Genomic DNA, 57,671 nt, shown 5'->3' with positions numbered 1-57,671 from the left:
TAGTAGCGACATGTCTCGGCATTGGCGGCGAGGTAGACGATTTCCTTGCCATCATCACTCCATCTGGCCGGGCCCACGCCCAGCCCTTGATGGCGGATCTCCAACTGTTGATGGTCGGCCAGACGCTCCAGATACAGATGCATCTGCTGCTCCTTGCGTGACATAAACAACAATCGGCTGCCATCCGGCGACACGTCGGGAAACAGATCTGTGCCCGATTCGCTGGTCAGGGCAACGGCCGAGTTGAAATAGTGTGGCTTGGCAGCTTGAATATAGATCGCAAGTCCAATCACCAGCCCAAGCAGCAAGGCCGCGACAGACCACCAGCGGGCGCTTTTTAGCGGTTTTTTTGGGGTACTGGCGACAGCACTACCGCCAGTTGGGACCGGACTGTGAGCACTTGCGACAGGGCTGAGGGTAATATCCGCTGCTGCCTGCGGGATGTAGGGCCCGGCATCCACCCGGCTGACGCTGGCGATGAATCTATATCCCTTTTTGGGAAAGGTAGCGATAAAGCGGGGTTGCCTGGGGTCATCATTCAGGGCCCGGCGCAACTTGGCTATCAGGCGGCTGACCGCATTGTCGGTGACAATGCGCCCATCCCAGACCTGATCTATCAGCTCATCCCGGCCAATCAAGCGGTTGGGGTGTTGGCAAAAATAGGCCAGCAATTCCACCGCCATGGGCTCAAGTTGGTGAACCTGATTTTTATCCGTGAGCGTCTGCCGCGAGGAGCAAAAAAGTATATCCGTGATCTGCCACTGCATGTCCTAAGCCAATTCCCTGAAAAAATTCACAAAATATCTGTCCACTTGCCTCTGTCTTATCCTGTACCCTTGCCTGTGATCACTCAAAATCACGAAAAATCACGCCTTCGTCATGCGATTTGTGTGACAGCTCTTTAGGCTTTCGCCACACAGTATATGACCCAAAGGTACATTTCCAATGCCCTTCATTCGAATATGGATTATCGCTTTCGTACTAAGTTTATTATCGCCCCATGTCGGCGCTGCGGATGACCCGCAGCAGACCGCCTTTGCCAATCCGCTGCAAAGCCTGACCTCAGACTCCCGTGACGCGGTAGTGCAGCAGCTTAACGATCCTGCCTGGTATGCGCGCTTGAGCGAGCTGGCCAGGCAGCTCTCCCCCGACCAATTGGCCGCGCAAAATGCCTTTAATAAAACGGCTTTACTGGCTGCCCGCGGTGAGCATCAGGCCCTGCTGGCATTGCTGGATAAAACGCCCCAGGACAAGCAATTTTACTTCTACCGACTTGATGCCTTATTTCCACTCCCCCAAGGGCAACAGGCCCCATCGGCTGACAAACACCTGCACGCCTATATGGACAAGACCTTTGGGGCGCTGGACGACGAGCAGCTGGTCAAGATCAGCCAGGCGCTGAATTGGTCTATTCCAATGGCCGAGGACTATACGACCAACATCTATAAAGAGTACCGCGGCAAGCAGCAACTGGCACTCGATGAAGCCATTTCACTCATCGCCAATACCGAACTGATGAGGGTGCTGTATCGCGTGCTGCCTGCGGCCAACCAGAGGCTCAACCAGCAACTGCAGCAACGTTTTGACATTCAACCGGAAGTCATAATCACCACAGCCCAGGGTGTCGAGCTGGCCGCCACCATAGTGCGGAAAAAAGGCGTAGCAAAACCCTTGCCCACGGCACTGCAATTTACCATTTATGCCGACGAGAGCTCCCATATCAAGACAGCTATCCATGCCGCGGCCCATGGCTATGTGGGCATTGTCGCCAACAGTCGCGGCAAACGTGGCAGCCGCAACCAGATAACCCCCTGGGAGCATGACGGCGAGGATGCGGCCCAGGTCATCGACTGGATTGCACGTCAAGCGTTCAGCGATGGCCGGGTGGTCATGTACGGCGGCAGCTATAACGGTTTTACCCAGTGGGCCGCAACCAAGTTTCACCCCAAGGCACTGAAAACCATAGTGCCCTATGCGGCTGCCAGCCCCATCACAGGCTTGCCGATAGAAAACAATATAGTGCTGACGGCCAATTACCAATGGGCCTTTCACGTGACCAATAACAAGACCATGGACAACTCTGTGTATGCCGATTGGCAAAAGGCCAAAAAGCTCAGGCAAGACCTGTTTGAATCCGGTCGGCCCATTGTGGATATCGACAAGATTGACGGCCAGCCCAACCCCTGGTTCCAAAAATGGTTGCAGCACCCGGATTATGACGACTATTACCAGGCCATGCTGCCCTACAGGAATGATTATGCCAAGATTGACATACCCGTACTGAGTATCACCGGCTATTTCGACGGTGGTCAAATTTCGGCACTGGACTTTATCAAACGCCATGTGGCCAACAACCCACAGGCCCGGAACTATCTGCTGATAGGCCCCTATGATCATCACACCGCACAATATGTACCCAGCCAGTACTACAGCAACTATGAGCTTGATCCTGCGGCTATGGACAAGGACACCGAAGAGATCGCCTTCGCTTGGTTTGACCATGTCCTGTATGACAAGCCCATGCCCACACTGATCAAAGACAGGGTCAATTACCAGCTCATGGGCAGCAACAGCTGGCAGCATGCCCCCTCGCTGAATGCCTTGAACAGCCAGGGCCAGAACTTTTATCTGACCGGGCAAGCGACCAAGGAGGGTTATTACCTGCTGTCGCCGAACCAGCCAAAATCCCTGGAAAAGATATCCATGAGGGTGGACATGGCCGATCGCAGCGAGCAGCGCAACAGATCGCCCTGGCCCATGATCCAGTCCGAACTGCTTGATGAGAAAGGAGCCGTCTTTGTCACCCCGCCCTTTGACAAGCCAATGCGTCTTGCGGGCATGCTGAGCGGGTATTTTTCGCTGGCAATCAACAAGCGGGACCTGGATATAGGCTACAACCTGTACGAACTGACCAAAGACGGCCAATACATCCACCTGGTGCACTATATCAGCCGCGCCAGCTACGCCGCCGATATGAACAAGCGCACCCTGCTTGAGCCCGGCAACAAGACCCGTATCCCAATGACCAACACGCGCATGACGGCCAAGTTACTGGCCCCCGGCAGCCGCCTGGTGATGGTGCTGAACGTCAATAAAAACGAGATAGCACAGGTCAACCTGGGCACCGGCAACCCGGTCAACACTGAGCGCCTTGCCGATGCCGGCGAGCCCCTTGCCCTGGACTGGTTCAGCGACTCGCTGATCCATATACCGCTGACAGAATGGCAAGCGACACCACCCCAGCTGTCGGCGACTGGCCCCAAGGACGCGGTAAAGGAAAGTGCGCAATAGCCATAGCCACTATTAATACCAAGGACCAGGCACGACTGAGCCAATCGAAATTCTTTGCCACTTCCGTATTGGCTGGAGTGGAACACCCACGCAGGTAGGGTTTGCTTGGAATGCCAAAAGAAAAGGACGCCGGGGCGTCCTTTTTTCTTTGCTGTAGCTCAGTTGGTGCGATAGCGGGCGAGGATCTTGCCCAAAGATCGCGAGGCCTCGGACAGGCGGGCGACGCCGGCCGCCGACTGTTCGGCCACTTCCCTGATGGTATTGGACTGGCTGCGGATATCGCTCAGTTCCGCGGCTATGCTGTTGGCGACACTGCTTTGCTCTTCCGCCGAGGTGGAGATCTGCACGCTCATATCATTGATGGTGCGGGCCGAGTCGGCGATGGCGGTCACGTCCTTGCCGATTTCGGCAATCACGCCGCTGCTGGCCTGGGCCTGGCTGACTGTTTTCTCAGTGATCCCGGCAATATTGCGGCTCTCGGCCTGTAGCTTCTCGATCATGGCCTGAATTTCCACCGTGGCCGCCTGGGTGCGGCTCGCCAGGGTACGCACCTCATCGGCCACCACGGCAAAGCCCCGTCCCTGTTCACCGGCGCGGGCAGCCTCGATGGCGGCGTTCAGTGCCAGCAGGTTGGTTTGCTCGGAAATGGCGTTGATCGTGGTGATCACTTCATTGATCTGGGTGGTGTTGACGTTGAGGCTGGCCACCGAGCTGGAGGCCTGCTCAATCAACTGGGACAGCTGGTTCACGTCATGAATTGCTTTCTGCACCCGCTGGAAGCTGGCCTGCACCTGGGAAGCGTCCTGCTCGGCCTGGGCCGAGGCCTGGCGGGAGATGTTGGACACCTCCTGGGCCGAGGCGGTCATTTCTTCCATGGCCGTGGCCACAGAGTCCAGCGAGGTGTACTGGCGGTTGATTTGCTGCTGGCTCTGCTTCATTTCGCTCTCGAACGATCCCGAGGTCTCGCCCAGGGTGTCGGCGTTTTGCTTGACCACCTTCACCAGCTCGGTGAGCGTGTCCATGGCCTTGTCGAGTGCACAACCTATGGTGCCGAACTCATCCCGGCCGGGGTGAAAACCCAGGCGCGAGGTCAGATCCCCGGAACCAATCTTTTCTGTGGTGGTGTACAGCACCCACAGGGCACCGCCGATAAAGGTGGCCACCCAATAAAGAAACAGGGCAAAGGGCGGCACCCACAGGAAGGTCAGCCAAAAGCCGGTCATGGCTTCGCTGCGGCCTGAGGCTTCGAGTGAACGGACATTTTCCGTCAGGGCATAGACCTCACCGTTGCCGGCGCGCAGGCTGACGGTAACACTGTCCCGGCCGAAAACCGGCTCGGTCAGGCTGGGTTGGCGCCTGAGGTTATGGGCTTCGGCCTGCTCCAGCTGACCATTGGCCTCCAGGGTCTCGAGCACCCCCCGCAGACGGTATTCGGCGGCAATGGCCGAGGTGTGTTCAATGCCATCCAGGGCGTCGGAATATCTCAATCCGGCTGTCACTCCCAGTGACAGTAAAAACAGCAAAAAGATGACCCACATCTTGTCGTTGATGGACATCTTGATGAAGAGTTTGTCTATGGAACGGAACTCGACTTCTCTCATGGTGACTCCGGTGCCTTGGGATTAGTAAAAGGAGAACTCAGTTATTATTACTCCTGATACAAGGGTTTGCACAATGCTGCACGGGTCATTTTTACGGTAAAGTGAACGGTAAAACAAAAAAGGACGCCTGAGCGTCCTTTTTTTAACCTAAGTGGTTTCGATTTAAGCGTTACTTGGCGGCGCCATCTGTGGCGGCGGCCTCGGCCTTCTCGATGGAGATCAGCTCCACTTCGAAGATCAGGGTGGAGTTGGCAGGGATGGTGCCTGTGTCACGCTCGCCATAGGCCAGTTCGGATGGGATCACGAAACGGTACTTGGAACCCACAGGCATCAGTTGCACACCTTCGGTCCAGCCGGCAATCACGCGGTTCAGCGGGAACTTGGCGGTTTCGCCACGCTTGTAAGAACTGTCGAATTCGGTACCGTCGATCAGCGTGCCCACATAGTGCACTTCAACCGTGTCTTCTGCGGCAGGCTTGTCACCTGTGCCGGCGGTCAGCACTTCGTACTGCAGACCGGACTCAGTGGTGGTGACGCCTTCTTTGGCCTTGTTGGTTTCCAGGAATTTCTTGCTGTCTTCCAGGTTCTTGGCCGCCAGCGCCTGAGCTTGCTCGGTACGCTTGTCATTCAGTTTCTTGTCCAGGCCTTGCAGTACTGTTTGGATCTCTTCCTCGGTCAGCTTCAGCTCACCATTGAGGCCATTGCTGAAACCTTCAACAATCAGGGCGCGGTCAACCGGCATGCCCAGATCTTCCTGCTCCTTGATGTGACCAGCCATGTAGCGGCCGATGGACGCACCTACGCTGTAGGCTTCTTTTTGGGCATCTGTGGTCAGCACGGTTGCCGGCGCTTCTTCTTTTACTTTTTGTTCTTGATTACAAGCAGATAAGCCAACAACAGCCAGGGCGACCAGCGAATATTTATAAATTGATTTCATTAAAGCTTCCTCAGCATCCTCAAGTGGTTACAATAACCTTGTTATCCTAAAGCCGAACCACTTTATACTAGTGTGTCCGGGATTCCAATGGCGAAATGACAGGCCAGTAACTGGCTGCAATGGACCCGTTTTGTGACAAGGAAGAGTAGAGTAAGTTCATGCATCACATTTTAATGCTGCTTTTTTGTACTCTGCTGCTGAGTGGCTGTGATTCCGGTCCCGAAGCGGCCATGACCCTGACCCAGGGGCCCAGTTACAGCGCGACCCTGTCGGCCGATGGCAAACTGGCCATGGTCAGCACCGACAAAAACGGGGTGCAGCTGTGGCAGCTGGCCCCCCTCAGTCTCAAATACCAGTGGCAACAGGACAGTGACAGCAACGCGGTGATCGCCACCGCGCTGTCGGACAATGCCGGTTATGCCGCTTCCCTCAGCCGCGAATCCGTGGCCCTGTGGCGCCTCAGCGATGGCAGCGCCGTCGGTTGGTGGTCATTGCCCTCTGCGGGACAGGCACTGGCTGTGGCCGACAATGGCACCCTGTTGGTGGGACTCAGCGATGGCTCAGTGATGTCCATGGCACCGGGGCAGAAATCCCTGATCCAGTTTCTGGGCCACAGTGAAAAAATCAATGCGGTGGCACTGACCGCCAATGGCACCCTGGCCCTATCCGCCGGCAATGACGGCCAGGCCATATTGTGGCAAACGGCCACCGGCCAGCCACTGCGCAGCATAGAGATGGACTCCCGGGTGCTGATGGTGGCCCTGAGCCCCGATGGCACCCTGGGTTTTGCCTCGGACAGCACTGCCAATGCCGTTATCTGGGATAATCAGAGCGGCGCCCTGCTCAGCAAGCTGGCGATCAAACGGCGGCAGATGACCTTCTCCAGCGCCCGCTTCAGCGCCGACAATACCCTGCTGATGACGGGGACGCCGGCACGGGAGGTGCAGGTTTGGGACAGCGTCGAGGGCAAGTTGGTTAATCAATGGCAAGTGACGGCGTCTCCCAAACCCAATATCAAGAGCGCCGTTGTATACTCGGTAGCGGGCCCCCTGGCCCGCAGCCACCAATTTATCAGTATCAGCAGTAATGGCCTGGTGGAGTTCTGGCAATAGCCCCGGGCAGAGGTAAAAAATGCAACAGCAGGAACTTATTCAGCGCATTGAAGAGCTGGAAACCAAACTCGCCTTCCAGGAAATGAGCCTGGAGGAACTCAACCAGCAGGTCATCAAACTCAATGATTTGCTGGCTCATCAGGAACACAGAATGCATTTGATTGTCGGAAAGTTGCAGGCCATTGAGCCAAGCAATATCGCCACTCAGGCAGAAGAGACACCACCGCCACACTATTGACCCTAACGGGAGCCGCCATGCCAGAGACAGAGTCAACCAGGCCCGCTTCAGATGTCGCCGCCATAATCCAGGTGGGCGATCCCCTGTTGACCCGGGCCGCGCTCAAAGTGACCCGCTTTGATGAGGGACTCAAGTCTCTGGCCCTGACTTTGCTCGCCACCATGGAACAGGCCTGTGGTGTCGGCATTGCCGCGCCCCAGATAGCCGAAAGCCTGGCCCTGTGCATAGTGGCCTCCCGGCCCAACCTTCGCTATCCGGATGCGCCGCCCATGGAACCTATTGTCATGGCCAATCCGGAAATCCTGGCTTGCTCCGATGACATGCTCTGGGGCGAGGAAGGCTGCCTGTCGGTGCCGGAGCGGCGGCTGCAAATTCGCCGTCACCAGTGGGTTGATGCCCGTTGGCAAGACCTCGACGGCCGGTGGCAGCAACAGCGGCTGAGCGGTTTTATCGCCCGGGTGTTCCAGCATGAACTCGACCATCTCCATGGCATCACCCTACTGGAGCGCTGCACCATGGCAGATCAGCGGGACGCGACCATTCAACAAGAGGACGGCCGTTAATGAGGCGCCTTGCCCGCTTACTGGGATGCAGTGTGCTCGGGTGCAGCCTGCTGAGTGGCTGCGCCTTCAACAGCCTGTTTATCAACTACCCCAGCCAGCTGGCGCCGGTACGCCAATCCCTGGCCTCCAATAATCCCGCTGAGCACCTCAAGGATCTCGGTGACAATATCCACGGCAATGACGGCCTGCTCTATGCACAGGAGGCGGGCCGGGTCGCGCAGGTGAGCGGCGATTTTGCTGCCAGCCAGGGGTTTTACGCCAGCGCCATCGCCGCCTACGAGGCCTTTGATGCCAAGGCGACCCTCAGCGCCTCTGAATTGGGGGCCAATGCCGGCGCCCTGGTGCTCAACGATAATGTGATCCCCTACCGGGGTCCGGGGTTCGAGCGCATCCTGGTGCATCAATATCAGGCGCTCAATTTCCTGATGCAAAGACAGTTGGACGGGGCCCTGGTGGAAGTGCGCCGGGCCAACGAATTGCAGGCATTGGAGCAGGCGAGATACGAGAAGTCCTCGGCCGAGGTCCGCGCCATGGCCAATGGCACTGTGAATGCCGAACAAGCGCGTCTGGGTCAGGCCGCAGGCTCGGTCAGCAGTTCTTTCCTCAATGCCTACAGCTATTACACCACAGGTCTGCTGCACGAGCTTCTCGGCAACAGCAATGACGCCTTTATCGATTACCGTAAGGCGGCCCTGATAACCCCGGGCAATCCCTATCTGGAGCAGGATCTGCTGCGCCTCGCCCGAGAACTGGAGATGCCACAGCGGGAAGAATTCGAGCGCCAGTTTGGCCAGGCTGAAATGCCACAGCCCGGTCAGGGCCAGTTGGTACTGATGCTGGAGCGCGGTTTGGTGCCGGAAAAGCAGGCCCTGACAGTGCCCTTTACCATCAATGGCAACTGGCAATCCGTGTCACTGGCCACCTATCCCGGATCCCCCTTGCCCTTGCCCGAGGTGCAGGTAACAGGTCTTGGCGAGCCCCTGACCATGGCGCCGTTGGCGGAAATTGACGCCCTGGCCATCAACGCGCTTAAAGAAAATCTGCCACTGATGCTGCTGCGTCAAGCGGCCCGGGTGGTCACCAAGGCCGAAATGGCAAGCAGCATTCAAAGCGAACGCAAGAAGGCCGACGGCAGCTTCGATGGCGGCGTCATTGCCATGCAAATTTTCAACCTGGTGACCGAGCAGGCCGACCGCCGCAGCTGGCTGACCCTGCCAAGGCAGGCCTTATTGGCCAGACGTTTTGTCAATCCGGGGGACTATTCCCTGGCTCTGGCAAACCATCCGGGCCAGTCCGTCAGCATTGAGGCGGGAAAAACCACCCTGGTATGGGCAGTGGAAACTGGTAATTTGCTGCGGTTTTATTCAATAATCCTATAGTAATCAACAAATGGAACTGACTATGAAACACATCAAACTGATCTTAGTGCTGGCGGCCGCCATGGGCCTGGGTGCCTGTCAATCCAAGGTGGAGTACGGTGATGCCACCGAAGTGGAAACGGTAAACGAGAACTTCGGCTCCAGCGATCTGCAGGCCATCACCGCCAGGATGGTGGACGACATGATGTCTTTCCCAACCGTGGTGGCCATGACGGTCAAGGACAGGCCGGTGATCTTTGTCGACAAGATCAAGAACAAGACCTCTGAGCATATAGACACAGAGTCGGTCACCGACTCCATCAGCAACAAGCTGCTGCGTTCCGGCAAGTTCCGCTTTATCGACATGACCAAGGTAGACGCGGTGCGCAAGCAGCTGGACTACCAGAACAATGCCGGCATGGTTGACCCCTCCAGCGCCATCAACTTCGGCCGCCAAATCGGCGCCCAGTTTATGCTCTACGGCAACCTGTCGAGCATAGTCAAACAGGATGGCAGCACCAAGGACGTCTACTACAAGATGACCATGCGCCTGATGGATCTGGAAACCGGCCTGATTGAATGGTCCGATGAAAAAGAGATCCGCAAAACCAAATCCAAGTCCTTCCTCGGACTATGAATAAAGACGCCGGCCCTGTGCCGGCGTTTTACTCTGGTTCTCAGGGGTGTAACATTCACAAACCCTGATACAAGAAAGCCAATGTAAGCCAATGCAAACAGACGAGCCCATGACCGCCACCACTGCCCTGCCCACGGAAAAGCTGCCCGCCCGCCAAGCCCAGCAACTGCTGCTGTGGATGACCTTTGTGATGTCACTGATGTTTGCCGTCTGGCAGGCACTGCTGAACAACTTCGTTATCGAACGCGCCGCATTCACCGGCGCCGAAATCGGCATATTGCAGAGCCTGCGGGAAGTGCCGGGCTTTTTGGCCTTTACCGCCATTTTCGTGCTGCTGTTGCTAAAGGAACAAAGCTTTGCCCTGCTGTCCCTGCTGGTGCTCGCCATAGGCGTTGGTATCACAGGCTTTTTCCCCTCGGCATTGGGCCTGTATCTGACCACAGTCATGATGTCCATCGGCTTTCATTATTATGAAACCCTCAATCAATCCCTGACCCTGCAGTGGGTCGACAAGGAAAACACCGCCGGCTTTATGGGCAAGGCCCTGGCCTGGCGCTCCGGCGCCGCCCTGGCGGGTTACGGCAGCATCTGGCTGGTGATGACCTGGCTCAAGCTCGATTACCAGTGGATGTATGCCCTGATAGGTGCCCTGGGCGCCCTGATGGTGCTGAGCCTGAGCCTGTATTACCCCAGCTTTGATACCGGCGAAATGCAGCACAAGAAGGTCATACTCAGGCGCCGTTACTGGCTCTACTACCTGCTGACCTTCTTCTCCGGCGCCCGGCGGCAGATTTTCGTGGTGTTCGCCGGTTTTATGATGGTGGAGAAATTCGGCTACAGCGTCAGCGAAATCACCTCCCTGTTCCTGATCAACTACCTGGTTAACCTGCTGTTTGCCCCCGCCATTGGCCGTTTTATCGGCCGTATAGGTGAACGGCGGGCACTGATTTTGGAATACCTGGGGCTCATCGCCATTTTCTGCAGCTATGCCCTGGTGCAGGATGGCCATGTGGCCGCCGCGTTATATGTAATAGATCACCTGCTGTTTGCCATGGCCATCGCTATGAAGACCTATTTCCAGAAAATTGCCGACCGTCCGGACATTGCCGCCACCATGTCGGTCAGCTTCACCATCAACCACATAGCCGCGGTGATCATCCCGGCGCTGCTGGGGATCCTCTGGCTCAGCTCACCGACGGCGGTATTCTTTATCGGTGCCGCCATGGCGGTCTGCTCGCTGCTGTTGTCGCTCAATGTTCCGGCTGTCCCGGCACCGGGCCAAGAGGTGCTCTGGCCAAGGGGTAAAGCCCATGAGTGAAGAGCAGGAAGTCGTCATAGAACAGCTGGGTTCCAGCCGCGACAAAGATGTGTCGGCCCGTAAAAAGGCGCTGCTGTTGGGGCGCATGTTGGGCCTGGCCAGTGAGCAAAACTACAGCCCCGCCAGCCAAAGCCTGGCCGAGCGCGCCGAGCACAGGGCCCGCAAACAGGCGGCCCAATGCCAGGCCAACGTGGAAACCATCTATGCCCTGGCGCTCAAGTACACCCCATCCGATGTGGTCGGCAGCGATCCCGACCCCGATTGGATTTATCAGTTTTTCGCCATGGCGGAGCAAATTCATAACCGCCGCATGCAGGAGCTGTGGGCCAGGATCCTGGCCCACGAGCTGACCAATCCCGGCAACTTCAGCCTCCGCAGTCTGGAAACCCTCAAGCGCCTCACCTGGCGCGAAGCCCTGGTGCTTGAAAAGGCCCTGGGGCTGTCGGCCCAGATCAACGGTGATACCCGCCTGAAACTGGTCAGCGGCTACCGTCTCACCGGCGGCCTGGGGCAATATTTTCGCAAGAGCACGGCCGTCGGCCTGCCGCTGTCGCAGTTCGGCCTGCCCTACTCGGCGATTTTGACCTTGGTGGAAGCCGGGATTTTACACGGCAGTGAATTTGAAACCGGCGAGCTGGCACCGCGTCAGGGACTGAGATTTGCCCTGCCCGAAACCGAGCTGACCCTGACCCCCAAGCACAGCCACCTGCTGCTGACCTACTACCGCTTCACCCCGGTGGGGGATGAGCTGGCGCAGTTGGTGAAACCCCGGCAGGACGGGGCCTTCGTGTCCGGCCTCAAGGCCGTGTTTGCCAGGGACTTTGAACTTAACTAGTCGGCAGTTAATGGGCCGTTTTATCCAGGTTCAGCCTGCATGGGTGATGGCCTGAATGCGGCCTCCGCCACTGAGTGAACACACACCTATTCGGTGGTGATGCAGTGAAGAGCCAAACTGCGCTTGGCTTAACCCTGCGGGTTCGTCGCTTTGCAAGCGACGAAAGTCGTGGGTCTTCAACCCACACCCGACCAAGAGGGGATCAACAGCAATCCCCTCTTGGATCTCCCTTGCCGCCCCCGACGAAGCCAAGCGCTTTGGCTTTTGGGCTGGAAACGGCCACCGCGACCGACTCCCGGATTTACTTCCATGTAAATCCATCCCAGCTCAACATCCATGTTTCGCGCTCGTGAGCATGTCGCTTCGCGACACTCGCCCAAGCTCGACGGTCACTGCCTCGGCGAAGCACATCCCTATGCTTCGTTCCCAGCTCGGCTATCCTGCCTCGCGCTCGTGAGCTTATCGCTTCGCGATACTCGCCCCTGTCTCGGCTTACCCGTTTCACTCAGCCCAACCACCAAAGCGGCTTCGATGGGGAGCTCTGGTGCAATCCGCAAGTACCGAGAAGTGCCTGTCACAAAGTGATTAAAGGAAAGCTGCCCAAGGTTAAGGGACTCTTTGGGGCGAAAAATTAACTGAATGGGCTTAATGCTGATGGACGGAGTGCCACCGTCACTTGTCATGCATTCTGCTACCAGTAGCCCTTTTCTGCTACGCTGACTACGTCAAAAAACTTACCGTCTGCATCGTCGTCGTTCTCAGGCGTGGTTGGCCGATAGAAACAGACTTGTATGTCTTGATAAATGTAGCTGTAACCTAGCTCCCAATCGTCTTCGTCGAACTGGTAGAAGCCTGAAACGCGATCAATAACTTCCGATGCGGGCGTTCTCAAAGGGTCAATTTCTAGGAAGCTAATTTCATAGTCAGGATCTAAGGTTGCAGCTATAAACTCAACCTTACCCGCATCGTTGAAGTGAATACAAAAGGCTTTGTAATGGTACTGGGTAATTTCATCTCGCTTTACTTTGGAAACAGGGTTACCCAACACGGACTCAACATCTGTGTATGCACTCCCCAGCTTAATTGGCCCCATTCCGAAGAAAGGTTTTATCTCAAATTGCTGCATAGTTCTTTAATACATAGCGGCTGCATTTAATGCTGCTTTGGAGCGCAGCGGAAAATTGGTTTGACAACAAGCGTCTATTAGACATTTAGCCCTCCTTTATAACAACAAAATCAATAAATTTACTGAGACCTGACTCAACGTCTTCATCAATACTTATTTCATTATCTTCCGATTTAGAAAGAGCTCCTATCTTTCTAATTAATCTTGAAGCGTTACGCCTTATATAATTTGGAGTTAAATTAATGACGTCTTCTTGTTCAATCATTAGCCTAGCCGCTGGACTTTGCAGTAAAGACTCCGTTGAGTCAACATCCATATTTACCTCTCGGACAAGGCGTTTCCAATTTCGTTTGTCCGTTAAAAGTTCTTTTACCTCTACCAGTGCTGGTAATCCAAGATCTATATACTCCTTGAAAATCACTTCGTGATAGTTAGATAGGCAATCTTTTGAATACACTTTATATTGTTCTACAACCTTTTTTCGCTTTCTTGTTGATATCGCATCTGACGCCATAACCATTGGCCCAACAATCGATACAAGAACAAAAATGAAAACGACAAAGTAGATTGGGAGTCTAACTAATTGAACGAATATGCTTCCATAGAAAACACCACCCCAAAAAGAAAGTTCACTTCCTGCCGAATTTAGCGTTCTAAGTTCTATTTTTTTTGTCCCAGCGATTTTTCCAACAACATCAATTTTAATACCATGGCCAGAGCTATGTAGGGCTAATATTTTTATTGTATAGCCTTCCGATGGTTCAAGAATTACATCAGGAAGAGATATAGTTTTATCCGTATTTATTTTTGGCTGCGCTGCAGTTCTTAAATAATCATTTGTAGCACCAAGTTGTTCAACCTTTAAAAACTTACCCTCTTTTAAGATTATATTGAATGGGTAGTTTTTATCATAGTAACCGTTTAGAATTGGTGCCCCTCCATCATTTTTAATCCTTAAAAACAAAACGGACAGCGTTTGGTTAAGGCTCTTTATGTCAACATCGCCATAGAATACTTTCAACTCACTTATTTCCTCTTTTACATCGAGGACATTCGCATCACTAATGACTTCTACAACTACCGAGGGAGTATTAACTCTAAAAAATTCAGTGTAAATTGATATGCCACCAAAAATAGCAGCCAACATGAACCCCAGAAAAGACCAAGCAAAACGCTTATCTAAGCTATTGAATGACGAAATCACACCCATTTATTTTGTTTACTCCTTTATTACAAGTTGCGTTTTAAGTCCAACAAGTTAATAGTTCGACCTTTCAAGCTAACTCAATCTTACAAGGTAGAGCTACCTTACAAACTTAGCTCCACGCACACCTTATGCTGAGAAAGCTAACACAGCTTTTTACCGTCGTCTGTAGGATATTCGCCATTTTATTCAAAAGCTTGAAATGATTGGCAGGTTTGGATTTTTATGCCGTTGGTACGAAGGGATTGAGATAGAAAAGGAACAACACTTTACTTGCAGGATGCAGGGGGTAGATTCCCCATCGGTGCCGCTGAGGGTGTTGGGATTGGGCGCGTAGCCGAGACAGGGATGTCGAGGCTGGTTCGGTCGAACATGGATGTGAGTCCGAACCTGTAGCAAGACCAGTCCCATAAACCCGAAGGGCTTTCGGCACCGGCGGGGGCGGCACGGGAGATCCAAGAGGGGATTGCTGTAGATCCCCTCTTGGTCGGGTGTGGGGTGAAACCCCACGACTTTAGTCGCTTGCAAAGCGACAAACCTGCAAAGGTTTACTTCAAAACTGGCGGCCACGCGCAATCAAATGGCGCGTGAGGTAATCCGCGCTCAGATTACGCAGAAATGTACCCACCGCTGACAAGATAATCCAAAAGCCTGCCAACCTGGGCTTCCAGGTCCCCTTCACTGGTGTCTATGACCAACTCGGCACCGACAGGTGCCTCATAGGGCGCAGAAATCCCGGTAAAGTCCTTGATTTCACCGGCCCGGGCCTTCTGGTAAAGGCCCTTAGGATCTCGGCTTTCGCACACCTCAAGCGGGGTCGCCACATGCACCTCGATAAACTCACCCTCGGCCACAAGCTCGCGCACCAGCTCCCGCTCGGCTCTCTGGGGTGACACAAAGGCGCTCAGCACTATCAGCCCGGCATCCAGCATCAGCTTGGCCACCTCGCCGACCCGGCGAATGTTCTCGCGCCTGTCATCGGCGGAAAACCCCAGGTCCTTACAGAGGCCATGGCGCACATTGTCACCGTCAAGCAGATAAGAATGCACCCCGCGCTCATGGAGCGCGCTTTCCAGGGCCCCCGCCAGGGTGCTCTTGCCGGCACCGGACAGGCCGGTGAACCAGAGTATGGCGCCCCTGTGGCCCTTGTGGCCGGCCCTGAGTTCCCGGGTGACGGCATGCTGGTGCCAAACGATATTATTCATAATTCTCCTTGCCCGCTCACAAAGGCTGAAACGGGAACAACAGTGGGATCAGCACCAGCACCGCCAGGCTGTAGGCTATGGCCATGGGTATACCCACACCCACATATTGGCGCAAGCGGTAATTGCCCACGGTAAACACCAAGAGGTTGGTCTGGTAGCCCCAGGGGCTGATAAAACTGGCGCTCGCACCAAAGAGCACCGCCATGATAAAGGGCATGGGATCTATGCCAAGGCCCTGGGCCAGGCTGATGGCGATTGGGCACACCAGGGCCGCGGCGGCGTTGTTCGACATCAGCTCCGTCAGCAGCAAGGTCAAGAGATAAATACCGGCCACGACCAGGGTCAGCTGCACTCCGGAGAAGCCCAGCACCATTTCTTTCGCCAGCAGCGCCGAGATGCCGCTGTTACCCATGGCCTGGGACAAGGACAGGGCGCCACCGACAATCAGCACTATGTCTATGGGGAAGCGGCGCTTGAGCTCCGACAGGCTGACCACACCGGTCAGCAGCAGACCGGTCACAAACAGGGTCAGGCCCTTGAGCAGCGGCAGCTGTTCGAACATAGCGAGGCCCACCACGGCGGCAAAGCCGGCCAAGACCCAGCCGCTGCGGCGGGATGACAGACGGGTGGCCGAGTCCACGCCGTTGACCAGCAAAAATTCTTTTTCCAGCACCTGCTGGCGGCTGCAAAACTGCTTGCCGGGCACCAGCAACAGGGCATCACCGGCCTGCAGCACTATGGAGCCCAGACCGCCCTGCAGCCGTTCGTGACCGCGGCGCACCGCCACCACCACAGCATCAAAGCGCTCGCGAAAACGGGCATCCTTGAGGCTCATGCCATTGAGGGAGGAGGAATGGCTGACTATGGCTTCCGCCAGACTCTGGCCGTTCATTGTGTGGTGGCCGTAGAGGCTGAGGCCCTCGATTTCCTGCAGCACAGCAACCGACTCCATGTCGCCGGCAAACAGCAAGATATCGTCCTGCTGCAGCACCGTCTCCGGGGTCACGGGGATGATAGTGTCGTCACCGCGCTGGATTTCCGCCAGAAACAGCTTGCGCAGATGCCTTAGCCCCGCCTCCGCCACCGTCTTGCCAATCAGACTGGAACCGGTCTTGATCCTGGCTTCGAGAAAATAGGGCAAGGCCCCTTCCTCGTCGGGCTTTTCTGTGATGGGCAGGCGATCGGCAATCAGCCACAGCATCAACATACCCGCCAGCACCACACCCAGCGCCACGCCGGTGGTGCTGAAAAAGTGCAGCAGCGGCAAACCGGCCCGGTCTAGAAAGCTGTTGATCACCAAATTGGTAGAGGTGCCAATCAGGGTCAGGGTACCGCCGAAGGTGGCGGCAAAGGCCATGGGCAGCATCAGCTTGGAGGGCGCATAACGCTGATTGCGCTTGATGGCGCCAATGAGGCTGGCCACCACGGCGGTGTTGGCGGTAAAGGAAGACAGGACCGAGGTGGACACCCACAGCTTGGTGAGCACGGAGCGCAGACCGCCACGGCTCAGCTGCAGCCCCACCCAGCTGATCAGCCGGGTCTTCTCCAGCGCCACCGATGACAGCAACAGCAGCACCAGGGTCAGCAGGGAAGAATCGGTAAAGGAAGATGACAACTCATTGAGGCTCAATGAGTTGCTCACATAGGACAGCAAAGCGACGCTGGCAAAAGCCCAGGAGGCCGGCAGCCGGGTGCAGCTGAGCAGGCCCACCAGGCCCAGCACCAGTCCCAACACCCAATATTGCTCCAGCGTCATCTGCTTATCCTTTTATAAAACTGATGCCGGTCCCCATGGACCGGCCGGGGTCATTTGCTGATATCCAGCGCCTGCCAGTGTGGGAAGTGCTTGCGGATCAGCGCATTGAGTTCAAGTTCAAACTCGCTGAAATCCGTCTTCTGCGCCTTGGCTTCCAGGGCGCTTTCCACCATACCGGCACCGACAGTGATATTGCCCAGACGGTCGATAAAGATGAAACCACCCGTGTCGCGGTTGTCGCGATAGGCGTCAAACACCACAGACTCATTCAGTTCCAGCTCCACCAGGGCTATGCCATTGAGGGGCAGCTCACTCAGGCTGGTTTCCGCCAGACTGTTCACATCTATGCCGTGCACTATGTGCTTGACCGTACCGGGCACCTTTTTGGTGCCGAGCTTGATGTTGTACTGACGACCGACAACCAGAGGCTGCTCGTGCATCCACACCACCTTGGCCAGCAGGCGGTTCGACACAGTCGCCCGGCTGTCGGCGGGCACTATCACGTCGCCACGGCTGATATCGATTTCATCATTGAGAGTCAGGGTCACCGCCTGGCCGGCAAAGGCCTCGGGCAACTCGCCATCAAAGGTCACTATGCTCTTGATGCGCGAGCTTTTGCCGGAGGGCAGCACCTTGACCTCATCCCCGGTTCTGAAGCTGCCGGACGCTATGGTGCCGGCAAAGCCACGGAAATCCAGGTTGGGACGATTGACGTACTGCACCGGCAAACGGGCCTCAAAGCCGTGGTTGAAACCGGTTACGGGCGCCTGCTCCAGCAACTCCAGCAGGGTTGGACCCTGATACCAGGGGCTGCGCTCGGAACGGTTCACCAGGTTGTCACCTTCCAGCGCCGACAGGGGCACAAAGCGAATGTCCGGCACCTGCAGCTGGGCCGCAAAGGCCAGGTAGTCGCGCTTGATTTCTTCAAAGCGGGCCTCGTCGAAGCCCAGCAGATCCATCTTGTTCACGGCCACCACGAACTGCTTGATCCCCAGCAAGGCGCAGATAAAGCTGTGGCGACGGGTCTGCACCTGCACCCCGTGACGGGCATCAATCAGGATAATCGCCAGATCGCAGTTGGATGCACCTGTGGCCATGTTGCGGGTGTACTGCTCGTGGCCCGGGGTATCGGCGATGATGAACTTGCGCTTTTCGGTGGAAAAATAGCGGTAGGCCACATCTATGGTGATGCCCTGCTCGCGCTCCGCCTGCAGCCCGTCCACCAGCAGCGCCAGGTCGATGGCTTCGCCCGTGGTGCCGTGGGACTTGGAGTCCTTGTGCAGCGCCGCCAGCTGATCTTCATAGATCTGGGCGCTGTCGTGCAGCAAACGGCCTATGAGGGTGGATTTACCGTCGTCCACCGAGCCACAGGTCAGGAACTTCAGCAAAGACTTGTGCTGTTGCTTTTCCAGGTACTGTTCAATACCCAGATCTTTGACTTGCAGTGCGACTGACATCAGAAATAGCCCTCACGTTTTTTCTTTTCCATTGACCCGGATGAGTCATGATCTATCACCCGCCCCTGACGTTCGCTGGAGCGGGACAGCAGCATTTCCTCAATGATCTCGGTCAGGGAGGAGGCGCTGGACTCTATGGCGCCGGTGAGCGGATAGCAGCCCAGGGTGCGGAAGCGTACCCGCTTCATTTCAGGGACTTCGCCCTCATTGAGTGGCATGCGCTCGTCATCCACCATGATCAGGGTGCCGTTGCGCTCCACCACGGGGCGTTCAGCGGCAAAGTACAGTGGCACTATGTCGATGTTTTCCTGATAGATGTATTGCCAGATATCCAGCTCGGTCCAGTTCGACAGCGGGAAGACCCGGATGCTCTCGCCCTTGTTCACCTGGCCGTTATAGGTGTGCCACAGCTCTGGGCGCTGGTTCTTGGGATCCCAGCGGTGATGCTGATCGCGGAAGGAATAGACCCGTTCCTTGGCGCGGGATTTCTCCTCGTCGCGGCGGGCACCACCGAAGGCGGCATCAAAGCCGTACTTGTTGAGTGCCTGCTTCAGGCCCTCGGTCTTCATCACGTCTGTGTGCTTGGAAGAGCCAAAGGTAAAGGGGTTCATGCCCATGGCGAGGCCTTCGGGATTCTTGTGCACCAGGAGATCAAAACCGTATTTCCTGGCCACCTCATCCCGGAATGTGATCATGTCGCGGAATTTCCAGTCGGTATCCACGTGCAGCAGCGGGAAAGGGATCTTGCCCGGATAAAAGGCCTTGCGCGCAAGGTGCAGCAACACGGATGAATCCTTGCCGATGGAATAGAGCATCACAGGGTTATCAAACTCCGCGGCAACTTCACGGAAGATTTGAATGCTCTCCGCTTCCAACTGTTGCAAATGACTGAGGACGGGCCCTGACATCATATTTCTCCGATTCTTTCTGTTTACGGCCAAGGGCCGGCTTATTTCACAAGCTGTTTGGCCGGCGTCTCGCTGACGGCGGCGGGTTCAAACCAGTTCAGGCTGTCGGCCAGGCTGACCACCTCGCCCACTATCATCAGCGCCGGCATCACCACCCTGGGATCTTTGGCCAGGGCTTCGAGGGCACCCAGGGTACCTATAACCTGTTGCTGCTGGGCCGTGGTGGCTCTGGATACTATTGCCACCGGGGTGTCGGCACTGCGGCCATGATTAATCAGCTCGCGCTGGATAAGGCCGGCATTGAGTATGCCCATGTACACCACCAGGGTATTGGCCGGATTGGCATAGCCCTGCCAATCCATGGGACGGCTGTCCAGTTGGCAATGGCCGGTAATAAAGGTCACGCCCTGGGCATGATCCCTGTGGGTTAAAGGAATGCCGGCATAGGCCGAGGTGCCGCTGGCGGCGGTAATCCCGGGGATCACTTCAAATTGCACGCCGGCTTCCGCCAGGGTCTGCAGCTCTTCACCACCGCGACCGAAGATAAAGGGATCGCCGCCCTTGAGGCGCACCACATTGCGGCGGGTAAAGGCCTTGGTCACCAACAATTGATTGATTTCTTCCTGGCGGGCGCTGTGGGCACCGGCCCTTTTACCGACGGCGATCTTTTCCGCCGAGGCCGGGATCAGCGCCAGTATGTCATCGCTGACCAAGGCGTCGTACAATACGACATCGGCAGCGGCCAGCACCCGGGCGGCCTTGAGAGTGAGCAGGTCCACGTCGCCGGGTCCTGCGCCCACCAACCATACCTTGCCCGCCGTTTGCTGCCCCGGCAGTGTCACTATGTCCATACCCGTTCCCCTCTATCTGCTATGTTGGCAATATAGCGGCACTCATATTCCATAATAAATAGTAAATAGTTAGTTTTTATAACCAATAGTTATTTACTGACGGGACACCAGGACTTATCCCCGCAACGGCATAACAAACTTGGGGGAAAAGTGCTTAATCCATTGACTCTTAAGCACTCAAACTTGTCAAGGCTGCTTTCATTCAAGCACTTGGAGCAGATTTCGGCACTGTCACAACTATAAGATATGGCAAAAAGATCTAGTGACAGGGTCCATGGCCGGACGGCAGACCGGCTTGATTGGCATGGCTGGTCAAGCATGCACCCACTGGGGTAAGCTTGGGGCCGCATTCACAGGAGAGAAGAAGCCAGATGATAATTCGCGCCCTTTTGCTAAGCCTTGGTGCCTTGATTGCCTTACCCGCCCTGGCCGAGGACTCATTGGTTAACGAACGGGTCAGGGAGGAACTGGCGACCTCGGACAGACCCTTTGTGATCACCCCCCACAAGGTCAACTATCTGTTGCCCTTTACCTACAACAGCTCACCCAATATGACGCCCTTCGAGGACGAAGCCCGCGAGCATGGGGCCACAATGGACAATGCCGAAGCCAAGTTTCAGATAAGCTTCAAGTTTCCGCTTTGGTACAATGTCTTTGGTGACAATGGTCATCTGTTTTTCGCCTATACCAATCAGTCTTACTGGCAGGTGTACAACCAGGACATATCGTCTCCGTTCCGCGAGACCAACCATGAGCCCGAGCTGTTTATGCTGTTCAACAACGACTGGAAGCTGTTTGGCATGACCAACTCGCTCTGGGGCTTTGGTGCTGTCCACCAGTCCAACGGCAAGGCCGGAGACATGTCCCGCAGTTGGAACAGGGTTTATGGCACCATGGTGTTTGACTCGGGTCCCCTGGCGCTGGCGGCCAGGGTGTGGTGGCGGATCCCCGAAAGTGAAAAGGAATATGAGGGCGATCCCCGCGGTGACGACAATCCGGACATTGAAGATTATCTGGGCAATGTCGAGCTGCAGGCCGTCTATGGCCTGAATGAACAACGCTATACCCTGCTGCTGCGCAATAACTTCAACCACCCCAACCGCGGTGCGGTGGAGCTGACTTGGAGTTATCCCCTGGTGGGCAATCTGCGCTTCTATGCGCAATACTTCAATGGCTACGGCGAAAGTTTGATTGATTACAACGCCCATACCCAGCGCATCGGCCTGGGCGTATCCCTGAACGATATTCTCTAGGCATTCCGGAGTCGTCATGGCAGGAAGCAGTGAACCGGTGAAAGGCCCACGCCCCCTGAGTTTTCGGGGCGTGACCGCTTGCCTGTGCCTGCTGATAACCCTGAGCGCCCTTGCCCTGCTGCAACTCAGCTGGCCCGAACCGGCCAAACCGCAGCAACTGACCGCCGCTGAAATAGCCGAAGATCTCTATCTGCTGCAGCAAAAATTGGCCAGGCACTCGGCTTTTCTGGCACTCAATGGAAAGAGCGCCGAAGCCAACCTGGACCGGGCCAGTCAAGCACTGCTTAAAAAAGTGGATGGCCAGTTAAGCAACAGGCGTTTTGCCGCCGAACTGCTGCGGTTATTGGCGCCATTGGAGGATCCCGGCCTGCACCTGGCCGCAGAGTCGCTCGATTGTCGTCAATTGCCGTTGCAATTGCGGCCCATGGAACACCAGTGGTTAGCGCTGGATGAAACCGGCGCACCGCTGGATGCTGACTTTCCCTTTATCACCCACATAGATGGCCTGCCCCTGGAGCGTTGGATAGGGGCGGCCCAGCGTTACCTGCCATCGGGCTCCAAGAACAGTCCCGGCCTGTTGCTGCCCTGGCTTGGCCGCCTCGGCATTCTGCGCCGAGATCTCGGCCTGCCGGACCCGGACTCAGTGTTGCTTGGGCTCAGCGATGGTGAATTTGCCTCCCGCTTCCACTCCCTGGCGCTGGCAGCAGAATCCTCAATCCAAAACAAGGATGAGTTTCCCCAGGCCACGGCATGGTTGGCAACTTATCCGGCATTTAAGCCCCTGCTGCAGCCCCTGTTAGGCTCACTGACGTTGCGGGGCGGCAATCAAGAGCCGCCACCCGAGCCAAGGCCTATGCCGAGTTTACAGCGGCTGGCTCCCGGCAGTATGTCGCTGACACTGGACAATCTCGATGCCCTGGATACCCAGGCCACCAAGACGCTGTTGAGTCAGGCCTTGGCATCGCCAAGGCTGATTGTGGATTTGCGTCACGCCCACGGCCACAGTCCACGACTGCTCAGTTTGCTGGCCAACTATGCCGGTGAGTCAGGCTCCCTGCTGGGGTTTGCCCACTACCGCCGCGGTGATACCCGCAGCGACTTCTTTGGCAGCGGAGCCTTCCGTATTCTGCCGGGTACGGTGGAGCCAAGCTTGCCGGAGAGCGGTGAGGCCTTCGGCCCCTGGTACAGTCGCAACCTTGAGGGCCAATCCTCCTCAAGCAAGCTCAATTTTGCCTCGCCCCCCGACACCAGGCTGGCCATTATTACCGGCCCCGATTGTCGCCAGGAGTGTGAATGGATAGTTCACAGCGCCAAGCATTGGGCCAGGGCCGTGGTCATAGGTGAGGCCACCAGCGGCGACCTTGGCAAGCTTTACAGCCTGACATTACCCAATTCCCGCATCCGGGTTTCCTTCAGCCAATCACTGGCATTTGCTGCCGATGGCCAATTGCTGTCAGCGGTGGGAACCCAACCCGACATCCACATCTCCAGCGTCGATGAACCCGATTGGCAGGGCTTGTTGCAATTAATCGACAGCGAGCAACTGGCGCAAACCAGTCGCAGTCATGGCACAAGCGCTCGTTGAACAGGGGTATAAAAAGGAGAAACCCCGAATAGTCCAGGAAGATGAATGGGACTATCCGGGGGAAAACGCCGGGAGAAGACTGCACTTGCGCCAGCAAGTCAATCAAGGCTCGGAGGAGCCCAGCGCCATTCAAGGGAAGACCGTTTTCCGGCGGCAACCAAGTCGGTTACCAACTACCGGGGGAGCAAGGTGCAGCGAAACCTAAGCCTCTGTGACCATGCCCGCCACAGCCTGAGAATGGCAAAACCACCTACGGGAACTTCCAACTATAGACTATCCACCGAAATTGTGAACAAGTCTGTGGGTGAAATTGTACAAATTTTTTGAAGCAGCTCACAACGTGACTAAAAGCAATTTAATTTCATAACCTTAAAACAAAAGTGCATCTGCATTTATCCACAAAAGCAAAAGGCTGCCCTAAGGCAGCCTTTTCATTCCAGCAGCAGCTATCAGAAGCTGTAGCTGACACGGCCATAGTAGTAGCCACCGTTAAAGCCATAGGGCGAGGTGACTGGGTACTGGGCACCTGCAATGCCAGCCCATGGGTTGTCATCGGGATACTTGTCGAACAGGTTTTGGGCCCCCACAGACAGGCTCCAGTTGTCATTGACGTCATAGCTCAGCTCGGCATCAAAGGTCACAGCAGAGCTTACATCAATTGGCAGTTCGCCGTCTGAATCCAGGTGGTTTTCCCAGTATGAACCGTAGTAGTTCATACGCAGCATGGAGCGCCAGTCAGCACTGAGTTCCTGGGTCCAGGTCAAAGTCCCCTTGGAATGTGGCAGGGCTTCTTCCAGTGCCTTCACCTTGGCATCGCTGATGTTGGCAGGGTTCCAGCTGTCCACTTCGGTCTCGGTCCAGTTATAGGCCAGGGCAAAGTTGGCGCCGTCGAGCCAATCAGGTGCATAGCTGACCACCAGATCGATACCCTGGGTAGTGGTATCGAAGTCGTTGGTGAAGTAACGCACAGCTGAGAAGCTGCTGGCATCCAGAATACCCTGAGCCAGGAGCGCATCCTTGTCAGCATCTGACAGTTCCAGCGGTGATGTCTGGGTAATGCGGTCTTCCAGTTCAATATGGAAGTAATCCAGGGTCAGGAAGAACTCACCCAGAGTCAAGACGCCACCCAGGGAGTAGTTGAAGGAGGTTTCCGGATCCAGTGGTTTACCACCCTTCTGTACCGAAATTGGGTTGGTTGGTGGCAGAGTGGCCTGGTCCTGCAGACCGTTGGGGCTGAACGCCGTGGTCACGTTACGCACATTGTTCTGACCCACGGTAGGGGCGCGGAAGCCTGTGCTGACCGCACCGCGCAGAGAGAAATCATCGGTTACGTTCCAGATTGAACCCAGCTTCCAGTTGGTGGTTGAGCCGAAATCATCGTAGTGCTCGTAACGTACGGCACCGGTCACCAACCAGCTGAAGGTAATTTCTTTCTCAACATCTATGTAGGCAGCCACGTTGCCACGGCCCCAAGAACCTGAGTCCTCGGGCTTGAAGCCGGGGAAGCCGTTGGAACCAATACCGAAGCCCTGGGACGCCAGCGGGCCCACTTCAAATGACGCCGGGTCACCGTTGTAGATTTCGAAGGTTTCACGGCGGTATTCCAGACCACCCGCAAAGCTCCAGGTGTCAATCTCGAAGTAGCTCAGATCCAAGCTGGCACCACGCTCCAACTGCACATACTTACCTGGGTTAAAGGTGTTTGGCGACATAGGTCCCAAGGAACCGTTGACCGTGTTCTTGATGTAGTAGTCTGAGGTGTTCTTGCCATAGGACAGGCTGAAGTCATAGTTGATGCTGTTCTTGGTGGTACCCTTCAGGCCAGCCACCAAAGAAGTGTCCTCCACCACACCACCAAAGTGTGGGGTAAAGCCACCGGGGAACATTTCATTGAACACAAAACAGTCGGGGTCAGCCTTAACCTGTGCCAGTGCATCTGGATCAGGTACCCCGTCCACTACATTAATAGTGGGGCAATTACCCGACATATCGCCGGTCAAGTCACCTACCAGCAGGGTCTTACCACCATCGGCGCTGTAGATACCATCACGGTCGGTTGGGTTACGGTAATAGAAGCCACCTTCCACGTCGCGACGGGCCCAGTTACCGAACATGTAAGCGGTTTGATCGGCATTCAGATCCAGACCGGCGTTAAAGAAGAACTTAAAGTCTTCCTTGGTTTCCGGGGTACCCCACACCTGGGCAGGCACAGGCACGGCTGTGTTGCCGGCATCGATCAGCGCCTGGGCATCATCACGCTGGACGCTGCGACTGGTAGTATCCTGGGTTTTATATTCGCCGCTGATGTTAAAGAAACCGTTGTCGGTCAGTGGCAAACCCACGTTGGCAGCAATCATTGGGCTGGAGCCATCGCCTTCATAGAACTCACCGTAACGGGCTTCTATGGTGCCACCGTCGGAGTTGTCCTTGAGCTGGAAGTTGATCACACCGGCAATGGCATCGGAACCGTACTGGGCGGCAGCGCCGTCACGCAGCACTTCCACCTGCTTCAGGGCGATGGCGGGAATCACGGAAATGTCCGGACCCTGGGCACCATCGGAGATACCGGCGCCCTGGAAGGCGATTACTGAAGAGCGGTGGCGGCGTTTGCCGTTCAGCAATACCAGGGTGTGGTCCGGCGCCAGACCGCGCATGTTGGCGGGGCGCACCAGAGTCGAGGCATCACTGATGGGTTGGGCGTTTACGTTATAGGAAGGCACCACCTTACTGAACAGATCGTTCATGTCGGTGGCACCGTTCTTGGTGAATTCTTCATTGCCAATGATGTCAACGGGTACAGGCGACTCACCTACTGAGCGGGGAGCAGCACGGGAACCTACTACGGCAATCTTTTCGATATTTTGTGCCTCGGCCTGAGCTTCTTCTTCGGCGAAGGCAACCTGGCTGGCCAGAGTGCCTGTCAGGGCAAGCGAAACAGCTAAACTCAGTGAGCTGAACCCGAACTTTCTTTTGTTTTGTAAAGTCATCATTTGTGCTCTCAACTGCTTATTTATTGTTCTGTATGCCGACTTACTCCGTGTTTCCGGAGTTTTTCCGTCAGCCACTCCCTGGGAAGTGAAATCTAGATTTACACTCACGCTCCTTTTTTATAACAAGTCACTCACAAAAACCAATACTTTATTACAGAGATCACATAATAAATTTACGAATCATTTCATGGCCGAAGGGCTTGCCTGACGTCCGAACATGTGATGGAGGGGGGAATAGTGATGGAGGAATGGACAAAATTTATCGCAGGTCATTGACCCTGACACAAACCCGGCTCTAGGCTAGCATTCAGTTGGCGGCACAGGTTCACCAGGCATTTCCGCACACGGGACAAGAGACAATTCCAATGTTGTATGACACTGAATCAGAATTAAAAATAGAATACTCCTCCCTGGTGGATCTCATCGATGCCAGCTGTGAGCGCTATGGCGACAAGCCCGCCTTTGCCTGTCTGGGCAAAGAGCACAGCTTTCGTGAAATCCATACCCTGGCCAACGCCTTCGGTGCCTGGTTACAACAGCAACCTCTGTTGCAACCGGGCGACAGAATTGCCATTCAGCTGCCCAATTTGACCCAGTTTGTTATCGCCGCCTACGGCGCCCTCAAGGCCGGGCTGGTGTTGGTCAACACCAATCCCCTTTATACCGAGCGCGAGCTGATCCATCAGTTCAAAGACTCGGGGGCCAAGGCCTTGGTGGTGCTGTCGGATCTGTTACCCATATTGGCCAAGGTGGTGGCCAGTACGCCGGTGGAGCTGGTGATATCCACCCATCCGCTGGATCTGCTGGCCCCTCAGGTGCAGCCCAAGACAGGGCTCAAGAATGTGGAATTCATGCAGGTGCTGCAACAGGGTATGGGCCTGGAACTGAAACCTTTAGCGGCCGATCACGCCAGTCTGGCGGCGCTGCAGTACACGGGCGGTACCACGGGATTGTCCAAGGGCGCCATGCTCAGCCACGGTAACCTGCTGGCCAATGCGGCCCAATGCAAATCCCGACTGGGGAATGTGATATCCGAGGGGCAAGACATCTTTGTCGCCCCCCTGCCCATCTATCACATCTATGCCTTTCTGGTGAACCTGGTGCTCTATTTCGAGTGCGGCGCCTGCTCTGTGCTGATCCCCAATCCGCGGGATATTGCCGGCCTGATAAAGACCCTGGCCAAGTATCCCTTTACCGGTTTTGCCGGCCTCAACACCCTGTTTGTGGGTCTGTGCCATCAGGCCAAGTTCAAGGCCCTGGATTTCAGTCACCTCAAGGTCACCATCTCAGGAGGCACAGCCCTGACCGAGGCGGCCGCCAAACTTTGGCAACAGACCACTGGCTGCACCATCAGCGAGGGCTATGGGCTGTCGGAAACCTCCCCCGTGGTCAGCCTCAATGCCCCGGGGTTGGAACGTCTTGGCACCATAGGCAAAGCCGTGCTCAATACCAGGGTGAAAATCCTCGATAGCAACGATGTCGAAGTGGCACTTGGCGAAGCCGGGGAACTGGCGGTGGCCGGTCCCCAGGTGATGAGTGGCTACTGGCAGCAGGCGGAGGAAAATGCCCGGGTATTTACCGCCGATGGCTTCTTTCGCACCGGCGATGTGGCCATAGCCGATGCCGAGGGCTTTTTGCGGATAGTGGATCGCAAAAAGGACATGATTATCGTCTCGGGCTTTAACGTCTATCCCAACGAGGTTGAGAACGTACTCGCCGGTCACCCGGCGGTACTGGAGTGCGCCGTCATAGGCGTGGCCGACGAGAAAAGTGGCGAGACGGTCAAGGCCTTTATCGTGCTGACCCCAGAGGTGGAAAATCAGCAGCAGGCCAGGGATGCAATAATGCAGCACTGCGAGGCCAATCTCACCGGCTATAAATTGCCGCGGCAGATAGAGTTTGTACCCCAGCTGCCCAAGAGTACTGTCGGCAAGGTGCTGCGCCGGGCGCTGCGCAGCTAAGACTAAGCAATTAATAGCGAGACCATTAACAGCTAAGCAATTAGTAGCCAGCCCATAACAACAAGCCCCGGCAATGCCGGGGCTTTTTTATTGCCGTAAAACCCTGAGCCTTAAATGGTTAAGCCCCACAGTTCAAAGGTTTCCCGGCACAACTGCTCGCGAAAATCCGGATGGGCTATGTCCACCAGGGCCTTGGCCCGCTCCCGCAGTGAACGACCGCGCAGGTTGGCGACCCCGTATTCGGTCACTATGTAGTGCACATGGGCGCGGGTGGTCACCACCCCGGCCCCGGGGGCCAACACAGGGGCTATGCGCGATACCTTGCCACCCGCCGCCGTACTGGGGATGGCAATTACCGAGCGGCCGCCCTCGGACAGACCGGCGCCGCGGATAAAGTCCATCTGGCCCCCTACACCCGAGTAAATGCGGGTGCCGAGGGAATCGGCGCAGACCTGGCCGGAGATATCCACCTGCAGCGCCGAGTTGATGGCCATCACATTGGGGTTGCGGCGGATAATGGCGGTGTCGTTCACCTGCTCAATATCGAGGAACACCACCTCGGGATTGTCGTCGACAAAGTCATACAGGCGGCGGCTGCCAAGGGCAAAGCCGGTCACCAGCTTGCCGGGGCGGAAGCGCTTGCACTTGTTGGTGACCACGCCACGCTCCACCAGTGACAGTATGCCGTCTGAAAACAGCTCGGTATGGATCCCCAGATCGCGCCTGTCATGGAGACAACCGAGCACGGCATCGGGAATGCCGCCTATGCCCATCTGCAAACAATCGCCGTCGCGCACCAGGGTCGCCACGTGCTCACCTATGGCACGGGTGACCTTGTCACCGGCGGCCATGGGATGCTCCGGCAGGGCCACACTTTCCTCGTACACGGCGGCAAACCTGTCCATATGCACAAAGCCATCGCCGTGGGTGCGCGGCATCTGCGGATTGATATGGGCAATGATCCTACCTGCCACCTCACAGGCGGCCAGGGTGGCCTCCACCGAGATCCCCAGGGAACAAAGACCATGCTTATCCGGCGGTGACACCTGGATGATGGCGGTGTCGATGCGCTGCTCGCGGCTGCGGAACAACTTGGGCACTTCCGACAGGAAAATCGGCACATAATCGGCGTCCCCCTGTTGCAGCAGGGAGCGGGTCGGCACACCGCCGAAATAACAGCGGTGACGCAAATGGCCCTTGAGTTCGGGGCTGCTCAGGCACTCGGCCTGCTCGGTATGCAGTTGCAGCAGGGTCAGATTACGGCGGTTGCGGGCATGAACGGCCAGCGCTTCCAACATAATTCTCGGGGTCGCCCCCATGGAATGGGTCCAGATGTACTCGTTGTTGTCTATCAGTGACACAGCCTCAAGGGCTGTGTTGCAGTGCCGTGGCGCCATGGCCTTTCCTTTATGAGAATAAGACCTTGCTGTTATAGCAGTAAAGACAGGCGCTTGGGCTGAGCCGGATCATGCTTTTACAATTTCCCACCCGGCCTGAATTTGCCGGGTTAACCCGGCACTGACAGCGGCGCCTCTTCGCTGAGCAATTGCAAGCTGGCAAATTCCCGGTAGCGGTCGCTGCTTGTAAGGAGTTCGCTGTGGCTGCCCTGGGCTATCAGCCGGCCCTTGTCGAGCACCAGAATGCGATCGGCATTGATAACGGTCGACAGCCGATGGGCGATGATCAAACTGGTGCGCCCCTGCATCAATACATCCAGGGCCTGCTTGACCTTGAGTTCGCTGACGGCATCCAGAGCACTGGTGGCCTCATCGAGCAGCAGCACGGGGCGATTGGCCAGTATGGCGCGGGCGATGGCGATGCGCTGCTTCTGGCCACCGGACAGGCGCACGCCACGCTCACCAAGATAGGTGTCGTAGCCGTCCGGCAGCTCGCGGATAAACTCGTCGGCCCGGGCGGCGACACAGGCTGCGCGCACCGCCTCGATTGAAGCCTGCGGATCGCCATAGCGCACGTTTTCCAGCACACTGGTGGCGAAGATCACCGACTCCTGGGGCACCAGGGCAAACTGGCGCCGCAGCTCATCCAAAGACAACTCGGCAATATCTGTGTTGTCGAGCAGGATGCGGCCGCCTGTGGGCTGATAAAAACGCGCCAACAGCTGGAACAGGGTGCTCTTGCCGGCGCCGCTCTCGCCCACCAGCGCCACCTTTTCACCGGCACGGATATGGACATTGAGATCCGCCAGTGCCGGGGTTGCGTCGCCATTGCCGTTCTCTCCACCAGAGCCACTGCCGGGATAGGCGAACTGCAGCGCCTGCAATTGCAGCTCACCGCGCACCGGCTTGGCCAATTGTTTGGACTCGGCCAGCTCAGGAATATCGCTTTGCGCTTCGGTCAGTTCCTTGAGTCGCTCAGCCGCGCCAATGGAGCGCTGGATATCCCCCACCACCTCGCTGATGGTGGCCGTGCCACCGGCCACCATCACGGCATAAAACAGGAAGGCCGACAGCTGACCGGCGCTGACCACCCCGCTCATCACATCCCGGGCGCCAACCCAGGTCACCAGGGCGATGGCGGCAATGGATAAAAACATCACCAGGGCGATCAGCGCCGCCCGCACCCGGATGCGGCGGTTGGCCGAGGCCATCACGGCTTCAACATGGTTGCCGAACAGCTCCCGGTCCACCGCTTCATGGCCATAGGACTGCACAGTGTGGATCTCGTGCAGGCTCTCATCCACGTAAGCGCCGAGGTCGGCCACCCTGTCCTGGCTCTCCCGCGACAGACTGCGCACCCGGCGCCCGAAAAAGAATACCGGCACCAATACCGCGGGTACCGCCAGCAGCACCAGAGCGGTGAGTTTGAGACTGGTCACCGCCATCATCAGCATGCCCCCCAGAACTGTCACCGCCGAGCGCAGCGCCATCGACAGGCTGGAGCCCACCACGGTTTGCAGCAGGGTGGTGTCGGCGGTAAAGCGCGACAGCACCTCGCCGGTGCGCAGCCTGGCGTAAAAGCTTGGCGACAGGGTCAGCAACTGGCGGTACAAGTTCAAGCGAATGTCATTGCTGACCCGCTCGCCGAGCCAGGTCATCAGGAAAAAGCGGCAATAGACGGCGCTGGCGCTGACGGCGGTGATCCCGAGCAGCATAAGAATGATCTGGTTGAGCCGCTCGACCGAGCCGCTGACAAAACCCTCGTCCACCAGCAGCCGTACCCCCTGGCCCAGGGCCAGCCAGGCGACCGAGCCCAGCAGCAGGCACACCAGGGCCGCAACCACCTTGAGCTTGTAGGGGCGTAAAAATCCCAGGATCCATCCGAGCACATCCGCCCGCGCTGTTTTGCTGTCCATAGTGGCTCCGCTTGAGAAAAGAGACCGCGCCCGGTTCGCTCTATTACGCATGGCGACGGCGGCGTGGCTGATAACTTCTAACATGGGGTATGCCTTGGCCAATTGCAATGGCAGCGTCGGATTGAGCCACAGTAACAGTAGGGAAATCATGGCACTTAAGGGTTATCATGGACGCCATTGGTTTTTATCAGAAAAAACAGAGCATCCCCATGACCCCAGCTTCACCCGAAACCCGCGAACAGGCGATGAAGGTCGCCCGTGCCACCCAAAAACCTGACCAGACCAAGGAACAAACCCGGCTTATCGCCCAGGGCATAGAAAAAGGCATAGCCGAGTTCAAGAAACAGCAAAAAGCCAAGGCCCGCGAGCGCGACAAGTTGCGCAAGCGCCAGCTTAAAGACCGCCAATCCCAGCTGGATGAGACCGAGCTCGAACAAGAACTCGAACAGGACTGGCCGGACAGCCCTTGGTACCCAAACGTTTGGTACAAAAGCGCAGCCCTGCCCTGGAGCCTGCTGCTGGTCAGCTGGCTCGGCTTTGCCGCTTGGTTACTGCTAAGCCAATAATTTTGGTCAAGCTGATTGAGCGGCCACGGGACAATCACCATGCCGCGATTCATCTTGACAGCCTGAGCTATAGCACCAGCGCCGGCTTTAACCTGGCTTCTGTGGCCCTGTGCCTGGTGCTGGCGGGACTGTACGCCGCCTGGTGGTAAGCCCTTGTTGGCATGATGAAAATGGGCTGAGGCGAAAGCCGCATTTGCTGTTATTCTTGGGCGAATCCGGATAGATAAAGGGAAGTGTCATGCCACTCTCTCCAGAGCACCTCGTTCAAGTGCTCCTTGCTCAAATGCGCCCCAGCAGGCTTGGTTTCAAGCAAAGACTCACGACCAAGCCAATGAGCGGCCGGCTGCTGCTCTTTTTGCGAGTAGTTTGGCGAAAAGCGCAGCAAGCCTCGCGGCTCTCATTGCTGACAATCATGTTGCCTGCCCAAGCCCTGGCCTATAACCCGGACACAGGCCATCTGCCACTGGCGCGACAGGCCTTGGCCCTGTTTGAGAGCTGCACCGGTGAATCTTTTTATAACCAGAGCCTCGCTCATAACGACAGCAGGGCCAATCAGCTGCTGATAGCCAACCACGCCATGGACAAGGGCGCCACCGCCCTGCCCCGCCCCCTGCTCAAACTGCCGGAGGCAGATGCCCTGTTTCCCATGGCAAGACGGGTCCACAACTGGCACTTCTTCAGCCCGGACAAGCAGGACCCGGCCCTGACACTGGAGGGTCGCACCGACATGTCGATGGCGCGGCTCTGGAATAACGCAACTCAAGGCTTTAAGCGCTATGGCGATGATTACCGTTGGTATTTTCTTGGTGCCCTGATGCACTTAACCGAGGATGTCAGTGTTCCGGCCCACGTGGCACCCGTGTATCACGGCCCCAAGCTGGTGGCCTGGAAGCGCACCTTCGCCCCCCTGGTCAACTATCTGGGCTGGGGGTTTCGCGGTGTGCTCGCCATTCACGACAGGATTGATGACTGGCCGGTCAGCGCCGATTTGGCGGGAGCGCAATCCGGCCTGTGTTCGGTGCTGGCTACCCCGGCAGCCTCTGTGGACAGTATTCGCTTGAGCCAGGCCCGCGCCACCCTGGCCGCCATGGCCGAGGCTGTACCGGGCTGCCCCGGGCTGCACTGGGGCGATTACTGGCAGCAGCCACTGGGACACAAATACTTTGTCGGCTATAACCAGCAGTTACCACCCTTTGGCGAGGTACGCGCCCGCCGCCCCGGCCTGTTTCCAAGCTGTGTACCGGACAAGGCAGCCTTCGATGCCTTTGTTAAAGGCCGTCACCTGGATGCCATTCGCGCCGATCTGCAATTGCTGCAATGGGCCAGACAGAGCGCCAGTGGACCGCTGCAACCCGGAGTCAGCTCAAGGTAACCCGGTTACGGCCCTGACTCTTGGCTTCATACAGGGCCTGATCCGCTTCCAGGTAAAGGGACTCAAAGGTAGGATTGTGGTGCTGGGTGGACACCCCGATAGACACAGAAAGGGCTATCTCTCGGCCAGGGGTTTGCAATGGCAGACTTTGGATCTGAGCGCGGATCCGTTCGGCGATCACCCTGGCATCCTGGCTGTCGGTATTGCCAAGAAACACCACAAATTCTTCGCCGCCAAGGCGACCTATCATGTCGAACGGCCGCAAGCTGGCCTTCATGACCTCGGCACAATGTTTCAGCGCCAAATCGCCGATATGATGACCATAGGTGTCATTGACCCTTTTAAAGTGATCCAAATCCACCAGCAGTATGGTCATGGCGGCGCCGATTCGGCTGCAGCGGGCCAGTTCGGCGCTGACCGAGTCCTGAATCGCCCTGCGATTGGCAACGCCGGTCAGCTCATCGGTCAATGCCATCACATGATACTTGTATAATGCCGCCTGCAAATGTTGCTCTGACTGCTTCTGCTTAGTGATATCTTTGATTTGCAACAACATGTTGCCCATGGCATCCGTCTGCTCCGACATCAGGAACCAGCGGCCATCCAGATAGTCAACCTCAAACAGGCGGTAGGGCTTGGAGCGTCTGACGCTTTCCACGTATGCAATAAACTGCTCTATGTCACCCGAACCGATATGGGCAGCCCGGCCCTGATGGAAATTGCGTCGCAAAATCGCATCAAAGGTCAGTCGCCCCACTTCATCCCGGAATACATACATGAGCGAGAGGAAGGCATCGTTGGCATAGACCAGCCGATCATCGGGACCGAAGAGGGCGTAGCCATCCAGGGAGCTGTGAAGCAGATCCATCAATAATTTTTCGTAAGCTTGCATGCCTGCTTTATCCGGATGGCCAGGGCGTTCCGGCAAAGTATAGCCGAGCCAGATGATTGGCTTAAACCACTGTCACTCGGTCGTTAACAAGGCGCGTATATGATCCACATGGGTGTCGACCCAGGCACTGCTGATGGGCCCCCAGGTCAGCACCTTATAGTAACCGGCATTGTGGCGCTCGCCGTCCTGGACGAACTCCACCTTGATCCCCAGATCGCCGAAGCTGGCGATGGCATCCTGCAGGGTGCGGCGCGGCATGCCGGTGAGTTTGCCAAGGGACAACAGGTTGTGGCGGGCATCATCCATCAGGTGTGCCAGATAGAGTTTGCGCAGAAAAGCCTTATGGGCTTTACTGACCTCGGGTACGACAGGCATTGAGCAGGCTCCCATAGCTGGATATGCCTTAAAACTACTTTATTTTCAGCCCATAACCAATAGGCCAAGACAAAAGTCCAATAGGACTCAAGCTGTGATTGGCAAGGAGCAACAGATGTCGACCTCTCTTCCCCCTCAAGCCGAGGCTGTACTGCATTTCTGGTTCGTGGAGATCAGTCCCAAACAATGGTGGGCCAAGGATCCCGGGTTCGACGACTTGATCCGCAGCCGCTTTGGCGCCCTGCTTGAGAGTGCTGTCCGCGGTGAGCTGTTCAGCTGGCGGGCAAGTGCCGAGGGTCGACTGGCGGAGGTGCTGGTGCTGGATCAGTTTTCGCGCAATATCCACCGGGATACCCCCGCGGCCTTTGCCGCCGATCCCATAGCGCTGGTGCTGGCCCAGGAGGCCGTAGCCCAGCAAGCGGATCGCCGGCTTCCGGACAAATGGCTGGCCTTTTTGTACATGCCCTTTATGCACAGCGAATCGGCGCTGATCCACGAAACAGCCATGACATTGTTCGATCAGGATGCCACCCGCAGCAACCTGGATTTTGAGCGGCGCCACAAGGCCATCATTGACAGGTTTGGCCGCTATCCCCACCGCAATGCCATTTTAGGCCGTATTTCCACCGAGGAGGAACTGGCCTTTCTGGCCCAGCCGGTCTCCTCTTTCTAGGCGAATAATGGAGAGCAGCCCTGACAGCGCTAAGCAAAAGCCATCGAAATTCACATTTCCATAACAGACGGCTTGACAGCAAGACCGGCCTGAAGGAGCTTTATGCCATAAACCAGGGAGGGGATTAAAATAACAATAGGTAAACAGCCCATTCCCCAGAGGAATACCCTGAAATGACAGTGCGTTCGCCAAAAAACATAGATAGGCACTGGTCCCAAAAACGCTGCAGAATAGCCGGAAAAAGTCTGGCACTGTCGCTGGGACTGATGTTGTCCGGTACCCATGCCGATGAACTGACCATAGGCGTCAGCTTCTCTATTCCCCCCTATGTGATTCAAGAAAATAACACCGGCCTTGAGCTGGAGTTGCTCAACATGGCCCTGGCCGACGCGGGTCACAGGGTCAACATCACCTATCTGCCACTGGCGCGCACCTTCCATGAATTGCGGGAAGGTAAGCTCGACGGCATTATCAATGTGCACGAAGGCATGGTGGACAAGGTATTTTACTCTGACGTGGCCATAGTGTTTCAAAATTGCGCCATCAGCCTGGCCAAGAATCAACTCAAGATTGATAGCATTCGCGATCTCAAGGACAAACGCATAGTCGCCTTTCAGCGGGCCTCGGTACTGCTCGGTCCGGAATTCAGTCAGGTGGTGACTGCCAATGACGAGTACAGCGAGGTCGCCCGTCAGCTGCTGCAGGTGTACATGCTGATGAAGGACAGGGTGGATGCCGTGGTCATGGACCGGCATATTTTCAATTACTACCGCAGGCAGGCCCTGTTACAAAATGCCTTGAACGCTACCGAGCTGCAGCAATCCCTTGTCTACCACGAGATATTTCCTCCCACAGAGTACCGTTTTGCCTTCCAAAGCGAACGCATTCGCGATGACTTCAACAGGGGATTGAAACAGCTCAAGGCCGATGGCCGCTGGCAACAACTGCATGAAAAATATCAGGATGATATGCCCTTGGTTTCCAATCCAACCAGGCCCTATGACGCCGCACCGCTGAGCCTGTTGCCAAAGCCAATGGAGCAAGAGGTGACGCCCGCCAGCGATAATCCGCAAAGCCAGCCCGGCGCAGCCATTCCCCCATCCGAGCCCGAGCCTGAATAAAATTCCTGTTTCAGCCCCAAGGCAAGCTTGAGCAAAAAATCCGCCGGCGCTAGAGTGTTTGCCTGTTCTACTTCAAGTCGAATTCGGATGCAGTTTTATCTGATGGCAGCCCTGTCTGCCACCCTGATGGGCACCATAGGTCTCATCGCCCGTTACAGCGGCATAGATGCTGCCAGTCTCACCTTTTATCGACTGGCGCTGGGCGCGCTGATTTTACTGCTGTTTTTGTTACCCAAACGCAGAGACCGCCATTTGTGGCGCCGCCCCCATCCGGCGGTCATTGCCGGTGGTGCCCTGTTGGCCGGTTTTATTCTTAGCTTTCTCAAAGCCATAGAAACCATTCCCATGTCGCTGGCCATCATGCTGGTGTATCTGGCACCGGCGCTGGCAGCACTGGTGTCCCACTTTGTGTTTCACGAGCGCCTCAACCGCTGGATGTTGCTGTGCATTGGCGGCGCCTTCTTCGGCTTTGCCATGTTGCAGGAGTTTCGCCTCGACACATCGGCCTGGCAAAAGCAGGGCCTGTGGTATGCGCTCGCCTGCCTGGGTGCCTATGCCAGCTTTATTTTGGTCAATAAGCGAGTGCCCCCCAGCCAGCACGCCTACGGCAAAACCTTTTGGCAATTGCTGACCGGCGCCCTGTGCGCCCTGCCCCTGGTACTTGAACAGCCACATCCCACGGGAGAGCAATGGGCCTGGCTGCTGGTGGCCGCCGTGTTTCCCGGCTTTTTGGCAATACTCTTTGCGGTGCAGGCCATAGCGGCCCTGCCGGCGCGGATTTTCGGCACCCTGGCCTATCTGGAGCCGGTGACAGTGCTGCTGATTGGTTGGATCTTGTTTCAAGAACCCATGTCGACACTGCAATGGGGAGGCGCAGCTGTGATTATCACTGCCGGGATAGGTCAGAGCTGGCTCAAGACGACAAGACGCAGTTAAAAAAAGCCCGGCAATGCCGGGCTTTTTGTTATTTCCTGGCCCCCACAGGCACCATGATGTGGGCGTAGGGCGTGCCCTTCCACATGACATATGGACCACCGTAATAGGGGTCTGTCGGCAGGCTGTCGAGCAGCGCCTTGTCCGGGGTAATAATCATCAGGTGGGGCCCCTCATCTATCCATTGATTGTCAGGGGTTTCACCTTCAGCGTAGGGATCTGTGTTGCTGGCACCGCCATCGCCGGCCAACATATAGGAAATCCCAATACTCTTGGCCTCGAAGGGTTGCTTGTTCATCCAGGCATGGGCCCACTCCATCCAGGGACCATCCATACACATGGGTGATGTCCCCTTCAACTGTGGCGGGGTCGGGAAGCAGGTGTAATCCACACTGCCCTGTTGCAATACATTCTTGTCCCAGTCCAGCACTGTCACCTTGTCACGCAAGGTGGGTGGCGCCGCACTCAAGGCATCGTCCAGCATGTGTTGTTTCATTTGTGGGTCCATCATGGCGCCCATTTTTTCATCTCCTGCCAAGACAGAAGCACTCAGGCCGGCAACGCCGATAAGTAGCGTACCTGCCACATAAGCTGACATGTTCATAAAAACAGCCTCCTTAGGGCTTGGTTGCCGATGCAGCCAAGAATTAGAGTCTAGTCCATATCAGCCAAAGCGGCAGCTGTGGCTGCAACTTGCCAACAGCTTGTCATGTAAGGGCTTTCCAAAGTTATCGGAATGCCATACCTTAATAATCATTCCCCCATGCCTCAGGAGTCCTATGTTCTCTACCGAACAACAACAGGCCATATTCAAGGCACTGCCGGATCCTGTATTTATTCTTACCCGCAGTGGTCGCTATGCCGACATTCTTGGTGGCAGTGACAGCCGCTATTATCACGACGGCAGTATGCTTATCGGCCAAAAAATCGAGGACGTGCTGGTCCCGGAAAAGACCGATTGGTTCATGCTGCAGATTGAGCGGGCGCTGGCATCACGCCAATTGCTGGTGGTGGAATATGGCTTGGCCGGATCCGATGTGAAAGGGCTGGGAAACGATGGGCCGGATACCGTTATCTGGTTTGAAGGACGCATACAGGCATTGGACTTTACTATTGATGGAGAAGAGGCCGTGGTGTGGGTCGCCAGCAATATCAGTGCCCGGCACGAACTGGAAGCTCAACTGCGGCACAAGAGCGAGATTGATGAATTAACCGGATTACATAACAGGCGCAGTTTAATGGCGCAGCTGCGCAACCAGTTTTCGCTTTTCCAACGCTACCAAACCCAAACTGCAGTCCTGTTGTTTGATTTGGATTTCCTGAAAACAATCAACGATTCTTGTGGCCATCTTATGGGTGACAGAGTGCTGCGACTGATTGCTGACTGCTGTCGCAAACACCTCAGAGAGCAGGATTTTTCGGCCCGTTACGGTGGCGATGAATTTGTGATCTTGATGCCACAGACATCGGTGGAACAAGCCGAACACCTGGCGCAGCGGCTGCGACTGGCAATCGTCTCGGCCATGGGCTCACTGCCTCTGCACTCCCGCAACAGCCAAAATGACGCCTGCACCGAAAGAGGGATCAGCGGAGGCCTGAGTCAATTCTCAGCCGGCGATGTCTCATTCGAAGACGTCATAGGCCGGGCCGATCGCCTGTTGTATATGGCCAAACAACAAGGTCGCAATCGGATTTGCATATAGCCGCTACTCCCAGGGACACAGAGTTTTCTTGGCTGACAGGGGGATGACGCACTATTTTTGCATCCGGAAGTTGCACAAAATATACAGTGGTTCTAGTCTTAAAGTGTAACCGGCAAAACCCGAGGACGTATGGCACAGTGACATTGTGAATCGTCCAAGATACAGCAAGCAAGACAGTCATGCGGTTACACTTGTAAGTTGCAAGTGGCTACGGTTGGCGGCCGTGAATTGTCAGCCTAATCTGGAATCCAAGATGTTGTTTTTGTTATCAGAGTAAAAGCCCGCCCTATGCATGAGCGGGCTTTTTATTGGCTTGCCGTCGCGGGCTTGACGCTATTCCACCTTCAGTCTCTGTTTGTCTCCCTGCTTACCATGACACATTTAAATCAACCACTTGCTACAGGAATAGCCAACTGGTGTAAGATACAGGCTACCTGTGGACTGTACCGATATTTAAAAGGAAGCAAGTGATGAATGGAGCGGGTGGAACGTCCGGTGGCATAGGACAATTTTTTATCGGCCTTATCATGCTCTGCGGCGGTGTATATCTGCTGCTCAATGCCATCAGTGTGACCTCAAGCTTTGGCCTGGGTGCCAGGCTGTATGGCATCTCGGCCTGGGGCGGCAATTACGGCATTACCGGCGGCATGATAATGATCCCCTTCATGTTTGGGATTGGCATCATCTTCTTCAACGCCAAGAATCCCTTGGGCTGGCTGCTTGGCATAGGCTCTCTGATAGCCCTGGTGTTTGGTGTCATATCCTCGGTGCATTTCCACTTGCGCGCCATGACGGCCTTTGACCTTATAGTCATACTGGTGCTCGCCGTTGGCGGCCTGGGGTTGCTGTTGCGATCCTTGAAAGACAGCAGGGTCACCTAAAGCGATTCCCCATGGAAAGATATCTTGGGGCAAAGGTGGATTTGCCCCGGGACCCTTTGGCGTTAGCCCCCTTCTCCCATCAAGCTCAATCCGAAAGAGCCTTCCTGTACCACATAGCAAATCGCTGAATATTAGCTATGTTTAATAAGCATGCTATTGCAGCCAATACGTACCGCCAAGGAAAAAGGCGGAGGCAGCATGGCTGTCTGTTAACCGTAAAAATTGCAGGAAGAAAACATGAATAAGCAATATAAATTGGCATTAACCCTGATAATACCTGGTCTTATGTTCGCGGGAGCTGCTTCGGCAACACACAGCTGGGGCAACTACCATTGGGCTCGAGATAGCTCTTCCTTTACCTTGCCTGTTGTAGACAGCACCAGCTCCGACTGGAATTGGGAACTGCAGGAAACCTTAAGTAAATGGAGCCAATCGAATGCGCTGGATCTGGCCATAGTCGCCACAGAAAATGATTCCCGCACCCGTAAACGCTGCTCCATGGTGACCGGTCATATGCGGGTCTGCAATGCCGCCTACGGCTACAACGGCTGGCTGGGATTGGCCTCCATCAATCTCGACAGTTCCGGCCATATCATCAAGGGCACTGCCAAAATGAACGATAGCTACAGCAGCTATTGGGCCTCACAGGCAGAAAAAAACCATGTGATGTGCCAGGAAGTGGGCCATGTGTTCGGCCTGGGTCACACCAGCGAGGATGGCAGCAGCCAGGGCACCTGTATGGATTACAGCCAATCCAACAATAGCCAATGGCCCAATAGCCACGATTACCAGATGCTGGCAGATATTTACCAACACGTGGACAGTTATAACAGTTATGCCACAGGCTCCGAGCCCCCCAGCACTTGTAAGGGCAGGAAATGCAACGCCAAGGCCTTCGGACTGGGACACAGGATCTATGGTAATGAGCATTTCGAGATCTGGGCCGAAGCGGAAGAAGACGGCACCCTGACCTTGCACCACGTCTACCTGGCAGATGGCCACGAGGATCACTGAGGCAGAATTGCACAATGACCCAATGAAAAAGGCCCGCGCTGAATGCACGGGCCTTTTCCTTTGAATCAAAAAAACAAACCCCGCATTGGCGGGGTTTGTCATTCACTTGAGTCATTAGCCGATTAGAACGGGATATCATCATCCCAGCCATCATCCAGATCCGGGGTATAGTTCTGCTGTTGTGGCTGTGCCTGTGGCTTGGGCGCTGGACGCTGCTGTGGGGCCTGCTGTGGGGCCTGCTGTGGGGCCTGCTGTGGGGCCTGCTGTGGCTGATAAGCCGGAGCCGCCTGTTGTGGCTTGGGCTGATAGGCGCCCTGCTGAGGTGCCTGACCAAAACCAGCCTGTGGCTGAGCCTGTTGAGGCTGCTGATAACCACCCTGAGCCGGAGCACTGTAACCGCCCTGTTGTGGCGCAGCAGCGTATTGGTTCTGGGCCGGGGCACTGTATCCACCCTGCTGACCAGCTTGAGCTTGGCCACCCATGGGGGCACCCTGTCCTTGACCCTGGGCACGACCACCGAGCATCTGCATGCTGCCGCTCTGGTCTACAACCACTTCAGTGGTGTACCTGTCCTGACCGCTCTGATCTTTCCACTTGCGGGTCTGCAGCTTGCCTTCCAGGTACACCTGGGAGCCCTTGCGCAGGTACTCACCGGCAATTTCGGCCAACTTGCCGAACATAACCACCCGGTGCCACTCGGTGCGTTCCTGTTGCTGACCCTGGTTGTCTTTCCAGCTTTCGCTGGTGGCAACTGTGATATTGGCAACGGCGTTGCCATTGGGCATATAGCGAACTTCGGGATCTTGTCCCAGGTTGCCTACCAGAATCACCTTATTCACACCACGACTGGCCATCAATCTCTCCTGCAATTTTGCACGTTAACGCATATTAATCTGCAGAGCCTAACACAGCTCTGGCTTCTCTTAAATCGAAATGCTCATCCACTTTCAGATAGGCAACTTTTTCTTCAAGTACCACAATGGCTTCCGCTACACCGGCCAATTCCGCCAGCCTGCTGGCCATCTCGCGGGCCTGCTCGCGGCCCTCCACCTGAGCCTCAAGGGTGTAGCTCTTGAGCATCACGGGATTCTGCATCCCCAGGGTCAGCAGCAGCCACAACAGCATCAGTATCATGGCCGCGATAAACACCCAGGTCGCTCCCAGCAACTGGTAGGCGCTGCCCCCCAGAATACCGCCGCAGAAGGCGCCTAAGAACTGGCTGGTGGAATAAACGCCCATGGCCGAGCCCTTCTCACCCACGGGGCAGAATTTGGCAATCAGGCTCGGCAGCGAGGCCTCAAGGTAATTGAAGCCGGTAAAAAACAACACCACGGCCGCCGTCAGCAGCCACAGCTCGTGGGAAAACAGCGCCATGGCCGCCAGAGAGGCCAGCATCAGCAACAAAGACAGCTGGAACATGCCCTTGGCGTTCTTGCGCTTCACGCCGATGATGATGAGCGGCACCATGAGGAAGAAGGCGCCAACGAAGGCTGGGAAATACAGCATCCAGTGCTTTTCCTTGGCCAGGCCTGCGTCCACCAGATCCAGTGGCAAGGCCACAAACACCGCGGTCAGCACCAGATGCAGGATAAAGATGCCGGCATCGAGGCGGAACAACTGGGGGTCGGTCAGCAGGCGCCACAGCTTTGCCGGCGCCGCCACTGTATCGCCCTTGGGAGCATGGCTCACCGGATTGGGCACCAGCAGCTGCACTATCAGCATGCCGAGCAGCGCCAGGCCGGCGGTCAGCATAAACAAACCAGTGAGCCCCAGATGCTGGGCCACTATGGGCCCCACCAGCAGCGACAGAGCGAAGGAGAAACCTATGCACATGCCGATAACGGCCATCACCTTGGTGCGCTGCTCATCACGGGTCAAATCCGCCGCCAGCGCCAGCACGGCCGCGGCTATGGCGCCCATGCCCTGCAGTGCCCGCCCCAGCACCACGCCGTAAATACTGTCGGCCATGGCGGCCACCAGACTGCCGAAGGCAAACAGCAACAGGCCCGCCAGGATCACCGGCTTGCGGCCGTATTTGTCCGACAAAATGCCCATGGGGATCTGCAGCAGCGCCTGGGTCAGGCCGTAAGCACCTATGGCAATGCCGACCCACAGCGGGGAATAACCCGTCAAATGCTGCCCATAAAGCGCGAACACGGGCATGATCATAAACAGGCCCATCATGCGCAGGCCAAATACACTGGCCAGTGAGAAAGCCACTCTTTTTTCGGAGGCGGAAAGCCCGGTGTTTGCCATACTCTTGCCTTGAAACCTTGCCTTGAAAATCAAAGAAAAACGGCGCGCAGCCAGAGTCTTGTCGTTGCGCGTCCCAAAGGCGGCCCGTGGGCCAATAAAATGCTGGCCCAGATTGTAAGGTCGATTCGCTCCCGAGGCAAAGCGTGATTTTCCCTTCGGGCACCATGGACAAACTGGCAGTGTGGTTCGCAGCGCTTTTATGCGATACTTGGGCTCTTTTTATTCGGCGTTTGATGTGGCAGATGGACAAGATTGAAATCCGTGGGGCCCGTACCCACAATCTCAAAAATATCAACCTGACGATCCCCAGGGACAAGCTGATAGTGATCACCGGCCTGTCGGGATCGGGCAAGTCGTCCCTGGCGTTTGACACCCTCTATGCCGAGGGGCAGCGGCGCTACGTGGAGTCCCTGTCGGCCTATGCGCGCCAATTCCTGAGCCTGATGGAAAAGCCCGATGTCGACCATATCGAAGGCCTGAGCCCCGCCATCTCCATCGAGCAGAAGTCCACCTCCCACAACCCGCGCTCCACGGTGGGCACCATCACCGAGATTTACGACTACCTGAGGCTGTTGTTTGCCCGGGTCGGCGAGCCCCGCTGTCCCACCCATGGCCAGCCGCTGGCGGCCCAGACCGTAAGCCAGATGGTGGACAAGGTGCTGGAGCGCCCCGAGGGCGAACGGCTGATGCTGCTGGCACCGGTTATCAAGGCCCGCAAGGGCGAGCACGTCAAGCTGCTCGACAGCCTGGCGGCCCAGGGCTATATCCGCGCCCGCATCGACGGCGAGGTGTGCGATCTGTCGGATCCACCAACCCTGGATCTGCACGTCAAACACACCATAGAAGTGGTGGTTGACCGCTTCAAGGTCCGCGACGACATACAGCAGCGCCTGGCGGAATCCTTTGAGACGGCCCTGGAGCTGTCCGGCGGCATAGCCACCATAGCCAGCATGGAAGAAGGGGTGACCGAGGAGCTGATCTTCTCCGCCAACTTCGCCTGCCCCCACTGCGGCTACTCCATGGCCGAGCTGGAACCGAGGATCTTCTCCTTCAACAACCCCGCCGGCGCCTGCCAGACCTGTGACGGTCTCGGGGTACAGCAATTTTTCGACCCCGAGCGGGTGATAGTCTCCGGCGATCTGTCCCTGGCGGGCGGCGCCATCCGCGGCTGGGACAGACGCAATTTCTACTACTTCCAGATGCTGACCTCACTGGCGGACCATTACGGTTTCGATATCGAATCCCCCTTTGGCACCCTGCCGGAGAAGGTGAAAAAGACTGTGCTGTTCGGCTCCGGCAAGGACGAGATCTCCTTCCGCTACATCAACGACCGTGGCGATGTGGTGGTCCGCAAGCACCCCTTCGAGGGCATACTCAACAACATGGACCGCCGCTACCGCGAGACAGAGTCCACCGCGGTGCGCGAAGAGCTGGCCAAGTTCATCAGCACCCAGGCCTGTAAGAGCTGCGAAGGCTCCAGGCTGCGCGAAGAGGCCCGCAACGTGTTTATCAAGGACCTCAACCTGCCAAGGCTGACCACCTGGTCCATAGGCGAGGCCCTGGACTATTTCATGGCGCTGGAGTTCGACGGCCAAAAGGCACAGATCGCCGAGAAGATTTTGAAAGAGGTGCGCGATCGCCTCGGCTTCCTGGTGAACGTGGGCCTAAACTACCTCAGTCTGTCGCGCTCGGCGGAAACCCTTTCCGGCGGCGAGGCCCAGCGTATTCGTCTGGCAAGCCAGATTGGCGCAGGCCTGGTGGGCGTGATGTACGTGCTCGACGAGCCCTCAATCGGCCTGCACCAGAGGGATAACGAGCGGCTGCTCAGCACCCTCACCCACCTGCGGGATCTGGGCAACACTGTGATAGTGGTGGAGCACGACGAAGATGCCATCCGCATGGCGGACCACATTATCGACATAGGCCCCGGCGCCGGGGTCCATGGCGGCGAGATCATCTGCGACGGCACACTCAAGGACATTACCGACTGCGAGCACTCGGTCACGGGCCAGTACCTGAGCGGAGTGCGTAAAATTCAGGTCGCAGGCGAGCGCACCTCCTTCGATCCCGAGCGGGTCATTTCCCTCTATGGTGCCCGCGGCAACAACCTGAAAAACGTTGACCTGACCATACCCGTGGGCCTGTTCACCTGCGTCACCGGGGTATCGGGTTCCGGCAAGTCGACCCTGATCAACGACACCTTCTTCCGCATCGCCCACAAGCAACTCAACGGCGCCACGGTCGATGAGCCCGCCCCCTACGACAAGGTCGAGGGCATGGAGCACTGCGACAAGGTAGTGGACATAGATCAGAGCCCCATCGGCCGTACCCCGCGCTCCAACCCGGCCACCTACACCGGCATATTCACCCCGATCCGTGAACTGTTCGCCGGTACCCAGGAAGCCCGCTCCCGCGGTTATCAGGTGGGCCGTTTCTCCTTCAACGTCAAGGGCGGTCGCTGCGAGGCCTGCCAGGGCGATGGTTTGATCAAGGTGGAAATGCACTTCCTGCCGGACGTGTACGTGCCCTGCGACTCTTGTAAGGGTAAGCGCTACAACCGCGAGACCCTGGAGGTCAAATACAAGGGCAAGAATATCCATGAGGTGCTGCAGATGACGGTGGAGGATGCCCGCGACTTCTTCGATGCCGTGCCAGCCATAGCCCGTAAACTGCAAACCCTGATGGACGTGGGCCTGTCCTATATCCGTCTCGGCCAGAGCGCCACCACTCTCTCCGGCGGTGAGGCCCAAAGGGTCAAGCTGGCCAAAGAGCTGTCAAAGCGCGACACGGGCAAGACCCTGTACATACTCGACGAGCCCACCACGGGTCTGCACTTTGCCGATATCCAGCTGCTGCTGGACGTGTTGCACCGCCTCAAATCCCACGGCAACACCATAGTGGTGATTGAGCACAACCTGGACGTGATTAAAACCGCGGACTGGATTGTGGATCTGGGCCCAGAGGGTGGCTCAGGCGGCGGCACTATCCTGGTAACGGGCACCCCGGAACAGGTGGCCGAACACAGCGCCTCCCACACGGCGCGCTTCCTCAAGCCACTGCTGGAGCGCTGATGCAGATCCGGGCCTGGGGTTTCAGTGGGTTGAGGGATTCAGGCTTGCGCTCAAGCCTGAACCTGGGCCTGAGCCTGGGCCTGCTGATGCTGACAGGCTGCGCCTCCGGCCCCAGCCATTGCCCGCGGGATCTCAAGCCCCAGTGGGTCGATATGGCGCAGCTGCGACAGGACGTGGCCGAACTGGCCTCCGAGCCCTTTGCCGGGCGCAAGAACGGCACCGAGGGCTCCCGCCTGGCCCAGCAACTGCTGGCGCGCCGCTTTGAAGAAGCGGGGCTTATGCCTGCTGCGGCCCTTGGCCTCAAAAACACCCAAGGCTATCTGCAGCCCTTCGACTTTCGCCACGGCTTTTCCGACCGCCATGGCGCCAATCTGGTGGGCATCCTGCCCGCCGCCACGCCCAGCAAGCGCTGGCGGGTCATTCTGGGCCACTACGATCACCTGGGTGGCCAGGGCAGGCGTTATTACCCAGGTGCCGATGACAATGCCTCGGGCACGGCCGCGCTGCTGGCGCTGGCGAGCCATGGCGCCACGGATACGCAGCGCGCCGCCGACATCAATTGGCTGTTTGCCGCCACCGACGCCGAGGAGTTGGGCCTCTACGGCGGCAAGGCTCTGGTGCAATGGCTGCAGGCCCAGGGACTGCAAGTGGAAGCCGCCATCAATCTGGACATGGTGGGCCACCCCGGCCGTCCCTACGCCATTTACCTTGAAGGGGCGCGCAACTTCAGCAACATTGATGCCCTGTTGCCTGGGCTGAAGAACCATGGTCTGTGTGTGCGCCTCAGTCATTCCCGCCTCGACCGCGAAGGCAACGGCAATATCAACTGGCTCAAGGCTTCGGATCATTACCCCTTCCATCAGGCAGGCATCCCCTGGCTGTATTTCGGGGTTCCGCCCCATCCCCAGTACCACAGCATGGACGACACCCCGGACCGGTTGGACTATGGTTTTCTGGCGGCCGTGGTGGAGGCTGTCTATCCGCTGCTGTCCAAGCCCCTGGTGCCCAAAACCAACTAGTTAACATGCCTTTTTGGGCTGTATACCGCCATTTCAGGCCATATCAGGCAAAAAAACACATTTTACATAGGCAAACAGCGCCGGCCCTGCTATACTCTGGCGTTTTCGGTACGGGAAATCGACACGGGGTTGATTTTCTGTCATAGAAACTCAACACAGGTGCATTCTGCACCGTCAAAGGCTACAACCCATGTCATTCAGTGAAAAAACCTTCCGCGAACTCGGCCTTTCCGAGGCGCTTTTGCGCGCCCTCGACGAACTCGGCTACGAGAACCCTACCCCAATTCAGGCCGCGAGTATCACGCCCCTGATGGCCGGTCAGGACATACTCGGCCAGGCCCAGACGGGTACCGGCAAGACCGGCGCCTTCGCCCTGCCGCTGCTGTCCAACATAGATGCCGGCCTCAACGCGCCGCAAATCCTGGTGCTGGCACCGACCCGCGAACTGGCGGTACAGGTGGCCGAGGCCTTCTCCAGCTACGCCAAGTTCATGAAGGGCTTCCACGTGCTGCCCATCTACGGCGGCCAAAGCATGCACCAACAGCTGCAGGCCCTGCGCCGCGGTCCTCAGGTGATAGTCGGTACTCCGGGCCGTGTTATGGACCATATGCGTCGTGGCACCCTCAAGCTCGACACCCTGAAAGCCCTGGTGCTGGACGAAGCCGATGAAATGCTGAAAATGGGCTTCATCGACGATATCGAATGGATCCTGGAACACACTCCGGAAAGCCGTCAGCTGGCGCTGTTCTCCGCCACCATGCCTGAGCAAATCAAGCGCGTGGCCAACAAGCATCTGCAAAACCCGGTCAATATCAGCATCGCCGCCAGCCACACCACGGTGGACTCCATCGAACAGCGTTTTGTGCAGGTATCCCAGCACAACAAACTGGAAGCCCTGGTTCGGGTGCTGGAAGTGGAAAACACCGAAGGTATCATTATCTTCGTTCGTACCCGTAATTCCTGCGTTGAACTGGCTGAAAAGCTGGAAGCCCGTGGTTATGCCTCCTCGCCCCTGCACGGTGACATGAACCAGCAGGCCCGTGAGCGCGCCGTGGATCAGCTCAAGTCCGGCAAGCTGGACATCATTATCGCCACCGACGTGGCCGCCCGTGGTCTGGACGTTGAGCGTATCGGTCACGTGGTTAACTACGATATTCCTTACGATACAGAAGCCTACGTGCATCGTATCGGTCGTACCGGCCGCGCAGGTCGTACCGGTATGGCAATCCTGTTCGTGACCCATCGTGAAATGCGCATGCTGCGCACCATTGAGCGCGCCACCAACAGCCGTATTTCGCCAATGAAGATCCCAAGCCCCGAGACAGTGGCCGAGCGCCGCCTGTCCCGTCTGGGTGAGCAAGTGGGTGAAGTCATCGCCAACGAACACCTGGACTTTATGAAGGGTGCCGTGGCTCAGCTGTGCCAACAGCTGGAAGTGGACACGGACGTACTGGCCGCCGCCCTGCTGCAGCTGGTACAACAGGAACGTCCGCTGCAACTGCCCGCCATCCAGGAGCGTCAGCGTGACAGCCATGATGAGCGCAGCGGCCGCGGTGATCGTGCCGAGCGTGGTGAGCGCTTCGAGCGTGGCGAACGTCGTCGTGACTCGCGCCCCCTGCCCGCCAACCTGGGCAGCGCCGAGGCACTGAAGGACAATCCCGACATCAAGATGAACCGCTACGTCATCGACGTGGGTCGTGAGCACGGTGTGGGTGTGGGCAATATCGTCGGCGCCATCGCCAACGAAGCCAACATCGACAGCCGCTACATTGGCCAGATCCAACTGTACGATCAGCAAACCACGGTCGACCTGCCCGACGGCATGCCCAAGGACATACTGGTTCACCTGAAGAAGGTGCGCGTCTGTGGTAAGCCGCTGAACATCCGCGAAGTGGGCGCCGAAGGCGGCGAAGACTTCAGCCGCGGCGGCCCGGTGCCCAAGCGTCCGCGCAAGCCCCAGGGCGAGCGTTTTGCTGAGCGCGGTGAGCGTTCTGACCGCGGCGAACGCCCGGATCGTGGTGAAAGAAAGTTCAGCGACCGCAAGGCGCCATCCGATCGCAAACCACGCCGTTCGAAAGAAGGCTGATAGCTAACCCGGCTTAGTAAAAATCCACCTGCATAGCAGGTGGCTTTGACACAGCCCCCTAAAAGGGGGCTTAAAAACTAACCTTCCAACCCTAACGCTATTTGCCGTTTCTCTTCTTCTTTGGCTGTCTTTTCCTGGTGCCGTACATATCTACGGATTATGTCTTCGTTTGCTCCTACTGAGTCCACAAAATAACCCCGTTGCCAGAAGTGATTCCCCCAGAGCTTGTGCTTTCTTAAATAAGGAAATTTGGCAAACATCCTGATCGCGGTTCTCCCTTTAACAAAACCCATTAAATCCGACACGCTTAGACTGGGTGGGGTTCTGACTACTAGATGGACATGATCTTCCTGAACATTTAGTTCCACGACTCTGCATTTCTCATGTTGCAGTAAACATAGATACTTCGATAAAGCTCTCTGCCGAGATTACCTTTCAGGATTTTGTACCTGTACTTGGGTGTCCAAACGAGGTGATACTGACAACGATAGAATACGTGAGACGCGGATTCATATCTGCTCATGCTACTTACTCCTTGATTTGCTGGTAACAAACCGAGGGAGTATTTAGCATGGGCATTCTCCGGGCAAAGCCCCACCAGAACGATCACCACCTCCATAGGAGGTGGTTTTAGGGTGACAATAAAAAAACCACCCCATGGGTGGTTTTTTGTTGCCGCAACGGCGGAGATGAATCTTGCCTGCCCTTATAGCTCTTACTGCAACAGCACTATCACCGAGGGTCTCCGCCCCGCGACCAACTTTATCAAAATTAAGACGTTACTTTCCTCAATAGCAAAATAGCGCTTACCGAACATGGGGCCTCCTGCTGCGGAGCGTAGCGAAAAGATTCAACTGTGCCCATATCCGATACCGGAACGCGACTATGCATATAAAATCAGCACGTTAGCGTATAAAACATTGAATAAATGGACATGAAACCCGTGCCGGTTTAAATTGAGTGAAATCAAAATGAATTGAAAATCGACTAATCTCACAGCGATTAGTTCAAATTGGGAACAAGGACGATGTATCTATCTACCCGCTTGAAAACATTAAGTTTGATGTTGGTCTTTACACTGACGGCCTGTGGCAGACACCACCATAAAGAAGCGCCTGTTGATGTTTCAGCACTTTCCATACCTGTCACGTTAAATACTGTGCGGGGGTCCCAGGAAGGTATTCCCCTTACCTGGTCGAGTGTTGAGACAGCAACCAGTTACGCCGTTTACCGTTGCGAGGTTCCCGATGGCGTCACCCAGGATTTGGTTGCCGCGGCACCGATTGATAATTGCGGCGATCCCATTGCGATCACCACTGAACTCAGTTTCACCGACCTGCCACCGCTGACTGCACCACAGGCCTACGTCTATCACCTGCGCGCCTGCGCTGATCTTGAGGCACAAGTGTGTGGCAGCGTAATAGCATCCATCGCCGCGTCTCAAGCCATTCCTGCAGACATCCCGCAAATGACCACCAATATAGGCGATGATGGCCGTCAGGTGATTTCGGGACTGACAACCACGTTACATGCCTTTGCCCACGATGCTGTAGGGCCGGTTTCATGGAGCTGGACCCAGGAGAGTGGCCCAAAAGTCACGCTGACAGGCGCCGACACTTCGGTATTAACCTTTACCGCGCCGACGGTCACGATAAACACCCTGCTGTCATTCGAACTGCGAACCCAGGACGATAATGGTATAGGCCGCCCCTCCAAGGTGGCAGTCACAGTGGTACCGGCAAATAACGTCAGTGTCAAAGCCGGGGCAACATCGCGTTTGGTCCAGGCAGGACATGAAGTCTTCTTGCACGCCAGAGGCAGTGATAGCAATCTGACTTATGAATGGCGACAAATATCCCCCGACTCACCGGTCGTCACCCTGATTAATGCAAACACGGCCAATCCCAGTTTTATTGCCCCTTCCATTCCCCAAGGGGGCGTATTGCATTTCGACGTCACTGTTACAGATCCTGTGACCGGGCAAAATGCCAGTGCACGTACAGCGGTCCGGGTGCAATATGCTGTGCCAACCTTAACCCCGATACTGGAACCGTCTCAAACGCCGGATCCTGTGCCCACGCCGATACCTATTGCAGCCCCCTTACTGATGCCACTGCAAATAGCACAACCCTTGCAGGTCCCCCAACCGCTTCAATTGGTGCCGTCACCCAGTCCGGTGTTGGTGCCCCCCAAAGTACCGCCACAGGCCTTGGTCTTATTGGCACCACCCGTGGTAACCGCCACGGGCGGAACCAGCGTTCAATTAGGCATGACCGCCAGTGGTGGTCAAGAGCCCTATCAGTGGGATTGGATTCAGACCGGAGGTCCTGCGGCATCGCTCCTGGACAGCACCCAAGAAGTGGTGACAGTCGAGCTTCCCAGTGTGGATTCCGCGCAGGCACTGACTTTCCAGGCCAGCCTTATTGATGCCGAGGGGAATGAGCGTACCGCTGAAGCCGTGGTGCACGCCACCCTACCCCCAGGGCCGGCGAGTGGTGCAACACCAACGCCAATCACCCCACTGGACCCCCGTCTGGTGGTGGTGAACGAAACAGTCCCCGTGATGAGTACACCATTAACGGATGTGACAGTGACCCAGACCTCGGGGCCCGAACTGCAAATATCACAGCAGTCAAACGGCGGTGATACTGGTACCCAGATAAGCGTCACGGCCCCGCTCCTCAAGGACAACTCGGCCCACGCCACCCTGAGCGTGAGCGGTAAAGATCCCAAGGGACAGCCTTTGCATTATGTGGTGCCAATACTCATTATGCGCCCGCTGCCGGTGATCCCGGCACCGGAAGCACCACCACAGGTATTACCGCCACAACAGGTGCCAAAACAGGACGACCCTTTGATTATCATTGGTGGTGTAACTGGGGTGATAGTCAATGAAGGCTCCACAAGGGGCTTGGCGGTTGCGGTTCAAGGCGGTAAAGGTCGTGATTCTTATCGTTATCTTTGGTCTTATCTGAAGGATGATGACGGCCCGGATATCACCCTTCACCACACCGACACCGCCAGAATGATATTTACCGCGCCCGGAGTCGACAGGCCAACCCTGCTGCGATTCAACGTGCAAATCACCGATGGCGCCCAAACCATCCAACGGGATGGGTTGGTGCAGGTAAACGATGTCTCCGCCTCTCTGGTTGTCGGCGCACTGGCACCTATCACTGTCGACAGCGGTCAGTCCGTGAGTATAAGTGCACCCGAACCCACGGGGGGCATTCAATTTCCAACCAGGGATCATTACCGTTATGCCATTGCACAGGTGTTAGGAACCCCGACAGTCACCCTTACCCCAACTGACGATCAAGCCGATGAGCGGGCAAGCCATTGGACCTTTATTGCGCCCACCCTGGCACCTGGCGCTGCCGACGCTGTGCTGCAATTTGAGCTGACCAGCCGAGATCGCGTCGATAATACCGTTAAAACAACCCAAGAAGTGATAGTCAAGGCACCTCCCCTGCCTAGCGTTCCTCCCTTGGTCCCCAATCTGTCTGTGCCCGTAAGCATTGCCTTGGGCGCACCTATCACCCTGCAAGCAGATGCCAGTGGCGGAACGCCGCCCTATACCTTTGAATGGTTAGCGCACCCGGAAGTGGTGGCGATTGCTGGTAGATCCTCATTTAACTTACCCGACCTGACGGCAACCGGACAAAATCCGACTCTGTCACCAGATAATTTGGGAACCCGACGCGGAGATGCGGCTGATTACCGCCTCAAGCTGACCTTAAAAGTAACGGATGCCAATCTGCAAACCGCAGAGACTAAGGGAGAGGTACAAGTCGTGCTGATGGAAGCCAATCGGCCAGGCACAGTGGCATTGCTATGTGGCAAGCTCGCCACCAATGAGCCCTGCACTGATTTGGAGCTGGTCTTGGGGCAAACCAAAGCCTGTCCAGACGATAAACCCTATGCTATGAACCAAGTCAACCAAATTAACCGCTTTCTATCTGAGTATCGATACTGTGTGGATGCCATCACAGCCGTTAATCTGTTTGTGGTGGGCGGCAGCAAAGACAACCCTTTATGTCGCCATTACGATCCAGCAGCATCGTCGGGGTCAATCACCTGTTACCTGGCGTGCTACGGTGATGATTGCAACATTGATACAAATCCACCAGACAGCACTCTGGTTGGGCCGGTTGGCCGCGATGGCTTACTCTCTATCGGACTGCCACCGCTGACAAGCGGTTCAGGGCATTAACCGGATTAAGTCGTTAAATTAAAAAAGCCCCATGCATGGGGCTTTTTACTAGTGAGCAACAGGCCATCAAAGTGACAGCCCAGCCTTGGCCAGCGCTGCCGAGGAGGCCTTCAGCGACTCTACCGCCGCCTCTTTAAAAGGCCGGGTCTTCAAGAGTCCCAAGGCCTCCAGCCGCTCGCAGCTCAGAGTGCAATCCTTTGGCCGCTTGGCGGTATCCATAGCATTCGACTGGGCAATCAAATGGCCGCAGTCCTTACCCAAAATCTGGGCCAACGCCACTATCATGCCGTGCTTGGTAAAGTTCTCGGCAGCGCTGAAATGGTAAATGCCGCTGATTGTCTCACCCTCAAAATGCTTGGCAATCATGCCATTGATAGCATCGGCAATATCGGTTGTGGAAGTTGGCCTGCGAATGGCCCAGTCATCCACCCCTTGTTTTTGATAATCCAACAGCTGCTCAATCAACACCAATACCGCCGATTCATTGAGGCGCTCTACTTCACCGTACAAAATCGGCAACCTCAGTATGGCGGCATCCGGCATCAGGCGCCTAACCGCCTGTTCGCCCATCAGTTTGGTTTCGCCGTAAAAATTCACCGGATTGGGGGAAGCATCTTCACTGTAGGGCGGCTCGGTGCCTTCGAACACATAGTCGGTGGAGATATAAATGAGCCAGGCACCACAGGCCTTGGCGGCCTGACACAGGGCTTCGGTGGCCGACAGATTAAGAGCCTTGGCCGCCTCCGGGTTTTGCGCCGAGACATCGGGCCTGCGCTCGGCGGCGCAGTGCACTATCACCTGAGGCGCAATTTCGGCCACTGCACAGGCAACCGCTTTGGCATCGGTCAAATCCAGGCGAATAATGCCATCGACGGCGCGGTTGAAGCCGGTACCTGTCACGGGGTGGCTGGCAGACAAAGCCTTCATCAGGGCGCGGCCCAAAAGTCCGGTTGCCCCCGTTACCATGATATTTGCCATAAACCACACCCTTAATCTCGTTAACCCCGGCAAAGAATGGTCAAAGGCTAGCACGGCAAGACGAGGCTTTACATCAGGTTACTATTAATTATCCGAACGTACTTGTCGTCTCGGGTGGCATTTTTTACCCTTGGTGCACATTCAATTTACCTTTAGCCCATGAAAAGCAGCCAAGCGCCTGACATACTGCCCACCCTGATTGCCGGCCCTATCCTTCGCCATTGCGATCAGAGCACAATGACGCTGTGGCTGGTCAGCTCGCGCCCCCTTGGTGCGCCCATGGTCATGTTAAATGGCATCGCACACAGCCCGGATATTGATGAACTTCCCTTAGGGGATGCAGCCTGGCTGTATCTGCTGAAAGTGACAGGTGAAGGGTTGCTGCCAGAGGGAGAGCTTGTCTCCTACGATCTCACCGAAGACAACAAGAGCCTGCTTGAAAAACTGGACGGTATTAGTTATCCCGGACAGCCTTTGCCAAATGTGGTCTACCAGCGCAACATAAAATCCCTGATGCATGGCAGCTGCCGCAATCCACATCATCACAGTGGTGATGCCCTGGTGGCGGCCGACGCCCGGCTTGCCGCCAATCCGGATGCGCGTCCGGCGCTGCTGATGCTGAGCGGCGATCAGGTCTACATGGACGATGTGGCCGGCCCCATGCTGCATGCCATATCCCAGGTGATCCGCTTGCTGGGACTGTGGCAGGAAGACTTTCAGGGGGCGCCGCTGGCAAACAGCGAGTCCCTGGATTACAGCCCGGCCGCCATGTACCAAAGACCGGCGACACTGCTGCCGCGTACCAATTACCCGGCCTCCAGCGCCCTGTGGCACTGGTACATCAACCATCCCATATTTACCTCCTCTATCGCCGAAAACCATCTGGTGAGCCTGAGTGAAATGCTGGCCCAGTACCTCTTGGTCTGGTCGCCGGAGCTGTGGCATTTGCTGGATATCCCACACTCACCGGAGGGACTCAAGGGGGCCCGCCTGGCCCAGTGGCAAACCCAGTGGGAGCGGCTGTTGCAATTCAAGGCTGGCCTTGGCCAGGTGCGACGCCTGCTGGCCAACGTTCCGAGCTACATGATTTTCGACGATCACGACATCACCGACGATTGGAACCTGACCGCCAACTGGGAGCGGGCCGCCTATGGTCATGCCTTCTCCCGCCGCATCATAGGCAACGCCCTGATGGCCTATACCCTGTGTCAGGGCCTTGGCAATGGGCCAGGGGCCTTCAGGGATCTCATGCCCGCAATGCAAAAATTGCTGACGCCGGGCCAGGGCCGCCTGGATGCGGGCTTACAGGATGAAGTGATAAATGAGCTGCTCAGCTTCGAGCGCTGGCATTACAGCCTGGATACTGAGCCCAGACTGGTGGTGCTCGACACCCGCACCCGCCGCTGGCGCAGCGAGTCCCATCCCACCAAACCCTCGGGGCTGCTGGACTGGGAGGGGCTGATGGATCTGCAGCAGGAGCTGCTGGGACAGGAGAAGGTGGTGATAGTCTCGGCGGCGCCGATATTCGGGGTCAAGCTGATCGAGGCGGTGCAGCGCACTGCCACCCTGCTGGGCGGTTCGCTGCTGGTGGATGCGGAGAACTGGATGGCCCACCCGGGCTCGGCCAACACCCTGCTGTCGATCTTTATGCACAGGCGCACACCGCAGCAATTTGTGATCCTCTCCGGCGACGTGCATTACTCCTTCGCCTACGACATCAGCATCCGCTTCCGTCACGCCAGCCCCAATATCTTTCAGATCACCGCCAGCGGCCTCAAGAACCAGTTCCCGGAAAAGCTGCTGCCCTGGTTTGACCGTCTCAACGGTTGGCTTTATGGCCACTTCTCGCCGCTGAACTGGTTTACCAAGCGCAAGCGCATGTTGATCCGCGGCCGAAGACCCAATGGCCACCGCAGTCAGCGCCTGGTGAATCAAAGCGGCATTGGCCTGTTGACGCTGGCGGAGGATGGCGCGCCACAGCGCATCGCGGTGCTGCACGCGGACATGACAGAAACCGAATTTCTGCCGCCACGCAATGCCTGATCCCTTGTATCAGCCTGTGTTTCAGCCAGGCACAGGAGCGGCTCCCTGCGTCAACGGCCTCTGTGTCAGAGACTTTCTGTTTCAAGGAACTGGGCGTCAAAGCCCTCGCAGCTGACATCGTGATCGCGGCCGCTGATGGGATCGCGAAACCTCAGGCGCTTGGCCACCAGCTTGAGCGGTTTGTCAAAGTCATCCGGGCCCTTGGGTTTAAGAGTGGGATAGAAGCGGTCGTTCAACAGCGGCATCCCCAAGGATTGCATGTGCACCCGCAGCTGATGGGTTTTACCTGTGATGGGGCTGAGTTCAAACAGCCCCAGGCCGTCCTTGACGGCAATCAGGCTGATTTCCGAGTGGCTGTTGGCCTCCCCCGGAATCACCTGCATCAGAAAGGATGGCTCGGCGGCGTGCAGGCGATTTTTCACCGTCCAGTGCCGCGGCAAGTCCCGAACCTCACTGTTGGAGGCTTCACCATGGGCGGCCGCCAGCTCAGGGGTTAGCGCCGCCACCGCCTGATAGTCCTTGCGGATGGTGCCGCTGAGAAACAGCTCATGGTATTTGTGGCGGGTCTCCGGGTTGAGGCTCAGCAGCATGACCCCGGCGGTTTCCCTATCGAGCCTGTGTGCCGGCGCTATTGTGCTGATGCCGGTGGCAATCCTTAACCTGTGCACCAGGCATTCGTTGACATAGTTGCCGCTCGGCGTCACCGGCAGAAAATGCGGTTTGTGCACCAGCATGATCTGCTCGTCCCGATAGAGGATTTTTTCCCTGAAGGGGATCTGGGTTTCGGCCTCCACCTCGCGGTAATAATAGACCCGGGCCGTGGGCCGGCAGAGGGTGTCGAGGTCTATGGGGCTGCCATCCTGCCAGTGCACCTTGCCACTTTGAATACGGGCACGCCACACCTCGCTGCCGATGCGGGCAAAGTGCTCGGCGAGAAAGGCAAATACCGTCAAACTCGGGGATAAGTCCCGCGGCA

Annotated in this window: 45 protein-coding genes and 1 pseudogene (2 of these 46 only partly in view); 25 read left to right on the top strand and 21 right to left on the bottom strand. The window is 56.7% G+C overall.

What is annotated here, in order from left to right; translation table 11 throughout:
• Nucleotides 1-767, bottom strand: partial view of a winged helix-turn-helix domain-containing protein gene (locus JYB85_RS03250; RefSeq protein WP_207381041.1) — the beginning only. Its footprint begins 1,318 nt before the window's first position; the window shows 767 of its 2,085 coding nt (coding positions 1-767); its start codon is at nucleotides 765-767; the stop codon falls past the left edge of the window.
• 178 nt (nucleotides 768-945) lie between these two features.
• On the opposite strand from JYB85_RS03250, the gene JYB85_RS03245 reads away from it, so the two are divergent.
• Nucleotides 946-3,291, top strand: coding sequence for a CocE/NonD family hydrolase (locus tag JYB85_RS03245; protein ID WP_207381040.1), 2,346 nt, complete (start codon nucleotides 946-948; stop codon nucleotides 3,289-3,291).
• A 158-nt stretch (nucleotides 3,292-3,449) separates the two neighbouring features.
• Here the strand turns inward: JYB85_RS03245 and JYB85_RS03240 are convergent, their stop codons facing one another.
• Together JYB85_RS03240 and fkpA are read right to left on the bottom strand one after the other, a co-directional pair.
• A complete protein-coding gene (locus JYB85_RS03240; protein ID WP_207381039.1) occupies nucleotides 3,450-4,892 on the bottom strand; it encodes a methyl-accepting chemotaxis protein in 1,443 nt (480 codons plus the stop codon).
• Nucleotides 4,893-5,061: 169 nt separating this feature from the next.
• Nucleotides 5,062-5,829, bottom strand: coding sequence for an FKBP-type peptidyl-prolyl cis-trans isomerase (fkpA, locus tag JYB85_RS03235; RefSeq protein WP_207381038.1), 768 nt, complete (start codon nucleotides 5,827-5,829; stop codon nucleotides 5,062-5,064).
• A gap of 158 nt (nucleotides 5,830-5,987) precedes the next feature.
• Between fkpA and JYB85_RS03230 the strand changes: the two genes are divergently transcribed.
• The 7 genes from JYB85_RS03230 to JYB85_RS03200 all read left to right on the top strand — a co-directional run bounded on the left by JYB85_RS03230 (nucleotide 5,988) and on the right by JYB85_RS03200 (nucleotide 11,890).
• On the top strand, nucleotides 5,988-6,941 hold the full coding sequence (locus JYB85_RS03230) for a WD40 repeat domain-containing protein (protein ID WP_207381037.1): 954 nt from the start codon (nucleotides 5,988-5,990) through the stop codon (nucleotides 6,939-6,941).
• Nucleotides 6,942-6,960: 19 nt separating this feature from the next.
• Nucleotides 6,961-7,179, top strand: coding sequence for a SlyX family protein (locus JYB85_RS03225; protein WP_207321990.1), 219 nt, complete (start codon nucleotides 6,961-6,963; stop codon nucleotides 7,177-7,179).
• Between the two features lie 17 nt (nucleotides 7,180-7,196).
• Nucleotides 7,197-7,742 carry a peptide deformylase gene (def, locus tag JYB85_RS03220; protein WP_207381036.1) on the top strand — a complete coding sequence of 182 codons (546 nt, stop codon included), beginning with the start codon at nucleotides 7,197-7,199 and terminating at the stop codon, nucleotides 7,740-7,742.
• A complete protein-coding gene (locus JYB85_RS03215; protein ID WP_207381035.1) occupies nucleotides 7,742-9,121 on the top strand; it encodes a COG3014 family protein in 1,380 nt (459 codons plus the stop codon). Before def ends, JYB85_RS03215 begins: the two co-directional genes overlap by 1 nt.
• A 22-nt stretch (nucleotides 9,122-9,143) precedes the next feature.
• Nucleotides 9,144-9,737: a penicillin-binding protein activator LpoB gene (gene lpoB, locus JYB85_RS03210; protein ID WP_207381034.1), complete on the top strand. Its 594-nt coding sequence runs from the start codon at nucleotides 9,144-9,146 to the stop codon at nucleotides 9,735-9,737.
• Between the two features lie 109 nt (nucleotides 9,738-9,846).
• Nucleotides 9,847-11,055, top strand: a complete 1,209-nt coding sequence (locus JYB85_RS03205; RefSeq protein WP_207381033.1) for an MFS transporter — start codon at nucleotides 9,847-9,849, stop codon at nucleotides 11,053-11,055.
• Nucleotides 11,048-11,890 carry a TIGR03899 family protein gene (locus JYB85_RS03200; protein WP_207381032.1) on the top strand — a complete coding sequence of 281 codons (843 nt, stop codon included), beginning with the start codon at nucleotides 11,048-11,050 and terminating at the stop codon, nucleotides 11,888-11,890. Before JYB85_RS03205 ends, JYB85_RS03200 begins: the two co-directional genes overlap by 8 nt.
• A 691-nt stretch (nucleotides 11,891-12,581) precedes the next feature.
• Here JYB85_RS03200 and JYB85_RS03195 read toward each other — a convergent pair.
• The 7 genes from JYB85_RS03195 to cobA all read right to left on the bottom strand — a co-directional run bounded on the left by JYB85_RS03195 (nucleotide 12,582) and on the right by cobA (nucleotide 20,397).
• Nucleotides 12,582-13,016 carry a hypothetical protein gene (locus tag JYB85_RS03195; RefSeq protein WP_207381031.1) on the bottom strand — a complete coding sequence of 145 codons (435 nt, stop codon included), beginning with the start codon at nucleotides 13,014-13,016 and terminating at the stop codon, nucleotides 12,582-12,584.
• Between the two features lie 85 nt (nucleotides 13,017-13,101).
• Complete coding sequence (locus JYB85_RS03190; RefSeq protein ID WP_207381030.1) at nucleotides 13,102-14,226, bottom strand: hypothetical protein; 1,125 nt, start codon at nucleotides 14,224-14,226, stop codon at nucleotides 13,102-13,104.
• Between the two features lie 602 nt (nucleotides 14,227-14,828).
• Nucleotides 14,829-15,425 carry an adenylyl-sulfate kinase gene (gene cysC / locus JYB85_RS03185; RefSeq protein ID WP_207381029.1) on the bottom strand — a complete coding sequence of 199 codons (597 nt, stop codon included), beginning with the start codon at nucleotides 15,423-15,425 and terminating at the stop codon, nucleotides 14,829-14,831.
• A gap of 16 nt (nucleotides 15,426-15,441) precedes the next feature.
• Nucleotides 15,442-17,181, bottom strand: coding sequence for an SLC13 family permease (locus JYB85_RS03180; RefSeq protein ID WP_207381028.1), 1,740 nt, complete (start codon nucleotides 17,179-17,181; stop codon nucleotides 15,442-15,444).
• A gap of 50 nt (nucleotides 17,182-17,231) precedes the next feature.
• Nucleotides 17,232-18,638, bottom strand: a complete 1,407-nt coding sequence (gene cysN / locus JYB85_RS03175) for a sulfate adenylyltransferase subunit CysN (RefSeq protein ID WP_207381027.1) — start codon at nucleotides 18,636-18,638, stop codon at nucleotides 17,232-17,234.
• Nucleotides 18,638-19,546 carry a sulfate adenylyltransferase subunit CysD gene (gene cysD / locus JYB85_RS03170; RefSeq protein ID WP_207381026.1) on the bottom strand — a complete coding sequence of 303 codons (909 nt, stop codon included), beginning with the start codon at nucleotides 19,544-19,546 and terminating at the stop codon, nucleotides 18,638-18,640. Before cysD ends, cysN begins: the two co-directional genes overlap by 1 nt.
• Before the next feature lie 41 nt (nucleotides 19,547-19,587).
• Nucleotides 19,588-20,397, bottom strand: coding sequence for a uroporphyrinogen-III C-methyltransferase (gene cobA / locus JYB85_RS03165; RefSeq protein WP_207381025.1), 810 nt, complete (start codon nucleotides 20,395-20,397; stop codon nucleotides 19,588-19,590).
• 371 nt (nucleotides 20,398-20,768) lie between these two features.
• Between cobA and JYB85_RS03160 the strand changes: the two genes are divergently transcribed.
• On the top strand, nucleotides 20,769-21,650 hold the full coding sequence (locus JYB85_RS03160; protein WP_207381024.1) for a phospholipase A: 882 nt from the start codon (nucleotides 20,769-20,771) through the stop codon (nucleotides 21,648-21,650).
• 16 nt (nucleotides 21,651-21,666) lie between these two features.
• On the top strand, nucleotides 21,667-23,235 hold the full coding sequence (locus JYB85_RS03155; RefSeq protein ID WP_207381023.1) for a S41 family peptidase: 1,569 nt from the start codon (nucleotides 21,667-21,669) through the stop codon (nucleotides 23,233-23,235).
• Nucleotides 23,236-23,684: 449 nt separating this feature from the next.
• Here the strand turns inward: JYB85_RS03155 and JYB85_RS03150 are convergent, their stop codons facing one another.
• Nucleotides 23,685-26,222: a TonB-dependent receptor plug domain-containing protein gene (locus JYB85_RS03150; RefSeq protein ID WP_407695884.1), complete on the bottom strand. Its 2,538-nt coding sequence runs from the start codon at nucleotides 26,220-26,222 to the stop codon at nucleotides 23,685-23,687.
• A 368-nt stretch (nucleotides 26,223-26,590) separates the two neighbouring features.
• On the opposite strand from JYB85_RS03150, the gene JYB85_RS03145 reads away from it, so the two are divergent.
• The gene (locus JYB85_RS03145) at nucleotides 26,591-28,186 is read left to right on the top strand and encodes an AMP-binding protein (RefSeq protein ID WP_207381021.1); all 1,596 of its coding nucleotides are present in this window, start codon (nucleotides 26,591-26,593) and stop codon (nucleotides 28,184-28,186) included.
• Between the two features lie 110 nt (nucleotides 28,187-28,296).
• On the opposite strand, the gene JYB85_RS03140 is transcribed toward JYB85_RS03145, so the two are convergent.
• Together JYB85_RS03140 and JYB85_RS03135 are read right to left on the bottom strand one after the other, a co-directional pair.
• A complete protein-coding gene (locus JYB85_RS03140) occupies nucleotides 28,297-29,583 on the bottom strand; it encodes an acetyl-CoA hydrolase/transferase family protein (RefSeq protein WP_207381020.1) in 1,287 nt (428 codons plus the stop codon).
• A gap of 110 nt (nucleotides 29,584-29,693) precedes the next feature.
• Nucleotides 29,694-31,550, bottom strand: coding sequence for an ABC transporter transmembrane domain-containing protein (locus JYB85_RS03135; protein ID WP_207381955.1), 1,857 nt, complete (start codon nucleotides 31,548-31,550; stop codon nucleotides 29,694-29,696).
• A gap of 158 nt (nucleotides 31,551-31,708) precedes the next feature.
• Between JYB85_RS03135 and JYB85_RS03130 the strand changes: the two genes are divergently transcribed.
• From JYB85_RS03130 to JYB85_RS03120, 3 genes are all read left to right on the top strand, one after another.
• Nucleotides 31,709-32,065 carry a DUF2956 domain-containing protein gene (locus JYB85_RS03130; RefSeq protein ID WP_207381019.1) on the top strand — a complete coding sequence of 119 codons (357 nt, stop codon included), beginning with the start codon at nucleotides 31,709-31,711 and terminating at the stop codon, nucleotides 32,063-32,065.
• Nucleotides 32,066-32,067: 2 nt separating this feature from the next.
• The gene (locus JYB85_RS03125) at nucleotides 32,068-32,214 is read left to right on the top strand and encodes a hypothetical protein (protein ID WP_207381018.1); all 147 of its coding nucleotides are present in this window, start codon (nucleotides 32,068-32,070) and stop codon (nucleotides 32,212-32,214) included.
• A gap of 263 nt (nucleotides 32,215-32,477) precedes the next feature.
• Nucleotides 32,478-33,437 (top strand): phospholipase C/P1 nuclease family protein, encoded by a 960-nt coding sequence (locus JYB85_RS03120; protein ID WP_207381017.1) that lies wholly within the window; start codon nucleotides 32,478-32,480, stop codon nucleotides 33,435-33,437.
• On the opposite strand, the gene JYB85_RS03115 is transcribed toward JYB85_RS03120, so the two are convergent.
• Together JYB85_RS03115 and JYB85_RS03110 are read right to left on the bottom strand one after the other, a co-directional pair.
• Nucleotides 33,424-34,329: a GGDEF domain-containing protein gene (locus tag JYB85_RS03115; protein ID WP_207381016.1), complete on the bottom strand. Its 906-nt coding sequence runs from the start codon at nucleotides 34,327-34,329 to the stop codon at nucleotides 33,424-33,426. The genes JYB85_RS03120 and JYB85_RS03115 overlap by 14 nt on opposite strands.
• 72 nt (nucleotides 34,330-34,401) lie before the next feature.
• Nucleotides 34,402-34,704, bottom strand: coding sequence for a winged helix-turn-helix domain-containing protein (locus JYB85_RS03110; RefSeq protein WP_207381015.1), 303 nt, complete (start codon nucleotides 34,702-34,704; stop codon nucleotides 34,402-34,404).
• A 115-nt stretch (nucleotides 34,705-34,819) separates the two neighbouring features.
• Here JYB85_RS03110 and JYB85_RS03105 point away from each other — a divergent pair, with 115 nt between their 5' ends.
• The 3 genes from JYB85_RS03105 to JYB85_RS03095 all read left to right on the top strand — a co-directional run bounded on the left by JYB85_RS03105 (nucleotide 34,820) and on the right by JYB85_RS03095 (nucleotide 37,434).
• Complete coding sequence (locus tag JYB85_RS03105; protein WP_207381014.1) at nucleotides 34,820-35,377, top strand: DUF924 family protein; 558 nt, start codon at nucleotides 34,820-34,822, stop codon at nucleotides 35,375-35,377.
• 173 nt (nucleotides 35,378-35,550) lie between these two features.
• The gene (locus tag JYB85_RS03100; protein WP_228730180.1) at nucleotides 35,551-36,498 is read left to right on the top strand and encodes a substrate-binding periplasmic protein; all 948 of its coding nucleotides are present in this window, start codon (nucleotides 35,551-35,553) and stop codon (nucleotides 36,496-36,498) included.
• A 102-nt stretch (nucleotides 36,499-36,600) separates the two neighbouring features.
• Nucleotides 36,601-37,434 (top strand): DMT family transporter, encoded by an 834-nt coding sequence (locus tag JYB85_RS03095; protein WP_267459515.1) that lies wholly within the window; start codon nucleotides 36,601-36,603, stop codon nucleotides 37,432-37,434.
• A 28-nt stretch (nucleotides 37,435-37,462) separates the two neighbouring features.
• On the opposite strand, the gene JYB85_RS03090 is transcribed toward JYB85_RS03095, so the two are convergent.
• Nucleotides 37,463-38,035, bottom strand: a complete 573-nt coding sequence (locus JYB85_RS03090; protein WP_207381013.1) for a hypothetical protein — start codon at nucleotides 38,033-38,035, stop codon at nucleotides 37,463-37,465.
• Between the two features lie 175 nt (nucleotides 38,036-38,210).
• On the opposite strand from JYB85_RS03090, the gene JYB85_RS03085 reads away from it, so the two are divergent.
• From JYB85_RS03085 to JYB85_RS03075, 3 genes are all read left to right on the top strand, one after another.
• Nucleotides 38,211-39,134, top strand: coding sequence for a GGDEF domain-containing protein (locus JYB85_RS03085; protein WP_207381012.1), 924 nt, complete (start codon nucleotides 38,211-38,213; stop codon nucleotides 39,132-39,134).
• A 470-nt stretch (nucleotides 39,135-39,604) separates the two neighbouring features.
• Entirely contained in the window at nucleotides 39,605-40,015 is a 411-nt protein-coding gene (locus JYB85_RS03080) for a hypothetical protein (RefSeq protein WP_207381011.1), read from the top strand.
• Nucleotides 40,016-40,252: 237 nt separating this feature from the next.
• Complete coding sequence (locus JYB85_RS03075; protein ID WP_207381010.1) at nucleotides 40,253-41,029, top strand: hypothetical protein; 777 nt, start codon at nucleotides 40,253-40,255, stop codon at nucleotides 41,027-41,029.
• Between the two features lie 122 nt (nucleotides 41,030-41,151).
• Here the strand turns inward: JYB85_RS03075 and ssb are convergent, their stop codons facing one another.
• Nucleotides 41,152-41,883, bottom strand: a complete 732-nt coding sequence (gene ssb, locus JYB85_RS03070; RefSeq protein WP_207381009.1) for a single-stranded DNA-binding protein — start codon at nucleotides 41,881-41,883, stop codon at nucleotides 41,152-41,154.
• Between the two features lie 34 nt (nucleotides 41,884-41,917).
• On the bottom strand, nucleotides 41,918-43,285 hold the full coding sequence (locus JYB85_RS03065) for an MFS transporter (protein WP_207381008.1): 1,368 nt from the start codon (nucleotides 43,283-43,285) through the stop codon (nucleotides 41,918-41,920).
• A gap of 242 nt (nucleotides 43,286-43,527) precedes the next feature.
• Between JYB85_RS03065 and uvrA the strand changes: the two genes are divergently transcribed.
• The 3 genes from uvrA to JYB85_RS03050 all read left to right on the top strand — a co-directional run bounded on the left by uvrA (nucleotide 43,528) and on the right by JYB85_RS03050 (nucleotide 49,461).
• Nucleotides 43,528-46,356 (top strand): excinuclease ABC subunit UvrA, encoded by a 2,829-nt coding sequence (gene uvrA / locus JYB85_RS03060; RefSeq protein ID WP_207381007.1) that lies wholly within the window; start codon nucleotides 43,528-43,530, stop codon nucleotides 46,354-46,356.
• Between the two features lie 44 nt (nucleotides 46,357-46,400).
• Nucleotides 46,401-47,375 carry a M28 family peptidase gene (locus tag JYB85_RS03055; protein ID WP_228730176.1) on the top strand — a complete coding sequence of 325 codons (975 nt, stop codon included), beginning with the start codon at nucleotides 46,401-46,403 and terminating at the stop codon, nucleotides 47,373-47,375.
• A 190-nt stretch (nucleotides 47,376-47,565) separates the two neighbouring features.
• Nucleotides 47,566-49,461: a DEAD/DEAH box helicase gene (locus JYB85_RS03050; RefSeq protein ID WP_207381005.1), complete on the top strand. Its 1,896-nt coding sequence runs from the start codon at nucleotides 47,566-47,568 to the stop codon at nucleotides 49,459-49,461.
• A 77-nt stretch (nucleotides 49,462-49,538) separates the two neighbouring features.
• Here the strand turns inward: JYB85_RS03050 and tnpA are convergent.
• Nucleotides 49,539-49,984, bottom strand: a pseudogene (tnpA, locus tag JYB85_RS03045) (IS200/IS605 family transposase).
• A gap of 540 nt (nucleotides 49,985-50,524) precedes the next feature.
• Here tnpA and JYB85_RS03040 point away from each other — a divergent pair.
• Nucleotides 50,525-53,674, top strand: coding sequence for a PKD domain-containing protein (locus tag JYB85_RS03040; RefSeq protein WP_207381004.1), 3,150 nt, complete (start codon nucleotides 50,525-50,527; stop codon nucleotides 53,672-53,674).
• A 66-nt stretch (nucleotides 53,675-53,740) separates the two neighbouring features.
• Here the strand turns inward: JYB85_RS03040 and JYB85_RS03035 are convergent, their stop codons facing one another.
• Nucleotides 53,741-54,652, bottom strand: coding sequence for a dTDP-4-dehydrorhamnose reductase family protein (locus JYB85_RS03035; RefSeq protein WP_207381003.1), 912 nt, complete (start codon nucleotides 54,650-54,652; stop codon nucleotides 53,741-53,743).
• Nucleotides 54,653-54,811: 159 nt separating this feature from the next.
• Between JYB85_RS03035 and JYB85_RS03030 the strand changes: the two genes are divergently transcribed.
• On the top strand, nucleotides 54,812-56,695 hold the full coding sequence (locus tag JYB85_RS03030; RefSeq protein WP_207381002.1) for an alkaline phosphatase D family protein: 1,884 nt from the start codon (nucleotides 54,812-54,814) through the stop codon (nucleotides 56,693-56,695).
• Between the two features lie 65 nt (nucleotides 56,696-56,760).
• Here JYB85_RS03030 and JYB85_RS03025 read toward each other — a convergent pair whose 3' ends face one another.
• On the bottom strand, nucleotides 56,761-57,671 hold the 3' portion of the coding sequence (locus JYB85_RS03025; RefSeq protein WP_207381001.1) for a pseudouridine synthase. The gene runs 49 nt beyond the window's last position; only the last 911 of its 960 coding nucleotides appear in the window; the start codon falls outside the window, past its right edge; it ends in the stop codon at nucleotides 56,761-56,763.

It is taken from the genome of Shewanella sedimentimangrovi (assembly GCF_017354965.1).
GTDB classification, from domain to species: domain Bacteria; phylum Pseudomonadota; class Gammaproteobacteria; order Enterobacterales; family Shewanellaceae; genus Shewanella; species Shewanella cyperi.
The sequence above is the reverse complement of the archived record's forward strand: the minus strand, read 5'-3'. Positions and strand labels throughout refer to the sequence as shown.

Coding starts and splice junctions, on each gene's coding strand:
- JYB85_RS03195 (WP_207381031.1), bottom strand. CDS start 13,016: ATGCAGCAATTTGAGATAAAACCTTTCTTCGGAATGGGGCCAATTAAG.
- JYB85_RS03215 (WP_207381035.1), top strand. CDS start 7,742: ATGAGGCGCCTTGCCCGCTTACTGGGATGCAGTGTGCTCGGGTGCAGC.
- JYB85_RS03200 (WP_207381032.1), top strand. CDS start 11,048: ATGAGTGAAGAGCAGGAAGTCGTCATAGAACAGCTGGGTTCCAGCCGC.
- JYB85_RS03050 (WP_207381005.1), top strand. CDS start 47,566: ATGTCATTCAGTGAAAAAACCTTCCGCGAACTCGGCCTTTCCGAGGCG.
- JYB85_RS03130 (WP_207381019.1), top strand. CDS start 31,709: ATGACCCCAGCTTCACCCGAAACCCGCGAACAGGCGATGAAGGTCGCC.
- lpoB (WP_207381034.1), top strand. CDS start 9,144: ATGAAACACATCAAACTGATCTTAGTGCTGGCGGCCGCCATGGGCCTG.
- JYB85_RS03140 (WP_207381020.1), bottom strand. CDS start 29,583: ATGGCGCCACGGCACTGCAACACAGCCCTTGAGGCTGTGTCACTGATA.
- JYB85_RS03065 (WP_207381008.1), bottom strand. CDS start 43,285: ATGGCAAACACCGGGCTTTCCGCCTCCGAAAAAAGAGTGGCTTTCTCA.
- JYB85_RS03040 (WP_207381004.1), top strand. CDS start 50,525: ATGTTGGTCTTTACACTGACGGCCTGTGGCAGACACCACCATAAAGAA.
- fkpA (WP_207381038.1), bottom strand. CDS start 5,829: ATGAAATCAATTTATAAATATTCGCTGGTCGCCCTGGCTGTTGTTGGC.
- JYB85_RS03090 (WP_207381013.1), bottom strand. CDS start 38,035: ATGAACATGTCAGCTTATGTGGCAGGTACGCTACTTATCGGCGTTGCC.
- JYB85_RS03240 (WP_207381039.1), bottom strand. CDS start 4,892: ATGAGAGAAGTCGAGTTCCGTTCCATAGACAAACTCTTCATCAAGATG.
- uvrA (WP_207381007.1), top strand. CDS start 43,528: ATGGACAAGATTGAAATCCGTGGGGCCCGTACCCACAATCTCAAAAAT.
- JYB85_RS03135 (WP_207381955.1), bottom strand. CDS start 31,550: ATGCGTAATAGAGCGAACCGGGCGCGGTCTCTTTTCTCAAGCGGAGCC.
- JYB85_RS03075 (WP_207381010.1), top strand. CDS start 40,253: ATGAATAAGCAATATAAATTGGCATTAACCCTGATAATACCTGGTCTT.
- JYB85_RS03190 (WP_207381030.1), bottom strand. CDS start 14,226: ATGGGTGTGATTTCGTCATTCAATAGCTTAGATAAGCGTTTTGCTTGG.
- JYB85_RS03100 (WP_228730180.1), top strand. CDS start 35,551: ATGACAGTGCGTTCGCCAAAAAACATAGATAGGCACTGGTCCCAAAAA.
- ssb (WP_207381009.1), bottom strand. CDS start 41,883: ATGGCCAGTCGTGGTGTGAATAAGGTGATTCTGGTAGGCAACCTGGGA.
- JYB85_RS03115 (WP_207381016.1), bottom strand. CDS start 34,329: ATGCAAGCTTACGAAAAATTATTGATGGATCTGCTTCACAGCTCCCTG.
- JYB85_RS03205 (WP_207381033.1), top strand. CDS start 9,847: ATGACCGCCACCACTGCCCTGCCCACGGAAAAGCTGCCCGCCCGCCAA.
- JYB85_RS03030 (WP_207381002.1), top strand. CDS start 54,812: ATGAAAAGCAGCCAAGCGCCTGACATACTGCCCACCCTGATTGCCGGC.
- JYB85_RS03080 (WP_207381011.1), top strand. CDS start 39,605: ATGAATGGAGCGGGTGGAACGTCCGGTGGCATAGGACAATTTTTTATC.
- JYB85_RS03110 (WP_207381015.1), bottom strand. CDS start 34,704: ATGCCTGTCGTACCCGAGGTCAGTAAAGCCCATAAGGCTTTTCTGCGC.
- JYB85_RS03150 (WP_407695884.1), bottom strand. CDS start 26,222: ATGACTTTACAAAACAAAAGAAAGTTCGGGTTCAGCTCACTGAGTTTA.
- JYB85_RS03095 (WP_267459515.1), top strand. CDS start 36,601: ATGGCAGCCCTGTCTGCCACCCTGATGGGCACCATAGGTCTCATCGCC.
- JYB85_RS03230 (WP_207381037.1), top strand. CDS start 5,988: ATGCATCACATTTTAATGCTGCTTTTTTGTACTCTGCTGCTGAGTGGC.
- cysC (WP_207381029.1), bottom strand. CDS start 15,425: ATGAATAATATCGTTTGGCACCAGCATGCCGTCACCCGGGAACTCAGG.
- cysD (WP_207381026.1), bottom strand. CDS start 19,546: ATGTCAGGGCCCGTCCTCAGTCATTTGCAACAGTTGGAAGCGGAGAGC.
- JYB85_RS03160 (WP_207381024.1), top strand. CDS start 20,769: ATGATAATTCGCGCCCTTTTGCTAAGCCTTGGTGCCTTGATTGCCTTA.
- JYB85_RS03245 (WP_207381040.1), top strand. CDS start 946: ATGCCCTTCATTCGAATATGGATTATCGCTTTCGTACTAAGTTTATTA.
- cobA (WP_207381025.1), bottom strand. CDS start 20,397: ATGGACATAGTGACACTGCCGGGGCAGCAAACGGCGGGCAAGGTATGG.
- JYB85_RS03105 (WP_207381014.1), top strand. CDS start 34,820: ATGTCGACCTCTCTTCCCCCTCAAGCCGAGGCTGTACTGCATTTCTGG.
- JYB85_RS03035 (WP_207381003.1), bottom strand. CDS start 54,652: ATGGCAAATATCATGGTAACGGGGGCAACCGGACTTTTGGGCCGCGCC.
- JYB85_RS03180 (WP_207381028.1), bottom strand. CDS start 17,181: ATGACGCTGGAGCAATATTGGGTGTTGGGACTGGTGCTGGGCCTGGTG.
- JYB85_RS03225 (WP_207321990.1), top strand. CDS start 6,961: ATGCAACAGCAGGAACTTATTCAGCGCATTGAAGAGCTGGAAACCAAA.
- def (WP_207381036.1), top strand. CDS start 7,197: ATGCCAGAGACAGAGTCAACCAGGCCCGCTTCAGATGTCGCCGCCATA.
- JYB85_RS03120 (WP_207381017.1), top strand. CDS start 32,478: ATGTTGCCTGCCCAAGCCCTGGCCTATAACCCGGACACAGGCCATCTG.
- JYB85_RS03085 (WP_207381012.1), top strand. CDS start 38,211: ATGTTCTCTACCGAACAACAACAGGCCATATTCAAGGCACTGCCGGAT.
- JYB85_RS03145 (WP_207381021.1), top strand. CDS start 26,591: ATGTTGTATGACACTGAATCAGAATTAAAAATAGAATACTCCTCCCTG.
- cysN (WP_207381027.1), bottom strand. CDS start 18,638: ATGTCAGTCGCACTGCAAGTCAAAGATCTGGGTATTGAACAGTACCTG.
- JYB85_RS03155 (WP_207381023.1), top strand. CDS start 21,667: ATGGCAGGAAGCAGTGAACCGGTGAAAGGCCCACGCCCCCTGAGTTTT.